This window comes from Corynebacterium sp. Marseille-Q4381, assembly GCF_036881695.1.
Classification (GTDB): Bacteria; Actinomycetota; Actinomycetes; order Mycobacteriales; family Mycobacteriaceae; genus Corynebacterium.
This window is the reverse complement of sequence record NZ_JBAJNR010000005.1, coordinates 114,781-170,193: the sequence shown is the minus strand read 5'-3', so window position 1 is coordinate 170,193 and position 55,413 is coordinate 114,781. Positions and strand designations below refer to the sequence as shown.

The 55,413-nt window shown below is 66.2% G+C and carries 56 protein-coding genes and 1 tRNA gene (2 of these 57 cut by a window edge); 18 read left to right on the top strand and 39 right to left on the bottom strand.

The window, feature by feature from the left end; genetic code table 11:
* A protein-coding gene (locus tag V6D40_RS05970) for an FABP family protein (RefSeq protein WP_334289450.1) crosses the window boundary here: on the top strand, positions 1-340 show its 3' portion. 290 nt of this gene lie to the left of the window's left edge; the window shows 340 of its 630 coding nt (coding positions 291-630); its start codon lies beyond the left edge, outside the window; the stop codon is at positions 338-340.
* Here the strand turns inward: V6D40_RS05970 and V6D40_RS05965 are convergent.
* Positions 337-1,236 (bottom strand): aminodeoxychorismate lyase, encoded by a 900-nt coding sequence (locus tag V6D40_RS05965; protein WP_334289449.1) that lies wholly within the window; start codon positions 1,234-1,236, stop codon positions 337-339. The two genes, V6D40_RS05970 and V6D40_RS05965, sit on opposite strands and share 4 nt — an antisense overlap.
* Positions 1,237-1,268: 32 nt before the next feature.
* Here V6D40_RS05965 and ygfZ point away from each other — a divergent pair, with 32 nt between their 5' ends.
* Both ygfZ and V6D40_RS05955 read left to right on the top strand, forming a co-directional pair.
* Complete coding sequence (ygfZ, locus tag V6D40_RS05960) at positions 1,269-2,309, top strand: CAF17-like 4Fe-4S cluster assembly/insertion protein YgfZ (RefSeq protein WP_334289448.1); 1,041 nt, start codon at positions 1,269-1,271, stop codon at positions 2,307-2,309.
* A gap of 119 nt (positions 2,310-2,428) precedes the next feature.
* Positions 2,429-2,650, top strand: a complete 222-nt coding sequence (locus V6D40_RS05955; RefSeq protein ID WP_334289447.1) for a DUF3073 domain-containing protein — start codon at positions 2,429-2,431, stop codon at positions 2,648-2,650.
* 55 nt (positions 2,651-2,705) lie between these two features.
* On the opposite strand, the gene purM is transcribed toward V6D40_RS05955, so the two are convergent.
* The 3 genes from purM to V6D40_RS05940 are packed head-to-tail and all read right to left on the bottom strand — an operon-like array spanning position 2,706 to position 5,691.
* Positions 2,706-3,779 (bottom strand): phosphoribosylformylglycinamidine cyclo-ligase, encoded by a 1,074-nt coding sequence (purM, locus tag V6D40_RS05950; RefSeq protein ID WP_334289446.1) that lies wholly within the window; start codon positions 3,777-3,779, stop codon positions 2,706-2,708.
* Positions 3,780-3,786: 7 nt separating this feature from the next.
* On the bottom strand, positions 3,787-5,280 hold the full coding sequence (gene purF / locus V6D40_RS05945; RefSeq protein WP_334289445.1) for an amidophosphoribosyltransferase: 1,494 nt from the start codon (positions 5,278-5,280) through the stop codon (positions 3,787-3,789).
* A gap of 27 nt (positions 5,281-5,307) precedes the next feature.
* The gene (locus tag V6D40_RS05940) at positions 5,308-5,691 is read right to left on the bottom strand and encodes a sterol carrier family protein (RefSeq protein ID WP_334289444.1); all 384 of its coding nucleotides are present in this window, start codon (positions 5,689-5,691) and stop codon (positions 5,308-5,310) included.
* A gap of 37 nt (positions 5,692-5,728) precedes the next feature.
* Here V6D40_RS05940 and V6D40_RS05935 point away from each other — a divergent pair, with 37 nt between their 5' ends.
* Positions 5,729-6,736, top strand: a complete 1,008-nt coding sequence (locus tag V6D40_RS05935; protein WP_334289443.1) for an acyl-CoA thioesterase — start codon at positions 5,729-5,731, stop codon at positions 6,734-6,736.
* On the opposite strand, the gene purL is transcribed toward V6D40_RS05935, so the two are convergent.
* From purL to purS, 3 genes are read right to left on the bottom strand one after another with little or no spacing between them, the layout of a single operon-like run.
* The gene (gene purL, locus V6D40_RS05930; protein WP_334289442.1) at positions 6,733-9,003 is read right to left on the bottom strand and encodes a phosphoribosylformylglycinamidine synthase subunit PurL; all 2,271 of its coding nucleotides are present in this window, start codon (positions 9,001-9,003) and stop codon (positions 6,733-6,735) included. The two genes, V6D40_RS05935 and purL, sit on opposite strands and share 4 nt — an antisense overlap.
* Before the next feature lie 7 nt (positions 9,004-9,010).
* Complete coding sequence (purQ, locus tag V6D40_RS05925; protein WP_334289441.1) at positions 9,011-9,691, bottom strand: phosphoribosylformylglycinamidine synthase subunit PurQ; 681 nt, start codon at positions 9,689-9,691, stop codon at positions 9,011-9,013.
* Complete coding sequence (gene purS, locus V6D40_RS05920) at positions 9,688-9,918, bottom strand: phosphoribosylformylglycinamidine synthase subunit PurS (RefSeq protein WP_334289440.1); 231 nt, start codon at positions 9,916-9,918, stop codon at positions 9,688-9,690. The genes purQ and purS overlap by 4 nt, the downstream gene beginning before the upstream one ends.
* Before the next feature lie 236 nt (positions 9,919-10,154).
* Here purS and V6D40_RS05915 point away from each other — a divergent pair, with 236 nt between their 5' ends.
* From V6D40_RS05915 to V6D40_RS05900, 4 genes are all read left to right on the top strand, one after another.
* Positions 10,155-13,472: an ExeM/NucH family extracellular endonuclease gene (locus tag V6D40_RS05915; protein WP_334289439.1), complete on the top strand. Its 3,318-nt coding sequence runs from the start codon at positions 10,155-10,157 to the stop codon at positions 13,470-13,472.
* 107 nt (positions 13,473-13,579) lie between these two features.
* Positions 13,580-14,443, top strand: coding sequence for a metal ABC transporter solute-binding protein, Zn/Mn family (locus tag V6D40_RS05910; protein WP_334289438.1), 864 nt, complete (start codon positions 13,580-13,582; stop codon positions 14,441-14,443).
* A complete protein-coding gene (locus V6D40_RS05905) occupies positions 14,440-15,117 on the top strand; it encodes a metal ABC transporter ATP-binding protein (protein ID WP_334289437.1) in 678 nt (225 codons plus the stop codon). Before V6D40_RS05910 ends, V6D40_RS05905 begins: the two co-directional genes overlap by 4 nt.
* A complete protein-coding gene (locus tag V6D40_RS05900; RefSeq protein ID WP_334289436.1) occupies positions 15,114-15,938 on the top strand; it encodes a metal ABC transporter permease in 825 nt (274 codons plus the stop codon). Before V6D40_RS05905 ends, V6D40_RS05900 begins: the two co-directional genes overlap by 4 nt.
* Here the strand turns inward: V6D40_RS05900 and V6D40_RS05895 are convergent.
* Genes V6D40_RS05895 through V6D40_RS05885 form a run of 3 tightly spaced genes read right to left on the bottom strand, consistent with a single transcriptional unit; the run spans position 15,895 to position 19,597 of the window.
* Complete coding sequence (locus V6D40_RS05895) at positions 15,895-16,569, bottom strand: DUF2334 domain-containing protein (RefSeq protein ID WP_334289435.1); 675 nt, start codon at positions 16,567-16,569, stop codon at positions 15,895-15,897. The two genes, V6D40_RS05900 and V6D40_RS05895, sit on opposite strands and share 44 nt — an antisense overlap.
* Positions 16,570-16,574: 5 nt before the next feature.
* Positions 16,575-18,692: a S9 family peptidase gene (locus tag V6D40_RS05890; protein WP_334289434.1), complete on the bottom strand. Its 2,118-nt coding sequence runs from the start codon at positions 18,690-18,692 to the stop codon at positions 16,575-16,577.
* 11 nt (positions 18,693-18,703) lie between these two features.
* Positions 18,704-19,597: a phosphoribosylaminoimidazolesuccinocarboxamide synthase gene (locus V6D40_RS05885; RefSeq protein ID WP_334289433.1), complete on the bottom strand. Its 894-nt coding sequence runs from the start codon at positions 19,595-19,597 to the stop codon at positions 18,704-18,706.
* 34 nt (positions 19,598-19,631) lie between these two features.
* Between V6D40_RS05885 and V6D40_RS05880 the strand changes: the two genes are divergently transcribed.
* Positions 19,632-20,159, top strand: a complete 528-nt coding sequence (locus tag V6D40_RS05880; RefSeq protein WP_334289432.1) for a hypothetical protein — start codon at positions 19,632-19,634, stop codon at positions 20,157-20,159.
* Between the two features lie 3 nt (positions 20,160-20,162).
* Here the strand turns inward: V6D40_RS05880 and purB are convergent, their stop codons facing one another.
* The gene (gene purB / locus V6D40_RS05875; RefSeq protein ID WP_334289431.1) at positions 20,163-21,590 is read right to left on the bottom strand and encodes an adenylosuccinate lyase; all 1,428 of its coding nucleotides are present in this window, start codon (positions 21,588-21,590) and stop codon (positions 20,163-20,165) included.
* A gap of 6 nt (positions 21,591-21,596) precedes the next feature.
* Positions 21,597-22,853: a phosphoribosylamine--glycine ligase gene (gene purD / locus V6D40_RS05870; protein ID WP_334289430.1), complete on the bottom strand. Its 1,257-nt coding sequence runs from the start codon at positions 22,851-22,853 to the stop codon at positions 21,597-21,599.
* 31 nt (positions 22,854-22,884) lie between these two features.
* Here purD and V6D40_RS05865 point away from each other — a divergent pair, with 31 nt between their 5' ends.
* Complete coding sequence (locus V6D40_RS05865; protein WP_334289429.1) at positions 22,885-23,292, top strand: HIT family protein; 408 nt, start codon at positions 22,885-22,887, stop codon at positions 23,290-23,292.
* On the opposite strand, the gene V6D40_RS05860 is transcribed toward V6D40_RS05865, so the two are convergent.
* The 3 genes from V6D40_RS05860 to V6D40_RS05850 form a co-directional block, all read right to left on the bottom strand.
* Complete coding sequence (locus tag V6D40_RS05860; RefSeq protein WP_334289470.1) at positions 23,267-24,634, bottom strand: sensor histidine kinase; 1,368 nt, start codon at positions 24,632-24,634, stop codon at positions 23,267-23,269. The two genes, V6D40_RS05865 and V6D40_RS05860, sit on opposite strands and share 26 nt — an antisense overlap.
* Positions 24,635-24,655: 21 nt before the next feature.
* The gene (locus tag V6D40_RS05855) at positions 24,656-25,360 is read right to left on the bottom strand and encodes a response regulator transcription factor (RefSeq protein ID WP_334289428.1); all 705 of its coding nucleotides are present in this window, start codon (positions 25,358-25,360) and stop codon (positions 24,656-24,658) included.
* Positions 25,361-25,475: 115 nt separating this feature from the next.
* Positions 25,476-25,551 (bottom strand) — tRNA-Thr (locus V6D40_RS05850).
* Between the two features lie 56 nt (positions 25,552-25,607).
* Between V6D40_RS05850 and thrE the strand changes: the two genes are divergently transcribed.
* The 3 genes from thrE to V6D40_RS05835 are packed head-to-tail and all read left to right on the top strand — an operon-like array spanning position 25,608 to position 27,867.
* Positions 25,608-27,071, top strand: coding sequence for a threonine/serine exporter ThrE (thrE, locus tag V6D40_RS05845; RefSeq protein WP_334289427.1), 1,464 nt, complete (start codon positions 25,608-25,610; stop codon positions 27,069-27,071).
* A complete protein-coding gene (locus V6D40_RS05840) occupies positions 27,071-27,451 on the top strand; it encodes a histone (RefSeq protein ID WP_334289426.1) in 381 nt (126 codons plus the stop codon). The genes thrE and V6D40_RS05840 overlap by 1 nt, the downstream gene beginning before the upstream one ends.
* Positions 27,451-27,867 (top strand): hypothetical protein, encoded by a 417-nt coding sequence (locus tag V6D40_RS05835; protein WP_334289425.1) that lies wholly within the window; start codon positions 27,451-27,453, stop codon positions 27,865-27,867. Before V6D40_RS05840 ends, V6D40_RS05835 begins: the two co-directional genes overlap by 1 nt.
* Here the strand turns inward: V6D40_RS05835 and V6D40_RS05830 are convergent.
* From V6D40_RS05830 to V6D40_RS05785, 10 genes are all read right to left on the bottom strand, one after another.
* Complete coding sequence (locus V6D40_RS05830) at positions 27,842-28,828, bottom strand: LacI family DNA-binding transcriptional regulator (protein WP_334289424.1); 987 nt, start codon at positions 28,826-28,828, stop codon at positions 27,842-27,844. The two genes, V6D40_RS05835 and V6D40_RS05830, sit on opposite strands and share 26 nt — an antisense overlap.
* Positions 28,829-28,833: 5 nt before the next feature.
* On the bottom strand, positions 28,834-29,781 hold the full coding sequence (gene rlmB, locus V6D40_RS05825) for a 23S rRNA (guanosine(2251)-2'-O)-methyltransferase RlmB (RefSeq protein ID WP_334289423.1): 948 nt from the start codon (positions 29,779-29,781) through the stop codon (positions 28,834-28,836).
* Positions 29,782-31,134, bottom strand: a complete 1,353-nt coding sequence (cysS, locus tag V6D40_RS05820) for a cysteine--tRNA ligase (RefSeq protein ID WP_334289422.1) — start codon at positions 31,132-31,134, stop codon at positions 29,782-29,784. It abuts the gene before it with no gap.
* Between the two features lie 11 nt (positions 31,135-31,145).
* Positions 31,146-31,712, bottom strand: coding sequence for a hypothetical protein (locus tag V6D40_RS05815; protein ID WP_442891897.1), 567 nt, complete (start codon positions 31,710-31,712; stop codon positions 31,146-31,148).
* The gene (locus V6D40_RS05810) at positions 31,713-32,273 is read right to left on the bottom strand and encodes a hypothetical protein (protein ID WP_334289421.1); all 561 of its coding nucleotides are present in this window, start codon (positions 32,271-32,273) and stop codon (positions 31,713-31,715) included.
* 14 nt (positions 32,274-32,287) lie between these two features.
* Complete coding sequence (locus tag V6D40_RS05805) at positions 32,288-33,505, bottom strand: hypothetical protein (RefSeq protein ID WP_334289420.1); 1,218 nt, start codon at positions 33,503-33,505, stop codon at positions 32,288-32,290.
* A gap of 58 nt (positions 33,506-33,563) precedes the next feature.
* Positions 33,564-34,061, bottom strand: a complete 498-nt coding sequence (gene ispF / locus V6D40_RS05800; RefSeq protein WP_334289419.1) for a 2-C-methyl-D-erythritol 2,4-cyclodiphosphate synthase — start codon at positions 34,059-34,061, stop codon at positions 33,564-33,566.
* Positions 34,062-34,075: 14 nt separating this feature from the next.
* Positions 34,076-35,566 carry an HNH endonuclease signature motif containing protein gene (locus tag V6D40_RS05795; RefSeq protein ID WP_334289418.1) on the bottom strand — a complete coding sequence of 497 codons (1,491 nt, stop codon included), beginning with the start codon at positions 35,564-35,566 and terminating at the stop codon, positions 34,076-34,078.
* Positions 35,567-35,737: 171 nt separating this feature from the next.
* Positions 35,738-36,418 (bottom strand): 2-C-methyl-D-erythritol 4-phosphate cytidylyltransferase, encoded by a 681-nt coding sequence (ispD, locus tag V6D40_RS05790; protein WP_334289417.1) that lies wholly within the window; start codon positions 36,416-36,418, stop codon positions 35,738-35,740.
* Between the two features lie 4 nt (positions 36,419-36,422).
* Positions 36,423-37,013, bottom strand: coding sequence for a CarD family transcriptional regulator (locus V6D40_RS05785; RefSeq protein ID WP_334289416.1), 591 nt, complete (start codon positions 37,011-37,013; stop codon positions 36,423-36,425).
* 104 nt (positions 37,014-37,117) lie between these two features.
* On the opposite strand from V6D40_RS05785, the gene V6D40_RS05780 reads away from it, so the two are divergent.
* From V6D40_RS05780 to disA, 3 genes are read left to right on the top strand one after another with little or no spacing between them, the layout of a single operon-like run.
* A complete protein-coding gene (locus V6D40_RS05780; RefSeq protein WP_334289415.1) occupies positions 37,118-37,654 on the top strand; it encodes a hypothetical protein in 537 nt (178 codons plus the stop codon).
* Positions 37,655-37,667: 13 nt separating this feature from the next.
* Entirely contained in the window at positions 37,668-39,032 is a 1,365-nt protein-coding gene (gene radA / locus V6D40_RS05775; protein WP_334289414.1) for a DNA repair protein RadA, read from the top strand.
* The gene (disA, locus tag V6D40_RS05770; protein WP_334289413.1) at positions 39,029-40,063 is read left to right on the top strand and encodes a DNA integrity scanning diadenylate cyclase DisA; all 1,035 of its coding nucleotides are present in this window, start codon (positions 39,029-39,031) and stop codon (positions 40,061-40,063) included. Before radA ends, disA begins: the two co-directional genes overlap by 4 nt.
* Before the next feature lie 9 nt (positions 40,064-40,072).
* Here disA and V6D40_RS05765 read toward each other — a convergent pair whose 3' ends face one another.
* Together V6D40_RS05765 and V6D40_RS05760 are read right to left on the bottom strand one after the other, a co-directional pair.
* Positions 40,073-40,783, bottom strand: a complete 711-nt coding sequence (locus V6D40_RS05765) for a hypothetical protein (RefSeq protein WP_334289412.1) — start codon at positions 40,781-40,783, stop codon at positions 40,073-40,075.
* A gap of 9 nt (positions 40,784-40,792) precedes the next feature.
* Positions 40,793-41,398 (bottom strand): carbonic anhydrase, encoded by a 606-nt coding sequence (locus V6D40_RS05760; RefSeq protein WP_334289411.1) that lies wholly within the window; start codon positions 41,396-41,398, stop codon positions 40,793-40,795.
* Here V6D40_RS05760 and V6D40_RS05755 point away from each other — a divergent pair.
* Positions 41,397-42,260, top strand: coding sequence for an A/G-specific adenine glycosylase (locus V6D40_RS05755; protein WP_334289410.1), 864 nt, complete (start codon positions 41,397-41,399; stop codon positions 42,258-42,260). The two genes, V6D40_RS05760 and V6D40_RS05755, sit on opposite strands and share 2 nt — an antisense overlap.
* Here the strand turns inward: V6D40_RS05755 and V6D40_RS05750 are convergent.
* From V6D40_RS05750 to V6D40_RS05730, 5 genes are all read right to left on the bottom strand, one after another.
* On the bottom strand, positions 42,239-42,409 hold the full coding sequence (locus V6D40_RS05750; RefSeq protein ID WP_334289409.1) for a DUF4236 domain-containing protein: 171 nt from the start codon (positions 42,407-42,409) through the stop codon (positions 42,239-42,241). The two genes, V6D40_RS05755 and V6D40_RS05750, sit on opposite strands and share 22 nt — an antisense overlap.
* Before the next feature lie 203 nt (positions 42,410-42,612).
* On the bottom strand, positions 42,613-45,324 hold the full coding sequence (locus V6D40_RS05745; RefSeq protein ID WP_334289408.1) for an ATP-dependent Clp protease ATP-binding subunit: 2,712 nt from the start codon (positions 45,322-45,324) through the stop codon (positions 42,613-42,615).
* Positions 45,325-45,442: 118 nt separating this feature from the next.
* The gene (gene ptsP, locus V6D40_RS05740) at positions 45,443-47,098 is read right to left on the bottom strand and encodes a phosphoenolpyruvate--protein phosphotransferase (RefSeq protein WP_334289407.1); all 1,656 of its coding nucleotides are present in this window, start codon (positions 47,096-47,098) and stop codon (positions 45,443-45,445) included.
* A 5-nt stretch (positions 47,099-47,103) separates the two neighbouring features.
* The gene (locus V6D40_RS05735; protein WP_334289406.1) at positions 47,104-47,475 is read right to left on the bottom strand and encodes a TM2 domain-containing protein; all 372 of its coding nucleotides are present in this window, start codon (positions 47,473-47,475) and stop codon (positions 47,104-47,106) included.
* Positions 47,476-47,490: 15 nt separating this feature from the next.
* A complete protein-coding gene (locus tag V6D40_RS05730) occupies positions 47,491-48,297 on the bottom strand; it encodes a hypothetical protein (protein WP_334289405.1) in 807 nt (268 codons plus the stop codon).
* Between the two features lie 53 nt (positions 48,298-48,350).
* Here V6D40_RS05730 and V6D40_RS05725 point away from each other — a divergent pair, with 53 nt between their 5' ends.
* On the top strand, positions 48,351-49,430 hold the full coding sequence (locus V6D40_RS05725; RefSeq protein ID WP_334289404.1) for a hypothetical protein: 1,080 nt from the start codon (positions 48,351-48,353) through the stop codon (positions 49,428-49,430).
* Positions 49,431-49,436: 6 nt separating this feature from the next.
* Here V6D40_RS05725 and lysS read toward each other — a convergent pair whose 3' ends face one another.
* The 7 genes in view from lysS to folK are tightly spaced (at most 37 nt apart) and all read right to left on the bottom strand, a layout consistent with a single transcriptional unit that may run on beyond the window.
* Positions 49,437-50,966 carry a lysine--tRNA ligase gene (lysS, locus tag V6D40_RS05720; RefSeq protein ID WP_334289468.1) on the bottom strand — a complete coding sequence of 510 codons (1,530 nt, stop codon included), beginning with the start codon at positions 50,964-50,966 and terminating at the stop codon, positions 49,437-49,439.
* 37 nt (positions 50,967-51,003) lie between these two features.
* On the bottom strand, positions 51,004-52,245 hold the full coding sequence (locus tag V6D40_RS05715; RefSeq protein ID WP_334289403.1) for a hypothetical protein: 1,242 nt from the start codon (positions 52,243-52,245) through the stop codon (positions 51,004-51,006).
* A gap of 24 nt (positions 52,246-52,269) precedes the next feature.
* Complete coding sequence (locus V6D40_RS05710) at positions 52,270-53,064, bottom strand: pantoate--beta-alanine ligase (protein ID WP_334289402.1); 795 nt, start codon at positions 53,062-53,064, stop codon at positions 52,270-52,272.
* Positions 53,065-53,709 (bottom strand): hypothetical protein, encoded by a 645-nt coding sequence (locus V6D40_RS05705; RefSeq protein WP_334289401.1) that lies wholly within the window; start codon positions 53,707-53,709, stop codon positions 53,065-53,067.
* A gap of 3 nt (positions 53,710-53,712) precedes the next feature.
* Entirely contained in the window at positions 53,713-54,519 is an 807-nt protein-coding gene (locus V6D40_RS05700) for a DUF6779 domain-containing protein (protein WP_334289400.1), read from the bottom strand.
* Positions 54,520-54,529: 10 nt separating this feature from the next.
* A complete protein-coding gene (locus V6D40_RS05695) occupies positions 54,530-55,009 on the bottom strand; it encodes a DUF3180 domain-containing protein (RefSeq protein WP_334289399.1) in 480 nt (159 codons plus the stop codon).
* Positions 55,010-55,012: 3 nt separating this feature from the next.
* Positions 55,013-55,413, bottom strand: the 3' portion of a protein-coding gene (gene folK / locus V6D40_RS05690; protein WP_334289398.1) for a 2-amino-4-hydroxy-6-hydroxymethyldihydropteridine diphosphokinase. The gene runs 55 nt beyond the window's last position; the window shows 401 of its 456 coding nt (coding positions 56-456); its start codon lies off the right edge, out of view; the stop codon is at positions 55,013-55,015.

Below are 55,413 nucleotides of genomic sequence, written 5' to 3'. Positions count from 1 at the left end.
ATCCCGCCAGTGGCGCCTGAACGAGGAAGGCGAATCCACCGGGGCCGACCAGCGCGAGGTGGGTTTCTGGCGCATCTCCGAGAAGGACGAGATCGAAGTCACCTTGACCAACTCCCGCGGCTTGGTGGAGGTGCTCTACGGCAGCCTGCTCAACGAGCGCGCCTGGCAGCTGGAATCCGCCTCCACCATCGCAACTGAGCGCGGCCCGGTCGACCACGGCCCGGGCAAGCGCCTTTACGGCCTGATGCCGAACAACAACCTCGGCTGGGTGGACGAGCGCGTGGTGGACGGCGAGCTGGTGCCATACATGTCCGCCGAGCTCAAGCGCGTCGCCGGCTAGCGCAGCGCGCCGGCAATGAGCTCGCGGATCTCCGCCTCGTTGCCGGGTTTGGCAAGCTTCACGCCGTCTAAGTGCGTCACCTGCGCGCAGATGCGCGTGGAGCTGACCAGCCACACGGACTCGGCCTTTGCCAGTTCGTTGACGTAGATGTCCTTCTCGCGGCACTTCCAGCCGAGCTTGACCGCGTCCTCGAACACCGCGGCTTGGGTGGTGCCGCGAAGCACGCCGGCCTCGGGTTTCGGCGTGCGCATCCGCTGGCCCTTTTTCACCATGAGCACCGTGCTGGTGGCGCCCTCGAGCACGCGACCGGTATCCGCTTCCACGTAAATCACGTCGTCCGCGCCCTGGGTTTTCGCCCACCGCAGCGCCGCCATGTTCGCCGCGTAGTTCAGCGTCTTCGCCTCCGCCCCGGCCCACTGGACATCCGAGTTCGGCGCGAACGCGCGCGGTGTAGTCACCACCTTGACGCCGCGCTCGCGCTGCGCAAGCACGTCCTCTGGGATCGGCCGCACCGTCAGCCACGCCGACGCGACCCCTGTGGTCTCGCGCCCGCGGGTCAACGTCCACACGCACTTTGCCTCAATATCTTCTTGCGCCTGGGCGCCCGCGTGCTCGCGGCAGTAGTCCGCCACCGCTTCTGTCGTCGCGCGGATCCAATGCTCCGCGTCCGGTTCCGGCAGCGCTAGGGCGCGCGCGGAACGCTGGAACCGCTCGACGTGTTTGCCCAGGTTCCGGGCCTCGCCACCGCGCACGAGGATGGTTTCGAACACACCGTCGCCGCGGGTGACCGCCGCATCGTCCCAATACACGTGCGGCATGTTGGGGTTCTGCCGCCGAATCGAACCGCCGAACGGCTCTACCAGGTAAATCACGGGTTCCGGAGGCAGCAGCGACATAGCATCCCATTATGCCCTTAAGATCGGGCATCGTGTCTGAATTTCTCGATCTCCCCGGCGCTGTCCCCGACCCCGAAACTGGCGTTGCCCTCCATTACGGCGACCCGCTCGCGGAGCAGCGGCGCCTCGCCACCACACCGGCTGTGATCGACCGGTCGCACCGGCGCGTGGTGGAGGTTTCCGGCCCCGACGCGCCCACGTTCCTGAACAACCTGCTCACGCAGAAGCTCGACGACGCGCCCGCCAGTTTCGGCGGCTTCGCGCTCGACCTGGACGCCCAAGGCCGCATCCTGCACCACGTCGGCGTGATGTACGACGGCACCACGTTCTACCTGGACATGCCCTCCGAGCAGCACGAATCCTTCACCGACTACGTGCGCCGCATGGTGTTCTGGTCCGACGTCACCATCGAGGACTCCGACCTGCAGCTCGTTTCCGTCCTCAGCCCCCGCGGTAGCGCTCCCGAACTTCCGGAGGCCGCCGCCATCCGCACTTCGGCGTTCGGGGCATTGCTGCTTACCGACGCTCTCATCCCCTCTCCCTCCCCCTCAATCTTCACCTCTGCCGGTTTCGACATCGCCGGCCTCATGGCGTACGAGGCCGCCCGCGTGCGCGCCGTCGAGCCGGAAATCCACCGCGACTTAGACGCCAAGGCAATTCCCCACGAGGTGCCTCGCTTCATCGCCCGCGGCGCCGAACCAGCCGCCGTCCACCTGAACAAGGGTTGCTACCGGGGCCAAGAGACGGTCGCGCGCGTGGAGAACCTCGGCCGCTCCCCCCGCCTTCTGGTCACACTGCAACTTGACGGCTCCTCGCCCACCCAGCCGGAGCCGGGCGCACCGGTTACGTTGAACGGCCGCGCTGTGGGCCGCCTTGGCACCGTGGTCCACGACGTTGACTACGGCCCCATCGCGCTGGCGCTGGTGAAGCGCTCTGCGCTCGGCGACGGTTCGGCCACCGCGGTGGATCTGGACGTCGACGGCACCGCAGCGCGCGTGGACCCCGACTCGCTGCCCACCGACGAGGGCGAACGCGCCGGGCGCCGGGCGGTGGACGCGCTGCGAGGCCGGTAACGCAGGTTTGCGGCGTCGGCGCAGCTCGGGGGCCGGAAGGGAATTTTTTTGCCCTACCCGCTATTATGTCTGGCAGGACAAAAACGTATCGAATAATACCACCTCAAGGGGGTCACGCCATGGGTCGCGGACGCGCCAAAGCAAAGCAGACCAAGGTCGCTCGCCAGCTCAAGTACAACTCTCCGGAAATGGATCTCGATTCGCTGCAGCGGGAGCTTGCGGGTCAAGCACCGGCAGCCGGATGGGACGACGAGGACGAGGTGGATTCCCAGTACGACGAGTACGCAAACTACGGCGCCTGGGATGACGAGGACGGCGAGGATCACCGAGTCGCCCGCTAGGATCTCACCACCAAAGCAATAAAGGAGCGCACCCCGGCCGGGGTGCGCTCCTTTGCTAGTACTGCGGGTGAGAGCCGGTCAGCACCGCGCGGGCAGTTTCGCCCTCAGCGGCCGCGCGCACCTCGCCGAGCACCCAGCTGTCAATGTGGCGCGCCGCCAAGATCGCAAGCGCGCGGTCGCGGTCCTCGGGAGCGACGATCGCGACCATACCCACACCCATGTTGAAGGTCTTCTCCATCTCCGCGTCCGGCACCTGGCCGATCGAGCGGATGGTGCGGAAGATCTGGCTCGGCGTCCAGGACGTGCGGTGCATGTCGGCGACCAGACCTTCAGGGATGACGCGTTCCATGTTGCCGGCGAGTCCACCGCCAGTAACGTGGCAAAACGTGCGCACCTCGCACTCGGCGGCAAGCTCGAGGCAGTCCAGCGCGTAGATGCGGGTGGGCTCGAGCAGCTCCTCGCCGAGCGAGCGCCCCAGCTCCTCGATGTGCCCGTCGAGCGGCAGGCCGGCGCGCTCCAGCAGCACGTGGCGGGCGAGCGAGTAGCCGTTGGAGTGCAGGCCAGACGACGCCATCGCGATGACCGTGTCACCCTCGCGCACGCGGTGCGGGCCGAGCAGCTCATCTGCCTCGACCACGCCGACGGCGGTCGCGGAAACGTCGTACTCGTCGGCGTCCATCACACCGGGGTGCTCTGCCGTTTCGCCGCCGAGCAGCGCGCAACCGGCGCGCACACAGCCCTCAGCGATGCCGGACACGATCTCCGCGACCTTCTCCGGCACAACCTTGCCGATGGCGATGTAATCCTGCAGGAACAGCGGCTCCGCGCCGCACACGACGAGGTCGTCGACGCACATCGCGACCAGGTCGATGCCGATGGTGTCGTGCTTGTCCATGGCCTGCGCCACGGCAAGCTTGGTACCCACGCCATCCGAACCGGCGGCGAGCAGCGGCTCCTTGTACTTACCCAGCGCGAACAGGCCGGCAAAGCCGCCAAGTCCGCCGCGGACCTCCGGGCGGGTGGCGCGCTTGGCGTGCGGCGCGAAGAGCTCTACTGCTTTGTCGCCGGCCTCGATGGACACGCCGGCAGCCTCGTACGAGACGGGGTGTTGGTTCTCAGGAGTGGTCATGGAGGCTCTATGCACCTTTCTGGATGCGTCGGACAAGGTCTGCGTTGGGGTTGCCGTCCGGCAGGCCCAAAGGATAGTCGCCGGTGAAGCAGGCCGCGCACAAGTTTTCCGCCGGCTGGGTAGTCGCCTCCACCATGTCGTCGATCGGGACGAAGGCGAGCGAGTCGGCGCCGATCATCGTGCGGATGGATTCGGCTACTTCCGCATCGGTGCCGGCCTTGCCGTGGTTGGCGATCAGTTCGCCGGGGCTGGCGAAGTCAATACCGTAGAAGCAGGGCCACTTCACCGGCGGCGACGCGATGCGCACGTGCACCTCGGCGGCACCCGCCTCGCGCAGCATGCGGATCAGCTTGCGCTGAGTGTTGCCGCGCACGATAGAGTCGTCCACCACGACCAGCTTCTTGCCCTCAATGACCTCGCGCACGGGGTTGAGCTTCAGGCGCAGTCCCAGCTGACGCAGCGTGTCCGAGGGCTGGATGAAGGTGCGGCCCACGTACGCGTTTTTCATCATGCCCTGTTTGAAGGGGATCCCGGACTCCTCGGCGTAACCGATGGCGGCCGGGGTGCCCGATTCCGGCACCGGCATCACCAAGTCCGCCTCAACCGGGCGGACCTTTGCCAGCCTGCGCCCGATCTCAATGCGGGCGGCGTTGACGGACTTGCCCTCGATCACCGAATCCGGGCGGGCGACGTAGACGTACTCGAAAACGCAGTGCGCCTTCGGCGTCTCGGCGAAGCGCTCGGAATGCACACCCGTTTCGTCGATCCAGATGAGCTCGCCCGGCTCGATGTCGCGTACAAAGGACGCGCCCACGATGTCGAGGGCGCAGGTCTCAGACGCCACGACCCAGCCCCCGTCGAGGCGGCCCAGGGAAAGCGGGCGCACGCCGTGGGGATCGCGGGCGGCGTAGAGGGTGTGGCCGTCGGTGATCATGAAGCAGAAAGCGCCGCGGATGCGCGGAAGGAGTTCCCGGCAGGCGTCGATAAGCGAATGCTCTTCGGTGATTAGATCGGCGAGCAGCGCCGAAACAACTGCCGTATCCGAGCTCGACCCCTGGCCCTTGACCCCAGCGGCCGGGATGAGCTTCTTGGCAATCGCCTCGTGCTGCAGCTCCATGTAGTTGACCAGGTTGCCGTTGTGGGCGAGGGCCACGTCGGTGCCGTTCGGCGAGGTGCGGAACATCGGCTGCACGTTGTCCCACGAGTTGCCCCCGGCTGTGGAGTAGCGGGTGTGGCCGATGGCCACATCTCCCTGCAAAGCGTCCAGCGCCGACTCGTCGAACACCTGGCTTACCAGGCCGGTGTCTTTAAACACCACGATGTTTTCCTTGTCGCCGACGGCGATGCCGGCACCCTCTTGCCCGCGGTGCTGCAGCGCGAAGAGGCCGAAGTAGGTCAGCTTCGACACGTCTTCCTTCGGCGCCCACACGCCGAAGACGCCGCACTCCTCGCGCGGCTCATCGTTTTGCTGATTTGCACCCTGATTGACTAGGTCATGCACACCCACCACTGTATCGGACTCGGGCCCTCACAAAGGAATTACCGGCAAGCCGCGGGCGACCTCACCCGCGCGCGAACCCGAGGCATCCACGGCGCCGCTGGCGACTTCCGCGTCGAAGTCGGTCAGCCCTGTGGCGAGACGGAGCCACGTGCGCGGGTCGCACTCCACCACGTTCGGCGGGGTGCCGCGCGTGTGCCGCGGACCTTCGATGCACTGGACCGCGACGAACGGCGGGACGCGCAGCTCAACGGTGTGGCCGGGCAACTCCTCCGCAAGCGTGCGTGCGGTGGTGCGGCACGCTGCTGCCAGGGCTTGGCGCCCCGGGGCGGGTAACGAGGCGTCTTTAAGCCATGCCTCAACAGCGCGCACCGCGGCGCGCGTTTCGTGCGGATCGACCTTCTTCGTAGCCATAGCGCAGATGGTAACCCCAAGCGTTTAAGGTGTGGCTATGCCGAACACCGCTGTGCCGACCGAAAAATCCCCCTCCATCACGCTGCGCTTCATGGCGGCGCCGACCGACGTGCTGCACGCCGGCGCGCAAGGCGTCGCCGGCGGGCGCGTGCTGGAGTGGATTGACAAGGCCGCCTACGCGTGTGCGGCACAGTGGTCGTCGACGTACTGCGTGACCGCGTACGTGGGCCACATCCACTTCACCCGCCCGATCCCCTCCGGCCACATCGTGGAGGTGCGCTCGCGCGTGGCGATGACGGGGCGCTCCTCGATGCACATTGTCAACGAGGTGCTTTCCGCCGACCCGCGCCAGGGCGTATTCACCCGCGCGTGCGACTGCCTGGTGATTTTCGTGGCGAAGGACCCGGCTACTGGCCGGCCCACGCCGGTGCCCACGTTCGTTCCCTCCGACGACGAGGAGCGCCGCGTGGCTGAGGCCGCCCTGTCGCGCATCGAGCTGCGCAAGGCGATCGAGCAAGAGATGAGCGAGCAGACCTACACGCGCGATTCGACCGCCCCGCGCACGATCCACCGCTTCCTGGCCAAGCCGACGGATGTGAACTGGGGCGGCAACGTGCACGGCGGCACGGCGATGGAGTGGATCGACGAGGCCGGTTTGTCCTGCACCATGGAATGGTCGGGCGAGCGCACCGTCGCGGTGTACGCGGGCGGCATCCGCTTTTACAAGCCGATCCACATCGGCGATTTGATCGAGGTTGAGGCGCGGCTCACCCGCACCGACACCCGGTCGTTGCACACCTCGATCTCGGTGCGCTCCGGCGACCCGCGCGGCGGGCAGGAGCAGCTCACCGAGGCCATCCACGCCTCGGTGACGTACCTGGGTATCGACATCGACGGAAACCCCCTGCCCGCCCGCCAGTTCACCCCGGTGACGGACGAGGACAAGCGGCTCTGGGAGCACACGCAGACCCTGAAAGATCTGCGCGGCCAGTACGAGCCGGTGCCGCTGGTGCGGCTGCCCGAGGCCGCCCAGCGCGTGGACTAAACCGCCGAGTTCGGCGCCGTCGCGTGTCCGAAGTGGCCCGGCATGGTGGCCGCCCACGCGCCGGCGAGCTCAGCCACGGCGATCTCCTCGCCGCTGAAGCGGATGACGCCGTCCTCGGTGGTGGAGCCAAGCACCGCCACCGGGATCCCGGCGGAGGTCGCGCGCGCCACGGCGGCGTCGGCGCGGTCCCTGGTCACCGCGACGAGCACGCGGGAAGCTGACTCGGAGAACATCGCGGTAAACGCGTCCTCGTGGACCACCGACAGGTCGATCTCCGCGCCCAAGTCCGAGCCGAGCAGCAGCTCGAACAGGGCCTGAGACAAACCGCCCTCGGAGAGGTCGTGGGCGGCCGAGATGCCCTCCGGCTCGGCGAAGTACTCCGCCAGCCGCGCCTCGTTGGCCAGGACAACCTGCGGCGGCAGGCCCGCAAGGCCGGCTCCCGAGATGTCCTGCCAGACGGAACCGCCGAACTCGTCTTTGGTCTCGCCGAGCAGGATCAGCGTGTACTCCTCGCCCGCGGGTGCCGCGTGCGGGATGGTCTTCTCCGCGTCCTCAATGACACCCAGCACGCCGACAACCGGGGTCGGCAGGATCGGGGTCTCGCCGGTCTGGTTGTAGAAGGACACGTTGCCGCCGGAGACGGGGATAGAAAGTTCGGCCGCGCCGTCTGCAAGCCCATGCACCGCCTCGCGGAACTGCCACATCACGTCCGGGTTCTCCGGGGAGCCGAAGTTCAGGCAGTTGGTCACCGCGACCGGCTTCGCGCCGGTGACAGCCACATTGCGGTACGCCTCTGCCAGAGCAAGACGCGCACCCATGTTCGGATCCAGGTAGGTGTAGCGGCCCGACGCGTCGGCCGACGCTGCCACGCCGCGCTTCGTCTCCTCGTTAATGCGCAGCACACCGGAATCGGCGTACTTTGCCTGCACGGTGTTGCCGCGCACGTAGCGATCGTACTGCTCGGTGATGAAGTCGCGCGAGCACAGCGCCGGGGAAGCAACCATCTTCAACCAGGTGTCCTTCAGGGGCAGGTGCTTATCGACGCCCCCTTCCCCCTGCACACCGTCCAACCAATCCGGGCGCGCAAACGGGCGCTCGTAAACCGGGCCCGCGTCAATCGTCGACGGCGGCGCGTCGAGCACCAGCTCACCCTGGTGGTACACGGCGAGGCGGTCGTGCTCGTCCGTGACCTCACCGATGACGGCCGCGCCCACGTCCCACTTGGCGCAGATTTCCATGAACTTGTCCACGTTTTCCGGAGCCACAACCGCGCACATGCGCTCCTGCGACTCGGAGGCCAGGATCTCTGCCGCGGTCATGTTCTCGGCGCGCAGCGGAACAGCGTCGAGGTCGACGCGCATGCCGCCGTCGCCGGCCGCAGCCAGCTCGGAGGTGGCGCACGACAGGCCGCCGCCGCCAAGGTCCTGGATGCCCACCACGACGCCAGCCGCGTAAAGCTCGAGGCAGCACTCGATGAGCACCTTTTCCGCGAACGGGTCGCCGACCTGCACCGCCGGCAACTTGCGCTCCTCGCCCTCCTCGAAGGTGGCCGAGCCGAGCACGCTCACACCGCCGATGCCGTCGAGGCCGGTGCGGGAGCCGAACAGGATCACCTTGTTGCCGGTGCCGGACGCGAACGCAAGGTGGAGGTCCTCCACCTTCAGCGTGCCGATGCACAGCGCGTTGACCAGCGGGTTGCCGGCGTAGGCGGCGTCGAACACCGTCTCGCCGCCGATGTTTGGCAGGCCGAGGCAGTTGCCGTAGCCGCCGATGCCGTGCACCACGCCCGGCAGCACGCGCTTGGTGTCGTCGGCGTCAATGGGGCCGAAGCGCAGCTGGTCCATCACCGCGATCGGGCGCGCGCCCATCGCCATGATGTCGCGGACGATGCCGCCAACACCGGTCGCCGCGCCCTGGTAGGGCTCGACAAACGACGGGTGGTTGTGGCTCTCCACGCGGAAGGTCACAGCGTCGCCGCCGCCAATGTCCACAACACCGGCGTTCTCGCCGATGCCGGCGAGGATCTTCGACGCCATTTCATCCGTCATCGTCTCGCCGAAGTAGCGCAGGTGCACCTTCGAAGACTTGTAGGAGCAGTGCTCCGACCACATCACGGAGTAGACGGTGAGCTCGGCGTCCGTCGGACGGCGGCCGAGGATGTCCTTGATCTTCTGGTACTCGTCGTCCTTGAGGCCGAGCTCGGCGTAGGGCTGCACCGTATCCGGGGTCGCCTTCGCGTTTTCGACGGTGTCATTCACCACAGTCATCTGTGTTTTACGCTCCGATCTTCGAAATAGCGTTGATGGCGGACGTGAACAGGCCCAGGCCGTCGGTGGACGGGCCGGTGAGCGTTTCAATGGCGTGCTCCGGGTGCGGCATGAGGCCGACGACGCGGCCAGTTTCGTTGGTCACGCCGGCGATCGCGTTGATGGAGCCGTTGAAATTGTCGGTATAACGGAAGACCACGCGGCCCTCCTTCTCCAGCGCTTCGATGGTTTCGGGCGCGGCCTGGAAGCGGCCCTCGCCGTGCTTAGCAGGAACGTAGATGCGCTGGCCCTGATCAAACTCGGTGGTCCAGGCGGTGGAGGTGTTCGCCACCTCGAGGTACGTGTCCACGCAGTGGAAGTTGAGGTTCTGGTTGCGGGTCAGCGCACCCGGCAGAAGACCCGCCTCAGTGAGGATCTGGAATCCGTTGCAGATACCGAGCACCGGCATACCGCCCTTGGCTGCCTCGATCACCGCGCCCATCATCGGTGCTTGGGCTGCGATCGCGCCTGAGCGCAGGTAGTCACCGTAGGAGAAACCACCGGGGACGACCACCGCGTCGACGCCAGTCAGATCGTCGTCCGCGTGCCAGAGCTGCTTGGGCTCAGCACCGGCGAGGCGCACGGCACGCAACGCGTCAACGTCGTCAAGCGTGCCTGGAAACGTGATTACACCGATGGTTGCGCTCATCGCACAACCTCGAAATCCTCGATCACGGTGTTGGTCAAGAGGGTCTCCGCCATGCGGCGCAGCTCCTCATCGGAGACAGTGTCATCCACCTCGATCTCGAAGCGCTTGCCCTGACGGACATCGGTGACACCCTCCACCCCGATCCGGCCCAGCGCGCGCAGCACTGCTTGGCCCTGCGGGTCCAGAATTTCGGCTTTGGGCATGACATTGACGACGACTCGTGCCATGAGAATCCTTCGTGTTGAGGGAGGTTGGACGCCTGTATTAGGTCGGCGATAAGTATATCCGAGCCACCACACAGCCCAAAGGCCCTCGGAACAGCCTCGGTAAACGGTGGGTGAACTGTTGGAGAACCCTGTCAGTAGACCGCCCGTACGCCGTCTAGCGGAGTTACTTTGGCGGTGCAAGCTTTGCACCGCTTCCCTTACTGGCCACCTAGCTATCCACGAGAGGTTCGTTTCCCATGCGTAACTCGAATCGCAAGGCACTTAGTGCGACGTTCGCCATCGCGCTCGCAGCCGGCACCGTTTCCGTCGTCGCTCCTTCCGCTTCCGCCGCCGTTGACGGCACCAACGTCGTCATCAACGAGGTTTACGGAGGCGGCGGTAACAGCGGTTCCGTGTACTCCAACGACTTCGTCGAGCTCTATAACCCGACGGACGCCCCGATTGACATCACCGGGTGGCAGATTGAGCAGTACTCCGCAAACGGCGGAAAGGGGGGCCGTCACCCGCACGTGCTCAACGGCACGATTCAGCCAAAATCTTTCTTCCTTGTGCAAGGTTGGGCGGGCAACAACGCTACCGGTGAGCTGCCGGCTCCAGATCAAATTTTGAATTTCGATTTCGCAGGCAAGCAGGCCATTGCAAAGCTCATCGACGCCAACGGCAGTGTAGTCGACCTCCTTGGGTGGGGCGCTGCCAAGGAAGCCGAAGGGGACTCCCCTGCTGCAGGCACGAACAACGGCACCTCAGTTCAGCGCAAGCGGGACGGCGTTGACACCGACAACAACGCGAACGATTTCAAAGTAGACGCCCCGACCCCGGGCGCATCGAACGGCGAGGAGACTCCGGAGCCCAACAATCCGGATCCGACCGATCCCCAGCCGCAACCCCAGCCGCAGCCGACCGAACCAGTCACCATTGCAGACATTCAGGGTCCGGGCGCTTCCTCTCCGCTCGAGGGCCAAACGGTAACCACCCGCGGCGTTGTCACCGCGGTGTACAACGAGGGCGGCCGCGACGGCTTCTACATGCAGACCCCCGGCGCGGGCAAGGTGAAAAACGACGGCGACGCATCTGACGCTGTCTTTGTCTACATGGGCAAGGGCGCAAAACCGGAGACCTACCCTGCGCGTGGTTCCTACATCGAGGTCACCGGCAAGGTCGAGGAGTTCAACACCTCCACGCAGCTGTCTGGCCCCAGGATCACCGCACTGAACGAAGATTTCGAACCGGTCACCCCTGTTGAGTTCGACTCCCTGCCCGCCGGCGACGAGGCGCGCGAACGCTACGAAGGCATGCTGGTCAAGCCCGGAGTCCACACGGTGACGGACAACTACAGCTTCAACACCTACGGCGAGATGGGCATCGTCCCGGGCGAAGAGCCCCTGCGCCAACCGACCGACGTCATGGCGCCCGGCGAGGAGGCATACGCGCTCGAGCAGGAGCAGCTCAAGAGCATCATCCTGCTTGACGACGCTTCCACCTACAACTACTTCCGCAACAACAAAGACATCCCGCTTCCCTACCTCCAAACCTCCGACAAGGGCATCAAGTCGATGCGCGTCGGCGACCAACTGGAGTTTAAAGACTCCGGTGTCATCGTCGAGTACTCCTTCAACGCGTGGCGCTTCCAGCCGCTCGTGCCGCTCACCGGCAAGAGCCCGGAGGAGGACCTCCCGGTCGAGTGGGCAGATACCCGCGAAGCAGTGCGCAATGTGCCGAGCCAGGTCAAGGGCGATCTGTCCATCGGTTCCTTCAACGTGCTGAACTATTTCACCACCCTCGGCGAGACCGAAGCTGGCTGCAAGGCGTACCAGGACCGTTTCGGCAACGACATCGCTGCGAACCGCTGCAACGTCCGCGGCGCGTTCACCCAAGACGCGTTCAAGGACCAGCAGGACAAGATCGTGCTGGCCATCAACGAGCTGGACGCCTCCGTCGTCGGCCTGATGGAGGTTGAGAACACGGCGAAGACCTCCGGCGACGTTGCCAAGCGCGACGAATCCCTCGGGAAACTTGTTGAGGCGCTTAACGACGCTGGCGGCACCTGGGACTACGTCAAGTCGCCGGCGCAGCTCGGCACCAATGAGGACTTCATCCGCGTCGCGTTCATCTACAACAAAGACAAGGTTGAGCCGGTCGGCGAATCCGTCATTTTTGACGACCCCGCGTTTACAGGGACCGCCCGCCAACCGTTGGCACAGGAATTCAAGCCCAAGGGCGGCTCCGACGACGAAAGCTTCGTCGCGATCGTGAACCACTTCAAGTCGAAGGGATCGGTGGCACGGGGCGATGCCGACCAAAACGATGGCCAGGCCAACAACCCGAACGTGCGTAAGGCCCAAGCGCAGGCGCTGCTCGATCACCTGCAACAGCAAAACCAGTGGGACAACAAACCAGTCTTCATCCTCGGCGACCTGAACTCGTACTCGCGCGAGGATTCCATCACGGCGCTCAACGGCGGCGGATTCGAGATCGTTGAGCACAACGCCGAGCACAACGTCGCTGGCGCCGGCGCCGCGGCACAAGAGTCGTCCTACTCCTTCGGCAAGCACGTTGGCTCCCTCGACCACGTGCTCGCAAACGAGGCTGCGCGCGCACTCGTCCAGGATGCGGCGGTGTGGAACATTAACGCGGACGAGCCGATTGTTTTCCAGTACTCGCGCCGCAACTACCACGGTGCGGATCTCTTCCAGAACGACAACCCGTTCGCTGCTTCCGACCACGACCCGGTGAAGGTCGGCATCAGCTTCCCCGAGCGCGAGAAAGATCAGCACGAGCCGGAGTCCGGCGATGCGATCACGGTGACTCAGAACGAGGAGCTACCGGAGGCGAAATCCGTGATCAAGAACGCTGACGCATTGCCTGAGGGCACCACATTCCAGTGGTCGGACGCAAAGACCGATCAGCCAGGCGCTGGTCAAAAGCGCGCTGTGCTTGTCACCTACCCGGACGGCAGTCAGGACAGCGTCGAGGTCACCGTCAACGTGAACAAGCCACGCTTCGTGGCGGATGCTGTCATCAACAACGACGGCGATCTGATCATCACCTACAGCGACGGTGAGACCAGCAACTTGGGCAAGGTCGCGGCCCAGCCAGGCACCGACGGACGGGGCGTCACCAGCGCGGAGGTCAACGACAACGGCGAGCTCGTGCTCACTTACTCCGACGGCACCACCCAGAACCTCGGCAAGGTCACCGGCTCCACGCCGGCGCCGGCCCCGGCTCCGGGAACGAACGCCTCCTCTAACGGCCGCTGCATCGCCGCAGCTGTCGGCTGGGGTCTGCCGCTGGTCGCGCTGGTTCCGCTCGGCCTCGCAGCGACAATCGGCATCCCGGCGCTCCAACCGGTGCAGGATCAGGTCAACCAGCTCAACACCCTCGCGCAGCAGCAGCTCAACGTCTTCGTCCCGCAGCTCGCGTTGACCGCTGAGCAGCTGAGCAGCATGGGCATCGGCGCGGTTCAGGCCCTTACCGGCCTGGCGGCGATCTCCCTCGGCGCTGCCGCGATCGCAACGCTGGTCTCCGCGTGCGGTGACGCTGGTTCTTCCAACTAACACCGCGCAGCCGTAGAACTCCACCTCCCTGCGCGGGGGTGGAGTTCTCGCGTTTTTACCCCACACTCAAATTGAAAACGATTTTCATTAGTGCTTAAAATTTGCGCATGCGAATCACCCCCACCCTTGCAGCAGTCCCCCTCCTCGCGGTAACCCTTGTGGCGTGCGACGGCACGACCAGCAGCGACCAAGCAGAACTCGTCGCGACCACAGGCGTCTGGGCCGACGTCGCCTCCGCAGTGACCGGGAACGACGTACCCGCGATCCTCACCGGCACGAGTATCGACCCCCACCACTACGAGCCGACTGCTCAGGACCTCGCTCGAGTGAAAGCCGCCAACACCGTTATCGCCAACGGCGGCGGGTACGACGCGGCCCTCTACGAGGTCGCAGAGCAAGACCGGGTGATCAACGCGTTCGACCTCGCAGGTCTCGATGACGCGCACGACCACGGCCACGACGACCACCACGACCACCACGACCACCACGACCACAGCGTGAATGAGCACGTCTGGTTCTCCCCCGACGCGATTACCGCCGTGGCCAAGGAGGTTGAGGCGAAAGTGGGCGGTGACGCGACCGAGGTGGAAAGCCGCATGGCCGCGCTCAAGCAGAAGATCGGCAACCTGCCACACCTGCACGTCGCGCAGACGGAGTCGATCGCAGACCACCTGATTGCCGGATCCGAGATGCACGACACCACGCCGGCTGATTACAGGAAGGCGGCGTTGAATCACGGGGAGGCGTCGGCAAGCGCTGTAGCAAACTTCATCCAGGAGATCGAGAACGGCCACGTTGATGTGCTGATCGTCAACCCCCAGTCAATGACCAGCGCGGCGCAGCGCATCGTCGACGCCGCGAAATCGCACAACACCACCATCGTCGAGATCACCGAGATTCCACCCGCCGGCACCAGCGTGCTGGACTACGTTGAGCAGATCGCGGACGCGCTCGTAGAATCCGCACAGTGATCCTTTCGTTTCGCGGCGCCGCCGTCGACCCCCTCTGGTCGAACTTGAATCTCGAGCTGGAGCGTGGCGAGTTCCTCGCCGTGCTCGGGCCGAACGGTGTGGGCAAGTCCACCCTGATCGGCACGGTCCTGGGCACGCGCTCGCTCACCAGCGGCACTGTCAGCGTCAGCGGACGCATCGGACTGATACCGCAGCAGCGCATGTTCCCGCCGGATCTGCCGATGCGCGGCCGCGACCTCGTCTCGCTCGCTGTGAACCCGAGACCCTTTGGGCGCACCGAGGGCGTCGATAAGCTGCTCGATTTCGTCGGCGCCCGCAGTTTCGCCGACCAGCGCGTCGGCACACTGTCCGGCGGGCAACAGCAGCTCATCCGCCAAGCACAGGCGTTTGCGCAGGATCCGGAGCTCTTGCTTGCCGACGAGCCCCTGCTCTCCCTCGACCCCGCCCGCCAACACGAAACCACAAGAAGGTTGAAGGACTCAGGCGCCGCGGTCGTCTGCGTCACGCACTCGATCAACCCGCTGCTAAGCGTCGTCGACCGCGTCCTCTACATCGGGCCTCAAGGCCACGTCTTGGGCAGCGTGGACGAGGTCATGCGCAGCGAGGTGCTTAGCGATCTCTTCGGCACCCACGTCGACGTCGCAGAAGTAAACGGGAAGCTTGTGGTCCTGTGACGACGCTTGAACTGCTTTCCCTCGATTTCGTCCAGGCCACCCTTATCGCCTGCGCGCTGCTGGGTGTGCTCTCCGGCGTCATGGCGCCTCTTATCGTGCTGAGGCAGATGTCGTTCAGCGTCCACGCGACGAGCGAGCTCGCGCTGATGGGCGCCTCCGCCGCCCTGCTGACCGGCATCAACGTCGGTTTGGGCGCGATCGTCGGCGCCGTCGTCGCCGCGGTCGTGCTCGCAGCGCTCGGGCTCAAAGGCCAGCAGGATTCCGCCGTCGGCGTGGTCATGAGTTTCGGTATGGGCTTATCCGTGCTGTTCATCCACCTCTACCCCGGCAACGCCAACCGCGCGCTCGCGCTGCTCACCGGCCAGATAGTCGGCGTGACAGGCCAAGACCTCGTCCTGCTCGGACTCACCACCGCCCTGGTTGCCGGCGCGGTGGTTGTCCTGTGGCGCCCCCTCCTGTTCGCCTCCGCCGACCCGGAGATGGCCGCTGCGGCAGGCGTGCCCGTCAAAGCCATGGCGCTCACCTTCGCCGTGCTCGTCGGCGTCGCGTCCGCCCAAAGCGTGCAGATCGTCGGCGCGCTGCTGGTCATGTCGCTTCTGATCACGCCCGGCGCTGCAGCCGCCCAGATCACCGCGAACCCGAAGCTCGCGGTACTTTACTCGGTTATTTTCGCCGAGGTCGCCGCGGTCGGCGGCATGATTTTGTCGCTGGCGCCCGGCGTGCCGGTCAGCGTGTTCGTCGCGTTTATCTCGTTCGGGATCTACTTGGTGTGCCGGATTATTGGTAGGCACGGTAGTCGGAGGGTTCCGCGCCGGCCTTAACGGCCTCGCGGGCCGCGGCCACGAAGTCGCGGTGCACCTTCTTCGTACCCAGCTCGCGGCCGGAAACGGACAGGCGGATCGTGTTGCCGCGCTCGGCGCCGCGGGCCGCCGCCTTGATGATGTTGCGGCGCCACCACTTCGCCGCGCCGTAGCCCTCGCCAACAGACAGGTTGCGGCACTGGGTGAATTCTCCGGTGAGCAGGTGGTGGATGCCCTTTGTCGACGCCGCGACGTCAAACCCGAAGTCCGGCAGCACCTCAAGCGTGCCCGCGGACATCTGCCAGCGCGGCGGGGCAAACATGTCGAAGTCGAAACCCAGCGACTCCATCTGGCGAGTGGCCCCCTTCAGCCGCAACTTCGCCTCGTGCTGCTCGAGGGTGGCGAACTCGGCGCGCCGTCCCTGCACCGCCTGGTCGAAGCCGTTGAGCAGCATCGCGCGCTGCCCCGCCTGGTCGCGCAGCCACTTGCGCGTGTGCTTGTCCTTCGCCAGGTGCCACCGGTTGTCGATGTGCGGGGCGACCAGCAGCGAGACCGGGACGTCCTCGCGGTCCAGCTCGTTGATCAGGGCCTGCACCCCGGGCAACGTTTCATCAAAAATCGAGGAAACGGAGACGAGGAGGCGGCCAGGCATGGGCCCTATTTTTCCACACTCGTGTCAACCGCGCCGGACGTAGCAAGCGTCCACGCGTATTCGAAGGCGGTCTGCTTCCACTTCGCGTAGCGCCCCGACACACCGCCGTGGCCAGCGGCCATCTCCGTCTTGAGCAAGAACGGTCCGCCGCGGCCGACCTCCCGGAGCTTGGCTACCCACTTCGCCGGCTCCACGAACAGCACCCGGGTATCGTTCAGCGAGGTTACCGCCAAGATCGCGGGGTAGTTCTGCGCGGAGACGTTCTCGTACGGCGCGTAAGCCGCCATGTAGTCGTACACTTGCGGGTCGTGGTACGGGTCGCCCCACTCCTCCCACTCGCCCACAGTCAGCGGCAGTTCGGGCTTGAGTACGGAGGTCAGCGGGTCCACAAACGGCACAATCGCCTGAATGCCCGCGAACTTTTCCGGGGCGAGGTTCGCCACCGCGCCCATGAGCAGCCCGCCTGCGGACCCGCCTTCGGCGACCATCTGCGCAGGCGTGGTGTAGCCCCCATCGATCAGCATGTCCGCGCACGCCACGAAGTCGGTGAACGTGTTGACCTTGTGCAGCATCTTGCCCGTGTCGTACCAGGTGCGGCCCATTTCGCCGCCGCCGCGCACGTGGGCGCACGCCCACACCATGCCCCGATCCAAAAGCGACAGGCGCGCCACGGAAAAGCCCGGGTCGGTCGAGGCTTCGTACGAGCCGTAGCCGTAGAGCAAGGTCGGCTGCGGCCCAGGGGCAGTTGCTTTACGACGCACCACCGACACCGGCACCTCTACCCCGTCCGAAGCCCTCGCCCACAGGCGGAACGCCTCGTACTCGTCCGGGTTGTACCCGCCGAGCACCTCCTGCTGCTTGAGCTTGGTGAACTCGCCGCTGCCCACGCGGTAGTCCAGCACCGTCGACGGCGTGGTGAACGAGGTGTAGCCGATGCGCACAACCGGCGCGTCCCACTCCGGGTTGCCGATCAGGGATGCCGTGTAGAGCTCCTCGTCGAACTCAAGCTCGTGCCAGCCGCCGAAACCGTCAGTCAGTCCCGCCACCGCAAGGCGGGCGATACCGCCGCGACGGTAGCTGACGAACATGAAGTCGCGGTACGTGTCGACGCCCTCCACGCGGGTGGTCTCCGAGTGCTCGAGAATCGTGTCGAGCTCCGTCAGCGCCGGCAGCTCACCGACTGGGCACACGCCTACTGCGAAGTTGGGCCCTGCGGCGTTGTGGGTGACCACCCAGTAATCGCGGTCGCCCACCTGGGCGTAATCCGGGTGGTACTCCACACCGGGCTCGCGGGGCCACATGACCTGAAAGTCTGCGGTCGGGTCGTCCAGGGGCGCGACGCGGTACTCGCTGGTCAGCGACGATGCTGACGCGATGAACAGGTAGCGCTCCGCGCGGTCGGCACCCACGCCGACACCGAAGCGCTCGTCGGTTTCCTCGTACACAAGCACGTCGTCCGACTCGGGCGTGCCCACCTTGTGTCGCCACACCTGGTGCGGGCGCCACGCTTCGTCGACGCGGATGTAAAAGAGGTAGTCGTCGCCGGCCCATACGGCGCCGTAGAAGATGTCTGTCAGGTGGTCGTCGTAAAGCGAACCGCCCTCAAGATCCTTGATGCGCAGCGTGAACCGCTCGTCGCCCTCGGTGTCGACGGAGTACGCGAGCAGGCGCCCCGACGTGGAAACCGACGAGGCGCCGAGGGAGAAAAACTCGTGGCCGTCCGCAAGTTCGTTCAAATCGAGCAGCACCTGCTCGCCCGGCATGTCGTCCGTGACTTCGGGCGGGGCCCACGGGTCGCCGGCGACCGGCACGCGGCACGAGGTGGCGTAGCTCTTTCCCTCCTCGGTGCGGCCGTAGTACCACCAGTCGCCCTGGCGCTGCGGTACGGACATGTCCGTTTCCTTCACGCGCGACTTGATCTCCCCGTACACCGCGTCCGTGAGCGGTTTCAGGTCTTCGGTCATCGCGTCGGTGTAGGCGTTCTCCGCCTCGAGGTGAGCGATGACCTCGGGATTGTCCTTATCGCGCAGCCACTCGTAGTCGTCGACGAACTCGCGGCCGTGGAAGGCGCGGGTGACTGGTCGCTTGGCTGGCTCAGGTGGGTTGATGTGCGTTGATGCCATAGACGTCGAGTCTAGGCTTTGCTTCCCGGCCAATCCGCGAAGCGCTTGCCCGAAAGGCGCTCGTAGGCCTCGATGTAGCGGTCGCGGGTCGCCTCCACAACGGAGCCGGGCAGCTCCGGCGGCTGCGTGTTCGATGCCGGATCCCAGTCCGCCTTCGGGCCGGTGAGCCAGTTGCGCACGTACTGTTTGTCAAAGCTGGGCTGCACCTGACCCTCCGCGTAGCCGTCCGCCGGCCAGTAGCGGGAGGAATCGGGGGTGAGCACCTCATCAGCCAGCACGACGTTGCCGTCTTGGTCGATGCCGAACTCCAGCTTCGTGTCGGCGAGGATGATGCCCTTAGACTCGGCGTGCTCGGCGGCGCGGGTGTAGACGGCCAGCGTGAGCTCGCGGAGCTTGTCGGCCAGTTCGGTGCCGATCTTGTTGGCCATGTAGTCGAAGGTGACGTTTTCGTCGTGGTCGCCCTGCTCCGCCTTGGTAGCCGGGGTGAAAATCGGCTCCGGCAGCTTGGAGGCCTCTTTCAGGCCCTCCGGAAGGTCGACGCCGCAAACCTTGCCGCGGGCATCGTACTCCTTCTTGCCCGAGCCGGTGAGGTAGCCGCGGGCGACGCACTCGAACGGCACCATGTCGAGCTTCTTCACCAGCATGGCGCGGCCCAAAGCGGAGTCGGGCACGCGCGGGTCGTCGATCGGGCCGGCAAGGTGGTTCGGCACGTCGAGAAGATCGAAGAAGAACATGGACGTGGCGGTCAGGATCCTGCCCTTGTCCGGGATTGCGGGCTCCAGCGAGAAGTCGAACGCGGAGATCCGGTCCGAGGCGACCATGAGCAGCGTGTCGGAGTCAACCTCGTAGATCTCGCGGACCTTGCCGCCGGCCAGGTGCTTGTAGTCAGACAAATCTGCGCGCATGGCTTCCAAGTGTATGCCTGGTAGGCTCCGACGCATGCGAAAAGGGGCCCGCCGTCACGCCGCCGCAGCGGCCGCCGCGACGTTTGCGCTGGTCGCTTGCGCCCCGCCGGCGCCCTACTCCGGCGAGATCCCGAAAGTCCGATCGGAGCTCACCCGCTCCTACGGCAAACCGGCGGAGGTGCTCACACGCGATGTTGGGCACGGGGTGCCGGTGTTGTGGGAGGTGAGCGTCGACAAGCCGAAGCTCGTCCCTGCTACCCCAACCTTTCCAAAGGCCTTGTGCAACAGGGTGCGGATGACGCCCACCTTCATCGGCGACTACCCGGTGGACGTGACGGTCCCGCTGCCGAGGTTCACCCCTGTCAACGGCGACGAGAACGCCAACTACCTCAACGACACGTCGCTGTGCGGCGAGGACGTCAACCCGCCCACCGGCTACACCGGGGAGATGCGCGAGGGCCGCGAGTACTCCTTTTACGTCGCGAGCTGGGACGGGCTCTACGGCATCGCCGGCACCGGGGTGAAGCTTTCCACCCGGGACCAGACTGTCACCTGGCAGTAGCGGCTAGAGGATGTCGCCCGGGCGGTAGTCGGCCGCCTCCGGGTGGCGCTGGAGGACCTCCTCGATGCGGGCGCGCACCCGCTCAACCTGCGACTCGGCAGCGCCGATGAAGGCGTGGCGGTTCTCGAGGGCGGCGTCTAGCTGATCGCGGTCGAGCGGCAGGCGCTCGTCGGCGGCCAAGCGCTCCATCAAGTTCTGCTCGGCGCCGCGCTCGCGCATGTCGAGCGCCATCGCGACAGCGTTTTCCTTGATCACCTCGTGGGCGGTCTCGCGGCCCACGCCCGCGCGCACCGCCGCCATCAGGATGCGGGTGGTGGCCAAAAACGGCAGGTAGCGGTCCAGCTCGCGGTTGATCATCGCCGGGAAGGCACCGAACTCGTCGAGCACGGTGAGCATGGTCTCCAGCTGCCCGTCGATGGCGAAGAACGCGTCGGGAAGCGCCACACGGCGCACCACGGAGCAGAACACGTCGCCCTCGTTCCACTGCTGACCAGCCAGGTCAGCGACCATTGCGAGGTAGCCGCGCAGGATCACCTGGAAACCGCCCACGCGCTCGCAGGAGCGGGCGTTCATCTTGTGCGGCATGGCACTGGAGCCGACCTGGCCCTCCTTGAAGCCCTCGGTGACCGTTTCGTTGCCGGCCATCAGACGGATGGTGGTGGCCAAAGACGACGGGCCCGCACCCAGCTGCACAAGCGCGCTCACCACATCGAAGTCGAGCGAGCGCGGGTAGACCTGCCCCACGGAGTCGAAGACGCGGTCGAAGCCAAGCCCGCGCGCGATGCCCGTCTCGAGCTCCGCCAGCTTCGCCTCGTCTCCGCCCATCAAGTCGAGCATGTCCTGGGCGGTGCCCATCGGGCCCTTGATGCCGCGCAGCGGGTAGCGGCCGATGAGCTCCTCGATGCGCTCCACAGCGACGAGGACCTCGTCGGCGGCGGAGGCGAAACGCTTGCCCAGGGTGGTCGCCTGCGCGGCCACGTTGTGGGAGCGGCCCGCCATCACAAGTGACTCGTACTCGCCGGCGCGGTTGCCCACGGCTTTGAGCAGCGCAACGGCCTTGTCGCGTGTCAGTTCGAGGGAGCGGACGATCTGCAGCTGCTCGACGTTCTCCGTCAGGTCGCGCGAGGTCATCCCCTTGTGGATCTCCTCGTAGCCGGCAAGCGCGTTGAACTCCTCGATGCGCGCCTTCACGTCGTGGCGGGTGATCTTTTCGCGCTCAGCGATGCTGGCCAGGTCCACCTGGTCGATGACAGACTCGTAGGCCTCGATGGCGCCGTCGGCGACCTCGACACCGAGCTCCTTCTGCGCGCGAAGCACAGCGATCCACAGCTGGCGCTCGAGCACGATCTTGTGCTCCGGCGCCCACAGCGTGGCCATCTCGGGTGATGCGTAGCGGTTGCTTAAGACGTTGGCGTTTGCGGGTTTTTGCATGGGTGTTTACCTTTCCGGAAGCTGGATGCGACCCTCGATCGCGGGGAGGGCGATGTCGCGGCGGTAGAAGGAGCCGGCCAGTTCGATCTGGTCGAGCACGGAATAAGCGTTAGCGACGGCATCTTCAAGCGTCTCGCCGTAGCCGAGGGCGTTGAGCACGCGGCCGCCGGCGGCGACCACCTCGCCGCCGTTGTTGCCGGTGCCAGCGTGGAGAACGCGCTCGGGATCTGCCAGCGGCTCGCCCGTGATCGCGCCGCCGGTCACAGGTGCGGCCGGGTAGCCCTCTGCGGCCAGCACCACCGTCGCGGCGTAGCCGGGTTTCCAGGACAGTCTGGGGAGTTGGGCGAGGCGTCGATAAGCAACTGCTCCTAGGGCGTCCACCAGCGGGGTTTCCAGCAAGCTGAGCACCGCCTGGGTCTCCGGGTCGCCGAAGCGGGCGTTGAACTCGATCACCGCCGGGCCCTGCGCGCCCCACGCCGCGCCGACGTAGAGCAGACCGTGGTACGGGGTGCCGCGCGCGACCATCTCGCGGGCGACAGGCTCGGCGATCTCGCGCACGATGCGCTCCACCCCGTCCTCCGGCAGCCACGGCAGCGGCGCGTACGCTCCCATGCCGCCGGTGTTCGGGCCCTCGTCGTTGTCGTAGGCGCGCTTGTGGTCCTGCGCGGGCTGAAGCGGCACGACCGTCTCGCCGTCGACCAGGCAGAACAGGCTTACCTCGGGGCCGTCGAGGAAGGACTCGAGCAGCACCGGGTTACCCGCGGCGATCACAGCTTCGGCGTGGGCGCGCGCTGCGTTTCGGTCTTTTGTCACCACAACGCCCTTGCCGCCTGCGAGCCCGTCGTCTTTCACCACGTAAGTCGGACCGAAGGCGTCGAGCGCGGCATCGATGCCCGCGGCGTCCGCGACCTGCGCGGCCTGCGCCGTGCGCACGCCTGCGGACTGCATCACGTCCTTGGCAAAGGCCTTGGAGCCCTCGAGCTGCGCCGCCGCCTTCGACGGGCCGAAGACCGCGATGCCGGCGTCCTCCAGCGCGTCAGCGGCACCCGCCACCAGCGGGATCTCCGGGCCGATGACCACGAGTTCGGCCTCGATGTTCTTGGCCAGGGCGACGATCGCCGCCGGGTCGGAAACGTCCACCGGGTGCAGCTCGGCGAGCGCGGCCATCCCGGAGTTACCCGGCGCGGCGAAAAGTTCGTGGCCTTCAAGGCCTTTCAGCAGGGCGTGTTCGCGGCCGCCCGAACCGATAACAAGGATGCGCATGGCCTCAAATTTACCGGTAGCGTGCAAGGGTATGAGCACCGTATTCACCAAGATCATCGAAGGCGAGATCCCGGGCCGGTTTATCTACCGCGACGACGATGTCGCCGCCTTCCTCACCATTGAGCCCGTGGCGTACGGCCACACGCTGGTCGTACCGGTGAAGGAAGTGGACAAGTGGACCGACATCGAGCCTGAACTGTGGGCGAAGCTGAACCGTGTCGCGCAGGACATCGGCCAGGCAATCATTGAGGTCTTCGGCTCCGAGCGCGCCGGCTACCTGATTGCCGGGTTCGAGGTGCCGCACGCGCACATCCACGTCTTTCCGGCCGACGACATGTCCGGCTACGACCTGTCCCGCGCCATCCCCGCCGACCAGACCGACGAGAAGAAGATGGACGAGGCGGCGCAGAAGCTTACGCAGGCATTGGCAGCGAAATAGTAAAGGTCGAGCCTTCGCCCGGCGCGGTGGCCACCTTGATGGTGCCGTCGTGCTGCTCAATGATCGACTTGGTAATCGCCAGCCCCAAGCCTGAGCCCCCGCCCTTACCGCGCTGGCGCGAGGAGTCCGCGCGGTAGAAGCGGTCGAAGATGCGCTCCGCGTCCTCGGGGTGCATGCCGATGCCGTTGTCGCTGACGTCGATAAACAGCCTGTCTAAGTTGTCTCGCAGGGTGATCGTCACCACCGCGTCCGCGCCGGCGTGCTTGTAAGCGTTGGTGACCAGGTTGATCAGCACTTGATGGAGGCGGTCGGGGTCGCCCTGCACGGCGGGCGCGCGCTGGCAGTCGTTGATGACGCTCAGCTCGCGGTCCGGGAACGCCGCGTGGATGGAGCTGGCCACGCTCGCCACGAGCTCGGTCATGTCCACTTCGCGCGTGTTCAGGCGCGCGCCCTCGGCGCGGGTGAGGTCGAGCAGGTCCTCTACCAGAAGCTGCATGCGCGCGGACTCCTGGTCGATCTTGTCCAGCACCATGTCCACGTCGGGCGCCATACCCTTCTTGTACAGCTCCGCGTAGCCGCGCACGCTGGTCAGCGGCGTGCGCAGCTCGTGGGAGGCGTCGCCGACGAAGCGGCGCATTTGCTCCTCTTTCGCCTCCGCCTCGTTCACAGAGTCCTGCAGCTTGCTCACCATGGTATTCATGGCGTAGCCGAGTTTGCCGACCTCGGTTTCTCTCGACCAAGCGGGGATGCGCCTGTTGGCCCCGTCGGCAATCGCCAGCGCAGTGGTCTCAACCTCCCTCAGCGGCGCCAGCGCGCGCTGCACCTGCCGGCGGCTGACGTAGACCAGCGCGACGGTGGCGAGGAACCAGATGAGGCTCTCCGTCATCGCGAGGCTGGTCAGCGTGCGGCGTTCCTGGTCAAGCTTTTTGGCCACCAGCTCCACCGTGCCGTTGGCTTCGTGCTTCATCGCGCGCCACTGGCGGTTGAATTCGGAGCCGGGAACCGACCCCACGGTCTGCGGCTGGTCGAACTTCGTCAGCTCCGCGTAGTCCGGCGGGGTCGTGCTGCGCGAGGGCTCCCACGGCGTGCTGTAGCCAGGCACCATAATCGCCTGGTGGAAGTCGCTCGGCGCGCCGTAGGTGGGCAGCCACGCGGTTTGCCCCACCCAGGTGTTCATCGCTTCTTCGAGCTGGTCGTCGACGCGCTGGTACAACAGCTCGCGCATCAGGAAGTACACGATGATGAAGCTGACCGCCATCGCCACCGAGGACACACCGACGACAATGCCCACCAGCCGCTTCTGCAGCGGCCGGTTCTGCGCGTAAGCCCGGGTAATCAACATCGCGGTCAAAGGGGCTTTTGCTTATTGACGCGGCGTTCTCAACACATACCCCACACCGCGCACCGTGTGAATCAGCTGCGGATCACCCTGGTCCACCTTGCGGCGCAGGTAGGAGATGTACGACTCGACCACGTTGCCGTCGCCGCCGAAGTCGTAGTGCCACACGTTGTCCAAGATCTTCGCCTTGGACACGACCACCTCAGCGTTGAGCATGAGGTAGCGCAGCAGGTTGAACTCGGTGGGCGACAGGTCGACGATCTGGCCAGCCTTGGTCACCTCGTGCGTCTCATCGTTCAGCGTGAGGTCGGCGTAGCGCAGCGTGCCGTCGCCCTCCGCGTCGTCGGTGACGTTGCCCCGGCGCAGGATCACGCGCAGGCGGGTGATCACTTCCTCGAGGCTGAACGGCTTGGTCACGTAGTCGTCCGCGCCGATTGTCAGGCCGTGGATGCGGTCCTCCACCGCGTCCTTTGCGGTGAGGAAGAGGACCGGGCCATCGAGCCCCTCCGAGCGCAGCTTGGTCAGCAGTTCGAAGCCGTCCATGTCCGGCATCATCACGTCGAGGATGTACGCCTCCGGCTTGAACGAGCGGGCCAGCTCGAGCGCCTCCTCGCCGGAATTCGCGCTCTCCACCTCGAAACCTTGGAACCGCAGCGACACGGTGAGCAGCTCGACGATATTCGGTTCATCGTCTACAACGAGGACCTTCACACCCTGGTTTTCAGCCATCCGGGGGTCATCTCCTTTGAACAGAGGTCAGTACTTCCAACTTCCGATAATCCAACACCCCGCAACTGTATGTTTCCTGAACGCGCGCTGTACCGCGTCACCCAAGTTGAAGAAATGGAGCTGGAGACGGGACTTGAACCCGCAACCTACGGTTTACAAGACCGTTGCGCTACCGATTGCGCCACTCCAGCAATGCTCCAACAGCCTACACAGGCCGACGAACCACGCACAGACTAGGGTCTATCGCGTGACATCTCTGAGGGATATGCTGCGCGGTTCGCGGCAACGCGTGGCCACCATTGACGCCGCCCGCACCTCGCCCCCACCATCAGTGCTCGCCCCGGTCGACCTGACCGACTCGACGCAGGTCGCGGCTGTGATGACAATCGCGGCCCGCATCGGCGAGATCCTCATCGCCAACGGCACCACCTCCTCGGACGCCATTGCGCAGATCCGCACCGTGACCTCCTCGTACGGCCTGCACTACTGTCACGTGGACATCACGGTGAACACCATCACTATGAACGCGGTGATCGTGCACAACAGCAAGCGAACGCCGGTGACGGTGTTCCGCGTGGTGACGATGATGAGCGAGAACTACCACAAGCTCCAGGAGGCGGACCGCCTGATCCGCTCCATCCGCGCGGGTGCGACGCCGCCGGAGGTCGCCGAGAAGGTCCTCGACAGCATCGACAACTCCCCGATTCCCTACCGCAACACCCGCTTCCTCCTCGGCTGGACGGTCATGGGCGCGGCCATTGCGATCTTGCTCGGCGGAGACTTCTTGATGTCGATCGTCGGCGGCATCACCGCGTTCCTCATCATGGGCTTCAACAAGGTGCTCTCGAGGAACAACTTGCCGTACTTTTTCCACTGCGTGGTGGGCGGCTTCTTTGCGACGATCCCCGCAGCAGTGTTCTACGACTTTTCCACAGTCATCGGGCGCACGATCGTGCCGAGCCAGGTCATTGCCTCCGGCATCGTGGTGCTGCTCGCCGGCCTGACGCTGGTCCAGTCGCTTCTTGACGGCATCACCGGCTCCCCCGTGACCGCCTCCGCCCGCTTCTTCCAAACGGTGCTGTTCACCGGCGGCATTGTTGGCGGCGTAGCGATGGGTCTGTCGTTTTCGGACCTGATGGGCGTAGGCCTGCCCCCCATCGAGACGATGCTCGGCCGACCTTCGCTCGACAGCGTGGTCTGGCGCATTCTCGGCGGCGCCACCGCCGCCGCCGCGTTCGCAGTCACGTGCTTCGCGGAAAAGCCCGCGATCTTCGTCTCGTTCATCACAGCCGCCGCCGGCTCCACCATCTACTACGTGTTCCTCATTCCGTTCGGCACCGACCGCTTCATGGCCACCGCCGCCTGCGCCATGGTTGTCGGCCTCGCCGGCGGTCTCATCGCGCGACGCACGATGATCAGCCCCGTCATCACCGCGGTCGCGGGCGTGACCCCGTTCTTGCCTGGTTCGGGCATCTACCGCGGCATGTACGCCGTGATGAACGAGCAGATGGTCGTTGGGCTGACCAACATCTTCTCCGCCATCGCCACCTGCATGGCGCTCGCCGGAGGCGTGGTCTTCGGCGAGTGGCTGGCGCGCCGGCTGCGCGCGCCGCAGGAGTACCTGCCCTACCGGGCGCTGAAGCGAGTCGGGCGCGCCACCTTCGGTACCATGACCCAAGTATCTCGTAAACGCCCAAGGAGGAACCTCTAGTGCCACCGAAGATCACGGACTCCCGCCCAGCTCCCGATGCCGTCATCGAGATGGAGGAGCAGACCGCCGCTGGTGCGCGGCGGATCGTGGCCACCTACGCGGAGGATTTCTTCGACGGCGTGACCTTGATGTCAATGCTGGGCGTCGAGCCGAAGGGCTTCGTGTACAAGCGCTACGCCGAGCAGCTCGAGCAGGAGAAGGCGGAGGCCGAGGAGGCGCCGGCGAAGAAGACCACGAAGAAGGCCGCCAAAAAGTCGACCAAGAAGACCACGAAGAAGACGACGAAGAAGACGACGAAGAAGGCCACCAAGAAGGCGACCAAAAAGACCACGAAGAAGACGACGAAAAAGGCCGCCAAGAAGACCACCGAGAAGGACTAATGTCTCGCCGCGCGCTCGCCGCACTCCTTGCGGCCGCCGCGCTTTCCGGCTGCTCGGCGGGCGAGACGTGGCAAGTGGTCGAGGTCTACACCGACCCGACGGTGCCCGGCGCCCTGCCCGAGCGCGCCACCGTCCGCGTCCACGGTTCAACCTTCGAGGGCGCCACGCCCTGCGCAAAGCTCGAGGGGAGCTTTTCGCTTGACGACGCCCTTCTCACCCTTACCACCCTCACCCAGGAAACACCCGCCGACACCTGCCTCGGCGCCGCCCGCTACACGCACAACCAGGTGACGGCTGTTGCTAAAGAGGGCGCGATGTTTGAGGTGAGGGAGGCGTCGCCAAGCGAGAAGCTCCTCGTTTCTACCGAGCAGCTCCTCGACCCGCCCAGCATCAGAGTGCTGCGGGAGCAACCGTAGCGCCTGCGACGAACTCCGTGCCGAGGATAACGCTTTCTGGTTCCTCCCCGTTCATGAGGCTGTGCAGCATGGCGGCGGCTTCTTGGCCTTTGCGTTTGTTGGGTTGGCGGACCGTCGATAAGCGGTAGTGCTCCGCTTCGGAAATGCCGTCGAACCCTGTCACCGACAGCTCGTGCGGGACCCGGTCGCCGTAGGCCGCGAGCACCCCCAGCGCCATGGAGTCGGTGGTGCACAACACGGCGGTGAGGTCGGGGTGGCGGGTGAGCAGTTCCCGGGCGCCGTCGGCGGCCGAATCGATGTCGTTCGCGTGGCGCGTCACCACCGGAACGTTGCCCAGCACCGCGCGGGCGCCCTCCACCCGGGCGCGCTGGGCCTGCAAGTCCGCCGCCGCAACATCGCCGACCTCGCCGTTGTAGGCGCGCGAAAACATCCGCTTGGCCAAGATGCCCACCTTGCTGTGGCCCGCCTTCTTGAGCGCCTGCGCCGCCGGCTGGATCGCGGCGAAGTCGTCGATGCCCACAAACGGCACGCCGGTATCTTTCGGCTGGTCGCACACCACAAGCGGCAGGTTTCGCTGTCTTGCCTGGAGCAGCTGGGGGTCGTTGTCGGGGACGGAGTAGACCACGATGCCGTCGACAATTGCATCGTGCACGCTGCCGTGGTGGGGAATCAGCGTGAGCGAGTAGCCGCTGATCTGCGCGAGACCGGCGAGGAAGTCCACCGACGCGCGGTCCTCGAAGGCGAAGGGCAGCTCCTCGGTCAGCACGACGCCGACCGCGCCCGTGCGCTGCGTGCGAAGCGAGCGCGCCATGGGGTCGGGGCCGGCATACCCGCGCGCTCGTGCCGCCGCGAGGATCTTGTCGCGCAGCGGCTTCGACAGCTGGTCCGGGTGATTGAACGCGTTCGACACCGTGGTCCGCGATACCCCCAAATCCGCGGCGAGGGACGCGAGCGACGGCATAAGGGCTAGTTGGTTTGGGCGTTCTTCACGCGGCGCTGGCGGGCGAACTCGCTCAGCACCACGCCCGCCGCAACGGACGCGTTGAGCGACTCCACCCAGTCCTGCATGGGCACCGACATGATCACGTCGCAGTTCTCGCGCACCAGGCGCGAGATGCCCTTGCCCTCGGAGCCGACGACGATGACCACCGGGTCCGTGCCGCCCTCGAACGTGTCCAGGGTGTGCTCCCCGCCCGCGTCGAGGCCGACGACCATGTAGCCGTTGTCCTTGAACTCCTTGATGGTGCGGGTGAGGTTGGTCGCCTTCGCCACGGGCAGGCGCGCCGCCGTGCCCGCAGAGGTGCGCCACGCCACGCCGGTGACCTGGGCGCTGCGCCTTTCAGGAATAATCACGCCGTGGCCGCCGAACGCAGCGGTGCTGCGGATCACGGCGCCCAAGTTGCGCGGGTCCGTGATGTTGTCGAGCACCACGAACATGCCGGCCTCGTCCTTCGCTCCGGCGATCAGGTCGAACACATCCGCGTACTTGTACGGCTGGATCTTTAAGCCGATGCCCTGGTGCAGACCGTTGCCCGTCATGTCGTCGAGCTGCTGGCGCGGCACCTCGTGCACCGGAAGGCCCTTCGAGTGCGCGAGGGTGACGGCCTCGGTCAAGCGGTCGTCGTTGCTGGTGCCGAGCGCGACGTAAAGCGCTTCCGCCGGCACCTTCGCGTGCAGGCACTCCACCACTGGGTTGCGGCCGACGACCAAGTCCGCCTGCTCCTTCTCGTGGCGACCAGAGTCGCGGCGCTGGCGCTCAAGCTTGCGCTTGTGCGCCGCGTGGTAGACGCGGTCCTCCGCCTTCGGTGTGGCGCCCTTGCCCCGCAGCCCGCGGCGGATCTGGCCGCCGGACCCCTTGGCCGGGCCCTTCTTGTTCTTCTTCTGCTTGTCCGGCCGTTGGTACGGTTTCGCCATTTACCTCATCTCCCATGTCGGTCCGTCCGGGGTGTCGGTGACCTCGATACCGGCCTCCGCCAGCCGGTCGCGCACCGCGTCCGCTTCTGCCCAGTCCTTATTCTTGCGCGCCTCCGCGCGGCGCTGAAGCTCGGCGCTCACGAGGATGTCGAGGGCGCGGGTGGTGCTGGTGGCGTCGTCAAGCTGCTGCCACTGCCCCGGATCGATGCCGAGCACCGCCGCCATCGCGCGCACCTGGGCCGCTGCTTCGGCCGGGTTGCCAGATTTGTTGCCCTCGCGCACGGTGTTGTGGATCTCTGCGAGCGCGCGCGGCACGCCAAAGTCGTCGTTCATCGCGTCCGCGAACCCGTCGGTCCACGTCGTCGGCTCGGGGTAGCCGGCGCGCTTCACAAACTCCTCGATGCGGCGGTACCCCGCGGCCGCCTCCTGCAGCGCTTCCGGGGAGTACTCCAGCACGCTGCGGTAGTGCGCCGAGCCCAGGTAGTAGCGCAACTCCGCTGGGCGCACCTGCTCGAGCATGGCGTCGATGGACAGCACGTTGCCGAGCGACTTCGACATCTTCTCGCCCGCCATGGTCACCCAGTGGTTGTGCATCCAGTAGTTCGCAAACCCGTCGCCCGCCGCGTGCGACTGCGCCTGCTCGTTCTCGTGGTGCGGGAACTGCAGGTCCAGACCGCCGCCGTGGATGTCGAACTGCCCGCCCAAGTACCAGGTGGACATCGCCGAGCACTCCAGGTGCCAACCCGGGCGGCCGTCACCCCACGGTGTCGGCCAGTGCGGCTCACCGGGTTTCGCCGCCTTCCACAGCGCGAAGTCGAGGGGGCTCTTTTTATCGGTGCCTCCCTCACCCCTTACGTCCTCTACCTTGTTGCCCGACACCGAGCCGTAATCCCCGCCCGCTTCCACCCACGCCGGCACGTCAAAGTACACGGAGCCGTCGCGCGCGTAGGCGTAGCCGTTGTCGATGAGCCGCTGCATGTAGTTCACCATCTGCGTGACGTGACCGGTCGCGCGCGGCTCCACCGACGGCGGCAGCACGCCGAGCGTGTTGTATGCGCGGGTAAATTCGCGCTCGTAGGTGGACACCCACTCCCACCAGGGGCGGTCGTTCTCTTCGGCCTTCGTCAGGATCTTGTCGTCGATATCGGTGACGTTCCTGACAAACGCCACGTCGTTGCCGTTGGCCATGAACCAGCGGCGCACGATGTCGAACGCGACGCCGCTGCGCAGGTGCCCGATGTGGGGCGCGGCTTGCGGCGTCGCCCCGCACAGGTACATGGAGACGTGTCCGGGGCGCACCGGCTCGAAGTCCCGCAGCGAGCGGGTGGCGGTGTCGAAGATGCGTTGAGTCACGGCACCCAAGTCTACAGCTGGGATGAACCCACCATAAGCTCCGAGTAGCGGGCCTCAGGAACGGTGAAGCTGTACTGCTTGCCGACGCCCTCCCACACCTTCCCCTCCCCACACACCACATCCTGCGCGTCACCGTCGAGCATGGTGAACCCCCACACCAAGCGCCCTTGCGTCCCCGGAGCGAGCATGTAGGGCCCCACCTTCTGGTTCAGCGCCCACGACACCTCGTGCACGTACTTCCACCCGTAGGCGCGCGAGACGTTCTTCACCAGGTCGCCCTTGGGGGTGAACGTGCCGGAGACCTCGAGCGTCTGCACGCGCTTCTCTTTCACCGTCTGCGTGACGGGCACTGTTTCCTCCGTGTCGTTAGCCACGCTGGCGGCGTCCGTCTGCTTGAACCAGCGGCGCGTCGCGGTGACGTAGGTGTCCTTCAACCCCGGCGTGGCGCAGGTGCTGCCCGGAGCCAGATCGGTGTTCCAGCGCTGCGGGAGTTCGAAATCGTACGGCTCGGCGCTTGCCGACGGCGCCATCAACATCGACGCCGCCACAACCACCGCAGCTGCTCGGTATTTCCCCACCTACGCCCCCCAGTCCATGTTGTCGCGGGTGCTCACGCGCACGTGGCGCTCCTTCGGCATGGTCGCGGTGAACGTGTTGCCCGCGCCCTGCCAGGTGTGGTTGGCGCCGCAAACCGTCTCTTGGCCCTCGAAGTCGGAGACGATCCAGCCGGCCTGCAGCACCGCGGTCTTGCCCGGCGCGATGTTGTACGGTCCGACCTGCTCACCAACGGTGTAGGTCTGCGTGTCGGTGTAGCTGGTGGAGAACGTGAACTGGATCAGCTTGGCCACATCGAAGCTCACGCCCGCGGTGACGTTCCACGTCTTCGTCTTGGTCTCCGTGATCGAGCGGGTCACCGGCAGCGGCTCGTCGTTGTAGTTCGACACGGTCCAGGTGCCCGCGGATCCGTCGAAGTAGCTGCGGACGATGTTCACCGTTTGGCCCCGGTCGCCCGGGTTCGAGCAGTACGCGCCGATGGTGGTCGGGTTCACGGCGGTGTAGTTGCGCTGCGGCAGCGCCTGGGCGGCGGGTGCGGCAACGAGGGCGGCTGCGACGAGGGAGGAAACAATTGCGCGCTTCATGGGAATCTTCTTTCTTACAGGTTGGGTGTGATGTCCACGGTCCGGGTCGAACCGTCCGGGCTGGTGATCAGGGCCTCGGCCCAAAACCCGCTCGGGGCGCTAGCTTGCGGGTGCGCGGTCACGCGGCTGTACGCGCCGTCGCGCCCAGCCGAGATCTCGCGGTAGTTGATCCGCGTCATGGTCGTGCCGTACTCCACGCGCACCCGCTCGCCCGGCGCGAGCTCAACAGGTTTGAGCGCAGTGCCCACCGGCATGAGGGCGCGCGGCGCGGCGCCGACCGATTCCAGCCAGCCCGCAGGCAACCGCCCGCCGCCGCCCATCCAGTTGAGGTAGCCGTTGAACTCCGCGCCGACCACGTAGTCGGTCACCGGTGTGAACGTGTAGGTGCCCTTCGACCAGTTCAGAAAGTCCTGCGAGTAGCCGGGTTTTCGGAACGTCGGCGCCACCGCTTCGATGTCGTACGGGTAGTAGGACTTGTCCCCCGGCCGCGCCTTCTGCCCGAGCTGCGGCCAGTCCGGGTCGCGGCGGAAGTTCGGCCCCGGCGCCACGCGCGTGTCGCGCGGGCTGGCGATCTGCTCAAGACTCGGGCCCGACGTCGCCGTGTATGTGTCACCGACCGGCCGCGAGTTTGCGCCTTCGCTTCTCGACGGCACCTCCAACGCCACATCCGACACCGTCCCGTCCGCCTTAACGACGTACGCGAAGGCGTACCGCTCCGCAGGACCGGTTCCGCGGATCACGTTCGCGCCGGGCCCGTTGCGCAAGACCCCGTTGTCGCACGTCATGAACATGGAGATGAAGTCCTTCTCCAGCACGCCGTAGTCGACGCGGAACGACTCCCCCGGCCCCAGCTCGATCGGGCCGAAGGTCTCGCCCTCGATCCAACCGTTGGATTCCTTCAGACCGATGTCCGTCTTCGCGGTGGTGTTCCACCCGTTGGGCAGCGCGGCCTTCGAGTTGGCTTCGATCTTGTGGTTTGTGCCGGTTTCCACTGTTGCGGTGTAGGGCACGGTTTGGTCGGTGCGGTTGGTGAATTGGAGGGTGCCGTCAGCAAGGTAGCGCCTTGCGATCTCGCCGTAACGCCACTGCGGGTCTGAGAAAGTGGCGGTGTCGCACGGCGTGTCGAGACCCTCAATTGGGTACCCCTGCGGCATGGCAGGCACACCAAAAGCGACCGGCGCGCCCACAGCTGCGAATGCGGCGGCGCACAGGGCGGTCAAGGTTTTCTTCATACGGGTAACCTAACCCGCACAACCCCCTGGGGAGAAGCTGAAAGAGCAGGTCAGGTACCTAAGTTCCCGAAGTCGGTACTTTCGTGCCAAGTTCCACCAACGCGGTGGCAATCGCTGCGCGCCCCTGGCCGCTGCCCGTGAAGCCCATGTGGTCGGTCGTCGTCGCCGACACGGACACCGGTGCGCCGAGAGCCTCGCTCAAGGTGCGTTCGCACTCCTCCCTGACTTTCGACATTTTCGGTGTTTGGGCGATGAGTTGTGCGGAGGCGTTGATGATGGAGTGGCCGTGGGCGTCGACAAGCTGCTTGAGCTCCTGCAGCAACTGCACGCCGCGCACGCCGTCGTATTCGGGGCGGCCGACTCCCACGAAGGACCCCAAGTCGCCGAGGCCCGCCGCCGACAGCACGGCGTCGACGATGGCGTGGCTGACCACATCGCCGTCCGAGTGGCCCTCGCAGCCGTCGTAGCCGGGATGGAGCACGCCTGCGATCCAACATTCCTTGCCCGCCTGGAGTTGGTGGGCGTCGAACGCGGTCCCCGCGCGAAGATTGTGCATGTGCTCAACCGTACCTAGAACGGCACACCCACCCCCAAGGTCTCGGCCATTTCGTCGCCGAACTCAGCAATCAACGTGTCGGCGGAGACGTAACCGTCGCGGTAGGCACCGAGCCTGAACGCCCGCCATTCCCCGTAGCTGCAGGTCACCCATGGCGGCGCGTCCGGCCAGAAGTCGAACTTCAGCGCGTAAGTCTTCTCTAGCTGGTGGAGGGTTTGGATGCAGGTGAAGAAGTCGGCGTCGCTGAGGTACTTGTCGATTGTGGCGTGGCAGCGGGCGTCGAACGCCGCGCGTTTGGTGCGTTTCTCGATGCGCTGTTTAATCGTCTGCTTCCAGCGCGGGCGCTGCGGCGTGGTGTAGCTGCCCATGATGCCGTCTGGCTTGGTCAGCTGGTAGGTGCCGTCTTCGAAGAGCCAGACGATGTCGGCCGTGACGGGGTCGACGACGTAGTACGCGCGGCGGTCGGTCTTCATGTTGTGGTGCTTCTGGCACAGGCAGAAGAGGTTCGACGGGGCCGTCTCGCCGCCGTCGTCGAAGGGGATGCGGTGGTCGAGCTGGCAGCGCTCCGCCTCCACCTCGCAGCCCGGGAAGATGCAGAAGCCGTCACGGGCGCGAACGTAGGCTCGGATGGCGTCGGTGGGCACGTACGCGTTCGTGCGGGCTTCGGCAGCTTGGTCGAGGTCGACGACGCGGTGATCGTGGTCCGCGAGGAACTGCGCGACGGCCTCGGTCCCCTCCGCGTCGGTCCAGCCAATCTGGGGGATGTAGTAGGACTCGGGCTCGCCCTTGGGCGCGTAAAGGTGGAGGGTGATGTTGGCTGCTGGGGAAATCTCGCCGAGCAGCAGCTTTTTGACGGTCTCGCCCTTGGAGAGGTTCCGCATCTTCGCAGTCGTTTCCACCGACTTGTTGATCAGGCCCATCAGCAGGTTGTTGCCGCCCAAGGTCAACTGCGAATTACGTTGGTCGAGGGCGACTAAATCCACCTCGCACGCGCCGTCGCGCTGATCTTTGTCGTCCTTGCGCTTCTTCTTCTCGTTCTTGTTTGGGGCGAGCGAAGCGTCGATCTTGCGGACGAGTTCGATGAGCTTGCGCTTGATCGTTCGCGGTGAGGGCAGCTCCGCACCGTCACGCTTCGGGGTGAACATGGTGACGAGGTAGTCGTCGAACTCTTCGAAGATGTCTTCTTGGGGAAGGTCGTAAAGCAGGGTCACCACCTCGGAGATCGCCCGCACCCGGTCGAGATCGAGGCGCTTCGTCTCCTTCTGCATCGCCGCCAACTTGGGCAGGCTGCGCAGCGTGTAGTACGCCAGGATCCCGTCCCGCACCCGGGCTGGGCGCCACCCCAACGCCGCGCTGAGGCGGTTGACTTGGAGGTCGAGGTCAGCGTCGTCTATCTCCGCCACGTTGACCGCGTATCGGATGAACACCTCGTACTCGATCTCTCGACTTAAGTGCCCCAAGGCGCACAGCTCGTCGCCGCCGCGCTCCGTTGCGAAATACGCCATCGTTTCACCCACTTTCTTCTTCGCACATGCAATCGATTACCGGGACTATAACAACCGCTCCAAACATCGTTTTTAGCAGTTGTTTTCGATCCCAAACAGGCCCCGTTAAGAGGTTGAAACACTTATAGCAAACGCGACGAACATAGCGTTGCGAAGAAGAATAAAAGCGGGTTAACGAGCGAGAATGGCCTCGGCAAGGCGAAGATCGAGCGGGGTTGTCACCTTGAACGCCAAGGGGTCCCCGTCGACGGTGTGCACGTCCACTCCGTGCCACTCCATAAGCGAAGCATCGTCTGTTGCGGCGAAGGTCTGCGGAGACGCGAAAAACGCCTCGTTCGCGGCCCGGAGGGTGCGCAGGTCGAAGGCTTGCGGGGTCTGCACCGCGCGCAGGCTGGCTCGGTCGGGGGTGGAAACGACGCGCCCGCCAGACACCACCTTGATCGTGTCCGCGACGGGCAGGACGGGGATGACCGCATCGGCGCCGTCGAGCACGGCGGAAGCCACGCGGGTGAACAACGAGGGCGGGGTGAGTGCGCGGGCGGCGTCGTGGATGATAACGCAGGCGTCGGCAAGCGAAATGCTCTCTAGCGCGTTGCGGATGCTGTCTGCGCGCTCCGCACCGCCGGCGACGAAGCGCACGCTGTGGCCTTTGAGTTCCCGCACGGCAACGTCGAGCATCCCCTCGCCGACGGTCACGATGATGTCGTCGGCAACTCCCGAAGCCTCGATCGCAGCCACCGAGCGTTCGACGAGGCTTGAGCCAGCGAGCGGCACGTACGCCTTGGGCACCTCCGCACCGAGGCGGGTGCCCTTCCCCGCGGCGGCGACAACGGCGACGACCGGGCGCTGCACTGAGCTAGTTCTCGTCGTCGTCTTCGTCGTCGAAGCTCAAGTCGTCGAGGTCCATATCGTCCTCGACTGCATCGCGCGGATCTTCGACGATGCCAGCCTTTACCTGCTCCTCGATAATCTTGGCGATACCGGACTCCATCTCCTTGACCTTCGCCTCGTCGACCGGCTCAGCCAGCGCAAGCTCGCCCACGAGGATCTGGCGTGCCTTGCCCAGCATGCGCTTTTCGCCCGCGGACAGGCCCTTGCCCTGGTCGCGGCGCCACAGGTCGCGCACAACCTCCGCCACCTTGTTGATATCGCCGGAAGCCAGGCGCTCCTGGTTCGCCTTGTAGCGGCGGGACCAGTTGCCAGCTTCCTCAACGTCGGTCTCGCGCAGCACCGAGAAGACCTTCTGCAGACCCTCCTCGTTCACCACGTCGCGCACGCCGACAAGCTCGGTGTTCTTGACCGGGACACGAACCTCCAAGTCGGACTGGAGGATCTGCAGCACCAGGTAGTCCAGCGTCTCGCCGCCGATCTCGCGCTGCTCGATGTCAGCGATGCGGGCTGCACCGTGGTGCGGGTAGACCACTACTTCTCCGACGTTGAATTCCATGCCGGCTAGAGTACCACTGCGAAACTCGGAAATAAGGCGGGCCTGCGAGTAGAGTTGGCCGGGGTAATTCGCCTATAATTTTCACAGCAATTTTTCCAACAACGATGGAGGACATCGACGTGAAGTCCCTGAAGCCGGTTGCCGCGATCGCCTGCGCATTGGCCCTGGCCAGCTGCTCTGCCGGCCAGATTACCCAGACCTCGAGCCAGGTGGCCGCGGTCGACGGCGCTTCCGTCTTCACCGAGGACGGAGCCCTGTCAGTTCAGGACGTCACGCTCATCCTTGAGGAGAACGGCCAGGCCGCGCTGAAGTTCGTCGCGACGAACCAGGACACCTCGATGAAGGACCACACGCTCCAGTCCGCCACCGTTGACGGCACCCCTGTCAACCTCGGCTCCAGCCAGAAGATCACCTACAACTGTGTGCTGGTGGGCGACACGGCGTCCAGCCTCGAGCGCATGCCGCAGACCGACAGCGACTGCACCCAGTACGTCGCAACCTCCGTGGAAAACAAGAACTTCGCGTACGGCGGCAACGTGCCGGTGAAGTTCAACTTCGACACCGGCTCCATCGAAGTCACCGCGACCGTCTCCGCGCCGATCGTGGCGTCCGGCCAGGTCGACCGCGACCCGTCCAAGTAAGTCCCGAAGCAGCTTGGCCAAAAAGGCGCGGGTAATCCACACCTGCACCGAATGCGGGTACTCCTCCCCCAAGTGGTTGGGCAGGTGCCCGGAGTGCGGTTCGTGGGGAACGCTGCAGGAGGAGCACCTGCTTAACGACGTCACGTCGTCCCCCCTCACCTCCACCTCCGCACTCACGCCCACAACTGCCGCGAAGCCGATCACCTCTATCGACGCTGCGGCCACCCACGCCGTAACATCTGGCATCGGGGAGCTTGACCGCGTTTTGGGCAGCGGCGTCGTCCCCGGCTCCGTAGTGCTGATGGCTGGCGAGCCCGGCGTGGGCAAATCCACCCTCCTCCTTGAAGTCGCCTCACGCTGGGCGCAGCAGGGGAAGAAGGCGCTCTACGTCACCGCCGAGGAATCCGCGGGCCAGGTCCGCGCCCGTGCTGAGCGCACGGGAGCGCTGCGCGACACCCTCTACCTCGCCGCCGAGTCCCACCTCGACACCGTCTTCGGCCACGTCAAGGCCGTCAACCCGACCTTGCTCATCGTCGACTCGGTGCAGACCATGCACGCCTCGGGCGTGGAGGGCGTGCCCGGTGGCGTGGCGCAGTCCCGCGCCGTGACCGCCGCGCTCACCACCCTGGCGAAGACGTCGAACCTCCCCGTGCTGCTGGTTGGTCACGTGACCAAGGACGGCAACGTGGCGGGTCCGCGTGTGCTGGAGCACCTAGTGGACGTGGTGTTGAATTTTGAGGGCGATAGGCAGTCGTCGCTAAGAATGCTCCGCGGTTTGAAGAACCGCTTCGGCGCGACCGACGAGGTGGGCTGCTTCGAGCAGACCGCCGACGGCATCCGTGAGGTGCCGGACCCGTCGGGGCTCTTCCTCTCCCACCGCGGGCGCACCCCGGACGGTTCGGCGGTCACCGTGGCGATGGACGGCGTGCGCCCCATGCTCGCCGAGGTGCAGGCGCTGACCGTTGACCCGGTGAACAAGTCGCCGCGCCGCGTCGTCACCGGTCTCGACGGCAACCGCGTTCCCATGGTTCTCGCGGTGCTGCAGGCCCGCTGCGGGGAGCGCACGAACGACAAGGACGCCTACGTCGCCACCGTGGGCGGGGTGCGCATCACCGAGACCGCCACCGACCTCGCGGTGGCGCTGGCGACGTGGTCGAGCCTGCACGAGAAGCCGCTGCCCGAAAAGACCGTGGTGATCGGCGAGGTGGGGCTTGCGGGCGAGCTGCGCCGCGTGCCCAACCTGGGCCGCCGCCTGATGGAGGCTGCCCGCCTTGGCTACGAGCGCGCCATCGTGCCCGCCGGTGAAAAGATCACGGTCGACGGCATGCGCGTCCAGCAGGCGTCCACGCTCGCCGAGGCGATAGGGTTGCTCGCGTGACTCTGCGCGACGCCCTATCCAAACTTTCCCCCGGCACCCCCCTGCGCGACGGGGTTGAGCGCATTCAGCGAGGCAGGGGCGGGGGGCTCATCGTGCTTGGCGACGCCGCCGAGGTCACCCAAATCTGCGACGGCGGAGTAACCTTCGACGCCCCGTTCTCCCCCACGTTGCTACGCGAGCTGTCGAAGATGGACGGCGCTGTCATCCTCTCCGCGGATGGGGAGCGGATTACGCGGGCGAATGTGCAGTTGGTGCCGTCGCCAAGCTACCCAACCGTCGAATCCGGGACCCGCCACCGAGCAGCCGAGCGCACAGCGCTGCAGACCGGTGTGCCCGTGGTGTCCGTCTCCGCGTCGATGAACACCGTGACGCTGTACTACCAGGGTGAGCGCCACCGCCTCGAAGAGCCGGCGGTTCTGATCGCGCAGGCGAACCAGGCGCTGTCCACCATCGAGCGCTACCGCCAGCGCCTCGACCTGGCTAACCAGCGCCTCTTCGCCGCCGAGATGAACGGCTACGCCACCGTGGGCGACGTGGTCAACGTGCTCCAGCGCCAAATGATGCTGGAGCGCGCGGCGAAAGACCTAGACTTGACAATTGTGGAGCTCGGCACCGACGCGCGCCAGCTCATCCTGCAGCTGTCCGAGCTCGAGGGGTCAAACAGCAGCGACATCGAGATGCTGGTGCGCGACTACCTCGCGCTCGGGCCGGTGCCCACGGACGAGCAGGTGGCAGCCGCGCTTGAGGCCTTCGACCAGCTTCCCGACGCCGAGTTGCTCAACACGGGAGCCCTCGCCCGCGGCCTCGGCTTGCCTGCTTCGGAGGAGCACCTCATGCAGGGCGTGGTGCCGCGCGGCTACCGCGCGCTGTCGCGCGTGCCGCGCGTGAAGAAGTTCCTGATGGACCACATCGTCTCCGCCTTCGGCGAGCTGCCCGCGATCTTGGACGCCTCCCCCGAGGAACTCGCCGCCGCAGAACACGTTTCGGCACTGTGGGCCCGCCACATCGCAGAGGGCCTGCGCCGGCTCTAGTTTTCCCGGCTAAGTGAGGTTAAACGGCGCCGGGTCGGAAGCGTTGTCGTCGATCACAGCGTGCAGGTAATAGGCGCCCGCCGGCACCTGCTCGCGGTTGGTGCACTGGCCCGGCGCGGAACCGGTACCAGACCACACGGCGTTGAGGCCGCGCTCCGTGCCCGCCGGGAACTCCTGGACGCCCGTCTCAACACCCGGGTAGCAGTCGGTGTCCGACCAGACGCGCGCGTTGGTGCGCATCTCGTAGACCTCGAACCGCAGCAGGTCGTCACCGACGTCGATCACGCAGTCGGTGTCGGTCGGGTTTTTGACGTTCATGAAGAACTCCGGCTTGCTGCCCACGGGAAACGACGGGTGCTTGGTCGAGGCGGTGATGACCAAGTCGCCGAGTTCACAGCTGCCCTTCTTCGCTGCGGCCGCGGTGGTCTCGCTTTCGGCCGCGTTGGTCGTCTCTGTGGTGGTGGTTTCGGTGGTCTCCGTGGTCTCTGTGGTCTCTGTGTCGTCGGAAGGTGCGGGCACCGTCGGTTCCGTCACCGGCGCCGGTTCGGTGCTCGTGCTCACCGATTCTGTCCCGCCAGCAGGTGTCGCGTCCGAGCCACCGGAACGCGCCAGCGCGCTGAGCCCCCACACCGCCAGAATGACAACGAGCAGGATGATTACGAGCGCGCCGACCCTGCGGCGCATGTAAATCTCATCGGGGAGCGGGCGCTGGTTCGTCATGCCCCCACTTTAGCCAGCGAAGTGCTCGTAGACGGTCTCGACGCGGCCCCCATCAAGGTGGTACCTCGCGGCCACCACACCCGCGCCGGAGCTTCTTATCGACGGCACCCTATCCACCAAGTGCTGCGCCGTAATCCGCGCGTGCGCCGCCTCGACCTGGGCGCGTTCCGTCTCCCCCGCCGCGCGGGCCGCCAGAACCGACGGCGCAATCTTCTCCACGAACACCCTGGTCAGACCCAGCGGGGTCTCGTCCGGAGCGTCCACCGCAGCGACGGCCGCACCAATCGCACCGCACGACTCGTGGGACAGCACCACGACCAGCGGCACCCCGAGCCCCTCCACCGCGTACTCCACCGAGGCGGCCACCGTGGAATCGACGCAGCCGCCGGCGGTTCGGATGACGAAGATGTCGCCGAAGCCGGCGTCGAAAAGCAACTCGACCGGGACCCGCGAGTCGCTGCACGCGATGACGGCGGCGACCGGCGCCTGGCCCGAGACTATCTCGTTCAAACGCGCGGGGTCGCGGTGCGGTGAGGTGACGGCGCCCTCGACGAACCGGGTGTTTCCCGCCAGCAGCGCTTCCCAAACTTCCTGAGGATTCTGCGATGTAGTCATGGCCGATATTCTCCCACTTGTGAGCTTTCAGAGTGAAGTGGTTGATTGGTACCTGGCCAATTTGCGCGACCTTCCGTGGCGCCGCGACACGACTCCGTGGGGCGTGCTGCTGTCAGAGGTGATGAGCCACCAAACACAGGTGGAGCGGGTCGCCCCGATTTGGCAGGAGTGGATCGCGCGCTGGCCCACGCCGGAGTCCTTCGCCGCCGCGGGCACAGACGAAATTTTGCGCGCCTGGGGCTCGCTCGGCTACCCGCGGCGTGCCCTGCGCCTGAAGGAGTGCGCGCAGGTCATTGTGGATAAGCACGCAGGCCGCGTGCCCGACACCGTCGAGGAGCTGCTCGCGTTACCCGGCATCGGCGAGTACACCGCGCGCGCCGTGGCCTGCTTCGCCTTCGGGCGCAACGTGGCGGTGGTGGACACCAACGTCAGGCGCGTGCACGCCCGCGCGATCAAGGGCCTAGAGAACCAGGCGGCGCGCAAGTCCGAGGTTGCGGAGGTGGCCGAGCTGCTGCCGTCGCGCAACGGCCCGGTGTTCTCGGAGGGCCTGATCGAGCTCGGGGCGCTCGTGTGCAAAACCGCGCCGCTGTGCGGGGCGTGCCCGGTGAGCCGGTGCGAGTGGCGCGAGCGCGGCTACCCGAAAACGTTTCAGAAAAAGAAATCGCAGCGCTTCGAAGGCACCGACCGCCAGGTCCGCGGCAAAATCATGCGCGCCCTGCGCGAAGCCGAAGGACCCGTGCCACAGTCCGAAATCGACGTCGTGTGGCCGGACGCGGCGCAGCGCTCGAGGGCGCTGGGCAGCTTGCTTGCCGACGGTCTCCTAGAACAAAACGAACGCGGCTACTTCCACCTGCCGCGGTAAGTCATCCCGCCCGGCAGGTTCACCCACACACCGCCGCGCGAGTTCACGGTCACAGGCCCGAGCTTGGTGGACACGGACGCCCCAGTGCCGGTCTGGTTGATCCAGACGTTCTTGCCCACCTTGTGTTTCTTTCTGTACTGAAGACCCATGCGCAGCAGGATACACTTTCCACCCATGCCACATGCTCGCGCGGTTGCCGCCGCCGCGGAAATTTTCAGCGGCAAGCGCATCACCTACACCTCGCGCCAAAGGGCCTATTGACCGACGACATCGTCCCCTTCGAGCAGGCTCCCGGATGGACGACCGCTTCGCCGGGCGGTCCTTCAACGGCGGGGCTTACCTTGGGCTGGGCTTAGGCCGGCTCTACCGGGCCGCGGCCCTCGCCCTCGTCCTCGCCGCCGAGATCGTCGTCCTCGTCCAGCTCATCCAGCTCATCCGGGAACTCGGACGCGGTGGACGGTTCGCTCACGCGCGAGGGGTCGATCTCGCGGACTTCGCTCTCGAGCTCCACATCCTCCTCATCGAAGGTGTCGGCCGGCAGCGGCTTCGGACGCGGGGTGAAGGTGAACGTCGCACCCTCGCCGTTGCCTTCGCCGTCCCAGCCCTCGACGTCGACGGTGATGATCTCGCCGGCGCCGATCTCGCCGAAAAGGATCTTCTCCGACAGCGCGTCCTCGATCTCGCGCTGGATGGTGCGGCGCAGCGGGCGCGCGCCCAGCACCGGGTCGAAGCCGCGGTTGGCCAGCAGGTTCTTCGCGTCGGCGGTGAGCTCGATGCCCATGTCCTGGGCGTCCAGGTTCTTGTCCACGCGGGCGGTGAGCAGGTCGACCATCTCTACGATCTCCTCCTGCGTCAGCTGGCGGAAGACCACGATTTCGTCGATGCGGTTCAGGAACTCCGGGCGGAAGTGCTTCTTCAGCTCGTCGTGGACCTTGTTCTTCATGCGCTCGTACTGCGCGTCCGAATCCGTCGCGGTGCTGCCGGTGAAGCCGAGGCCCACAGCCTTGGAGATGTCGCCGGTGCCGAGGTTCGAGGTGAAGATCAGCACCGTGTTCTTGAAGTCCACGTTGCGGCCCTGCCCGTCGGTCACGTGCCCTTCCTCGAGCACCTGCAGGAGGGTGTTGTAAATCTCCTTGTGGGCCTTCTCGATCTCGTCGAACAGCACGACGCTGAACGGCTTGCGGCGCACCTTCTCTGTGAGCTGGCCGCCCTCTTCGTAGCCGACGTATCCCGGAGGCGCACCGAACAGGCGCGACGCGGTGAAGCGGTCGTGGAACTCGCCCATGTCGACCTGGATGAGGGAATCCTCGTCGCCGAAGAGGAACTCCGCCAACGCCTTGGACAGCTCCGTCTTACCGACACCGGACGGGCCGGCGAAGATGAACGAGCCGCTCGGGCGCTTCGGGTCCTTCAGGCCGGCACGGGTGCGGCGGATGGAGCGCGACACGGCCTTGACTGCCTCGTCCTGGCCGATGATGCGCTTGTGCAGCTCGTCTTCCATGTTGAGCAGGCGGGACGACTCGCTCTCGGTGAGTTTGAACACCGGGATACCGGTCCAGTTCGCCAGCACCTCCGCGATCTGGTCTTCGCCCACCTCGGCGATGTCCTCCAGGTCGTCGGAGCGCCACTTCTTCTCCTTCTCGGAGCGCTCCTCGCCGAGCTTGCGCTCGGTGTCGCGCAGGCCCGCGGCCTTCTCGAAGTCCTGGGCGTCGATCGCCGCTTCCTTCTCCTTGCGCACCTCCGCGATGCGGTCGTCCACCTCGCGCAGCGCCTCCGGGGCGGTCATGCGCTTGATGCGCATGCGTGCACCGGCCTCGTCGAGGAGGTCGACAGCCTTGTCCGGCAGGAAGCGGTCGTTGATGTAGCGGTCCGAGAGGTTAGCGGCGGCCTTCAGCGCGTCGTCGGTGTAGGACACGCGGTGGTGCGCCTCGTAACGGTCGCGCAGGCCCTTGAGGATCAAGATGGTGTCCTCGACGCTCGGCTCGTCCACCTGCACCGGCTGGAAGCGGCGCTCAAGAGCCGCATCCTTCTCAATGTGCTTGCGGTACTCGTCCAGCGTGGTTGCGCCGATGGTCTGGAGCTCACCGCGGGCGAGCTTCGGCTTGAGCAGCGAAGCCGCGTCGATCGCGCCCTCTGCCGCGCCCGCGCCGACGAGGGTGTGAATCTCGTCGATGAACAGGATGATGTCGCCGCGCTGGTTGATCTCCTTGAGCACCTTCTTGAGGCGCTCCTCGAAGTCGCCGCGGTAGCGCGAGCCCGCCACCAGGGAGCCGAGGTCGAGGGAGTAGACCTGCTTGTCCTTCAGGGTCTCAGGCACCTTGCCGTTTGCGATGTCGAGCGCGAGGCCCTCCACCACTGCGGTCTTACCCACACCGGGCTCACCGATGAGCACCGGGTTGTTCTTGGTGCGGCGGGAGAGCACCTGCATGATGCGCTCCACTTCCTTGTCGCGGCCGACCACCGGGTCAAGCTTGCCCTCCTTGGCGGCTGCGGTGAGGTTGCGGCCGAACTGGTCGAGCACCAGCGAGTTGGAGCGCTCCCCTTGCCCGCCCCCGCGCGGACCGGGGCCTGCGGTTGCGGCGCCGGCGGTCTGCTGCGGCATCTCCGGATTCTGGCCGTCGCCGCCCTCGTACCCGGACAGCAGCTGGATCACCTGCTGGCGCACGCGCGGCAGGTCGGCGCCGAGCTTGATCAGCACTTGGGCTGCAACGCCCTCGCCCTCGCGGATGAGGCCGAGGAGGAGGAACTCGGTGCCGATGTACTTGTGGCCCATCTGCAGACCCTCGCGCAGCGAGAGCTCGAGAACCTTCTTGGCGCGCGGGGTGAACGGGATGTGGCCGGTCACGGGCTGGGTGCCGTGGCCGATAATGTCGATGACCTCGCGGCGCACGTCCTCGAGATTGATGCCCATCGACTCGAGCGCCTTGGCGGCGACACCCTCGCCCTCCTTAATCAGGCCGAGGAGGATGTGCTCAGTACCCATGTAGTTGTGGTTGAGCTCGCGAGCCTCTTCCTGGGCGAGGACGATGACGCGGCGGGCGCGGTCGGTGAACCGTTCAAACATGTGGCTACCCCTTTTTCAAGCAGTCCCTAAATCAGTTGTCCACAACCATAACGCGCGGGCCCAACACAACTTCCCCGCTTTCCGCACACACTGTCGGCTGCAGCCAAATCAAGCCAGCTCAGCGGCTATGTTCGCCAGTAGCGAACAGGTCAGCGGCAGCTGATTGCGAAAGGTCGGCGGTGGGCGCGGAGAGAGCGGCGCGCGCCATCTCCCGGCAGGCTTGCAAGCCGTGGGCGTGCAGGGCAGCGCGCACGGCGGGGATGCGGACAGGGGCCATCGACAGCGAGGTTGCGCCGAGGCCAGCAAGAACAAGCGCCATCAGCGGATCACCGGCGGCCTCGCCGCACACGCCGATGGGTTTGGCGTGGGTTTCGGCGCCCCGGCAAGCCTCGCGGATCATTGTGAGCACCGCCGGCTGCCACGGCGAAAGAAGCGGCGCGAGTTCGCCCGCCATGCGGTCCGCGGCCATCGTGTACTGCGCAAGGTCGTTGGTGCCGATCGAGGCGAAGTCGGCGGCCTCGAGGATCTGCGCCGCCGTAAGCGCCGCCGCGGGTGTCTCGATCATGACGCCGACGTCCGCGAGCCCGTATCCGCGGGCGCGTTCGACGAACCAGCGGGTCTCCTCCACCGTGGCAACCATCGGCGCCATCACCCACAGTTGCGAGCCGGGCACGGCGCGCGAAGCCCTGGCAAGCGCCTCAAGCTGTACGTCCAGCAAATCCTCGCGCGCCTGCGCGAGTCGGATGCCGCGCCGCCCGAGCGCGGGGTTGGGTTCCGCGCCGAGGTCGGCGAAGCGCAGCGGCTTGTCGGCGCCGGCGTCGAGGGTGCGGACCACCACCCTCCGCGGCCCGAACGCCCGCAGCACCCGGGTGTAGGTCTCGGTCTGCTCCTGCAGACCGGGGGCGCAGTCGCGGTCGAGGAAAAGAAACTCGGTGCGAAAGAGCCCGCAACCATCGGCACCGGGCGCGGCAGAAGCGTCGCGCACTGATCCGATGTTGGCCATCAGCGCGACCGGCGCCCGCGAACCAGAAGCAGCGGTGAACGCGGCGAGGCGGCGGCGCTCGCCGTCCTGGAGGGCGCGGACGTCGACCTCGGTTGGGGAAATCACCACTTCGCCGGTGTGGGCGTTGAGGGAGATGAGGGGGGCGTCGGCAAGCAGTGCTTTGATGCCCTTTGCCTGCACCACCGCCGGGATGCCCAGCTGCGCCGCGAGGATCGCGGTGTGCGATGTCGGACCGCCTTCCTCGGTGACGATGCCGAGGACCAGCTCCGGGTCGAGCGTGGCGGTGTCGGCGGGCGCGAGGTCCTTGGCGACGAGGATTGCGGGGCGCGTGAGCGGGGGCAGGCCAGGCTCGGGAAGCCCGCGGAGGTGGGCGATAGCGCGATCGCGGATGTCGTACAGGTCGCTCACACGCTGCGCCATGGTGCCCCCGAGCTGGCGGAACTTCGCGGCGTAGACCTCGACGGCCTCATAAACCGCAGCCGTCGCGCCAGCGCCCTGGGCGAGCTGCTTGTCCACGGCCTTTGCAAGCGCGCGGTCCCCTGCCAGCGCCGCCGTCGCCGCCAGCACCTCCCGCGCCGTGTCCGAGTTTGCCTGCCCGGCGCGGCTCCGGTAGCCCTCCGCCACCTGGTTGAGCGCGTCCCGCACCAGCTCAGGATCGGCGCAAGGGGCTTCATGCTTATCGACGCCCACCTGCCCCTCCACCACCGCCACCGGGCCCACCACCGCTCCGGTGGAGACCCCGATGCCGCGGAGAACCGTGCGCGCCGCCATAAGAACTAGCGGAGCGGGACGCCGTCGCCGTCGCGGTCGTAGCCGAGCGAACCGGTGAGCACGAAGATGATCTGCGCGACGATGGCGAGGAAGAGCGCGCCCTCAATCAAGTACGCGAGCGGGATGAGCAAGATAGTGAGAAAGCAGAAGCCCGCAAACAGCGAGAGCAGGAGCGTGAAAACGCCGCGCTTGGTCTGGCCGAGGTAGAAGTTGCCCACGCCGAGGCCGCCGAGCACAAAGAACAGCACAGCGGCGAGCACCTTGCTCTTCTGCTTCACGCCCACCGGCGGGGTGTAGGCGTTGTACGGCTCCATCTGGCCGTACTGAGTCTGTGTGTGCTGGGGCTGGTAACCGCTGTAGTTGTAGGGGGAGCTCATAAGGTTCAACCTTAGCTAGCAAATGGGAAGGCGCGTCTTCATCTTTTCGGCGTCCTCGCCGTTGAGCAGCAGCAAGTAGGTATCCCAGTCCCCGTTGGGCGCGATGTAGTAGGTGGGGTAAGCCTGGTCAGGGATCTCGACTGCGGTGAACTGGCAGACGTCGTTGCCGTAAAACTCCGGCTCGCCTCCGCCGACGACAGCGTCGCGCTGCTCGGCGGAGCCGTAATGGTAGATATTCAACCCGATCTCGGCGTTCTCGCAGCGGATCTTCGCTTCCTCTTCGCCCTCGGTCTCCCGGGAGGTGCACGTCATGCTGAGGTATCCCTTGCCGCCGTCTTTCTCCGCGATCAGCGCGGGAAAGTCGGCTGCGACCTGCGCGTGCGTCTCGTCCCACTCAGTTCCGGAGTTGGCGAGGAACCAGAAACCGCCGCCGGCTGCAGCGAGTACACCTGCTGCCGCGGCAATCCACGGCCACACGGGGCGCTTCTTCGTTTCTGGGGCGGGCGCGGGCGAGGCGGGCTGTGTTGTGCTGGGGCTGTACTGGTACGCGGGGGCGGCGGGGTTGGCGTCGAAGTTCACGTTGGCCAACCGGCGCAGCGAATCCACCGTCACGTCTGGGGCGTGGGGGTCTGAGAGTTTGTGGTCGTAGGCGGCGCGCCTGGAGGCGTTGCCCAAAACTGCCCTTGCAACCTGCAGCTCCTCAATGCCCCCGCGGTTCCACGTGTTGCCGGAGCGGATCCGCTCGTCGATCTCCGCAGCCAGCGCGGCGGTGTCCTTCGAGGAGTCCAGACCGATCGAGTCGTAGAGGTTGTAGTGGGCCATGGCGAGATAGTAACGCACGCGCCCGCAACCGCCGTAGAGCATGATGGATTGTTATGACCAACCCCTACGACACCCCGCAACACGAGCCGTTCGCCGGCTCTCCCTATGTCTACAGCAACCAAGCGCCGCAGCCCGAGCCGGAGAAGGAGCGCAACACCGCAGGTATCGCGGTCGGGTCTGTGCTCGGCGCCATTGTGGTGGTCTTCGGCGGGCTGCTCGCCTTCCAACAGGTGCGCGACGTGCCTGCGGGTCCGCTTGGCTGGAGTGACAAGGAGGTGAACGAGTTCTTCGAGGCCGGCGAGCTGAAGACCTGCAACCTCGGCGACGAGTTTTACGGCAGCGTCGGCATGCGCAGCGTGGACTGGTCTACGCGCGGCTGCGAGGGGTTGATTGATTCCGGGGAGGGATTTCCCCTTGCCGTGACCTTCGACCCGCACCACCGCCCGAGCGGGGAGTTCAAGCCCGACATCCACCACCACAACTGGATGTACCGCGAGGCCGCCGCGCCGCGCTCGCTTGATGCCGTCGCCTACACCACCAAGACCGGCGCCGAGTGCGTCGTGGTGAGCACGAGGGAGGAGTACAAAGAAGTCTCGATCACCGTCGACGGGCCGTGCGAAGCGGTGAACCCGCTGATCAACCAGCTGGACAACCTGGCCGACCAATACCAGTTCTCCTCGGACAAGCGCGGGTTGTTCGACTTCTCCGCGCCTGAGTACAAGGACGTCGCGGTACAGCCCGTCTCGGCCGTCTCCGACGCGTACCGCGAGGCGCGCGAGGTGGCGCTCGCGCCGGGTGAGACCGTGGAGGTGCCGGAAGAGGAGTTCGACGGCTCCCAGTTCACGTTCACCAACGCGTGGTTTGAGGACCGCACCCTGCGTTACGAGGCGGCGTTCACACTCGGAAACAAGGACACCCCCGGCACGTCAACGTTCTACCTGCCGGAGGAATTCGTCGCGATGTACCCGAACGGCGACCAGGTCGCTCTGAAAAGAGATGCGAGCTTCTCGCTCGACGTGGGCGCCACCGAAACCTTCCAGGGCGAAAGCGAACACGCTATCTACGAGTGGGACGAGTTCGTCATCATCGCCACCAACACCGACGGCGCGAAGGCTGTGTGGGCCTTCGGGTAGAAAGCCCTAGTTCGCTTCCGGCTTGACCAGCGGGAAGAGCACCGTTTCGCGGATACCGAGGCCGGTCAGCGCCATCAGCAGGCGGTCCACGCCCATACCGCAGCCCGCGGTCGGCGGCATGCCCTGCTCCATGGCGGCGAGGAAGTTCTCGTCGAGCACCATCGCCTCGTCGTCGCCGTGGGCGGCGAGGCGGGCCTGATCCTCGAAGCGCTCGCGCTGGATCACCGGGTCCACCAGCTCGGAGTAGCCGGTGGCCAACTCGAAGCCGCGGATGTAAAGATCCCACTTCTCAGTCACACCGGGCTTCTCGCGGTGGTCGCGGGTCAGCGGCGAGGTCTCCACCGGGAAGTTGACCACAAACGTCGGTTCGTAGAGCTGGTCGGAGCACAGGTGCTCCCAGATCTCCTCGACCAGCTTGCCGTGCAGCCAGCCGGCGTTCTCCGGCACCGGCAGGCCGATGGCGGCGGCGATGGACTTGAGTTCGTCCACCGAGGACTCCACGGTAACCTCGGGCTGGCCCGGGAACTTGCGTTGCAGGGCTTCGTTGAGCGAGGAGTACATGTCGAGGACTTTCCAGTCGCCGGAGAAGTCGTACACGGTGCCGTCGGCAAGCGTGACTGCTTCCGAACCGAACACCTCGCGGGCGCAGAACTTGACCAAGCCCTGCATCATCTCCGCGCCGTCCTTGTAGGTGCCCCACGCCTGGTAGGTCTCCAGCATGGTGAACTCCGGGGAGTGAGAGGAGTCGATGCCCTCGTTGCGGAAGTTGCGGTTGATCTCGAAGACGCGCTCGATGCCGCCGACCACCGCGCGCTTGAGGTAGAGCTCGGGCGCGATGCGCAGGAAAAGGTCGATGTCGAGGGCGTTGGAGTGGGTCACAAACGGCCGAGCCGCGGCGCCGCCGTGCAGCGTCTGCAGCATCGGCGTCTCAATCTCTACGTAGTCCAAGCCCGTGAGGTACTTGCGCACCGCGGCGATGACCTTGATGCGGGTCATAGCGTTGTCGCGGGCAGCCTCGCGCATGATCAGGTCGGTGTAGCGGTGGCGGACGCGCTGCTCCTCGTTCATGTCGGCGAACGCGACCGGCAGCGGGCGCAGCGCCTTCGACGCCATCTGCCACGAGGTGGCCTGGACGGAGAGCTCTCCGCGGCGCGACGCGATCACGCGGCCGGTGACGGAAACGATGTCGCCGAGATCGGTGTCGGCCTTCCAGCTGGCGAGCGACTCCTCGCCCACCTCTGCCAGCGAGACCATAACCTGCAGCTGGGTGCCGTCGCCTTCCTGCAGCGTGGCGAAGCAGAGCTTGCCGGTGTTGCGCTGGAACATGATGCGGCCCGCAACGGAGACCACGTCCTCGGTCTCCTGGCCAGGCTCCAAATCCGGGTATTTCGCGCGCAGGTCTTTCAGCGAGATGGTGCGGGCGACCTCGGCTGGGTACGCCCCGCGCCCGTCATCAATCAGCTTCTGGCGCTTCGCGCGCCGAATCTGCTGCTGCTCGGATAAGTCCTGGGTCTGGTTCTGCGGCTGCTGGTTCATCACGACCGACAATCGTAGCCCGTCGGCCGTGGGTGTCCTACTCACACACCGGCAGATCCAAGCGCACCGTTTCCGCGTCGTAGCCGTTGACCACGATCAGGTACTGGCCCTTATCGCGCGGCGCCATGGCGAAAGCCTGCGGGTAGGCGTCGGGGATCTCGTAGTCCTCGATCATGCACTCGCCCGAGCCCAGCACGGTGGCGTACTGCTGGCCGGGAAGCTCCTCGTCGCGCTGCGCCTCGGTCGGGTACTTGGCCACAGACACGCCCAACTCCTCGCCGGCGCAGCGGATCTTGGCCTCTTGGCCGGCGTCGGGCGCCGCGGACTCGCACTTTAAGTCCTGCCAACCGCGCTGGCCGGATTTCCTGGACACGATTTCCGGGTAAGCGGCCGCGATGTCCTTCTCCGCCACGGACCACTCCTCGCCGCGCTGGGTGGTGAAGTACCAGGCCAGCGCCATCGCGATCAGCGCGATGGCGAGCGCGCCGATGATCCACGGCCACGGGTTGCGCGCTTCCTTTTCCGGTGCCGGGGGCACGTAGCCTGCCGGGTACGGCTCGGGCGGGCGGCGGTAGCCGTCGTGGTCGCCGGGGGCGACAAGGCCTGAGCCCGGGCCGGTGACGTTATCCGCGGCCGAGGCGCACACGTCTTGCAAGTAGCCGAGCGCGGTAGCGTTCTTCGCCGCCGCTTCCTCGTCCACCGGGCGGCCGGTGACGTCTGCGACCAAATTCCAGAAGTCGTGCAGGTTGTCCTCGGCTGCCGCCGATTCCGGGCTCGGGCCGACAAGGGCGAGCTTCACCGGGATGTCAGACCACGACGGCTGCACCAAAAGCTGCTTCGCCGCGATCGAGCGGGCGAGGAACTCGGGGTGGCCGGCGGCGTTGTAGTCGTCGACAGCCTGGGCCACGGAGGAAAGCAGGTCGCGTGTCTCGGCGTCGGTGAACTGCTCGCCGGCCTGCTTCTTCGCGGCCACCAGGTCGGAGAACGGCGTGCCGACGGAGGCTTCGCGGAGGATGTACACGCGGCCGTCGTCAAGCAGGCCGGCGTGCCTCGGCCGAAACGCGCCCGGCGCCTGGACCTTGGCAAACTCCTCGTCCAAGGTGGTCGTGTCCTGCGCAATGGGTGCGTCGAAGACCTCGATCTCCACTGCCGCGCCCTCGTCGTTGTTCGCCTCGAAGAGGGTCGAGGCGGGCGTGCGGCCGATCTCGGTGATGCGATCGGCGGCGAAGTCGAAACCGTAGCGGCCGTTTAAGATCTCGGCTATCAGGGGCGCAGACATGTCAGCGAGTCTAGCGCAGGCGGCTTAGACGTCCCCGACATACTTAAAGCCCACACCGAGCGGCAGGCCCACGTTGTCGATGAGCCGCACCCCGCCGAAGTCGACGGCGGCGAGAAGGCGCGCGTCGCCCTTGTCGGGCGCGGGGCGGAAGCCGAGGTCGCGCAGCTCCACGTAGGCAGGCGTCACCCCGGCGGCCTCGAAGACACCGCGGGCGGTCTCGAGCACCACCTCGGCGCCGTGCTCAGCGGCGTGGGCACCCGCGGTCAACGCGGCGGAAAGGGCGAGCGCGGCTTCGCGGTCCTCGGGGCTTAAGCGCTGGTTGCTCAGTGAGATGGCGAGGCCCTCCGTCAGGCGCACCGTGGGCAGCGAGTGCAGCTTGACCTCCATGCGCAAAGCGCTCACGGCCCGCTGCACCGCGACGAGCAGCTCGAAGTCCTTCTCTCCCAGCACCAAGTCGGTGGCGTGGGCGAGGTTCGCCGCGGCAACGATGCGCGCGGTCTCCGCCGCGATCTGCTCCGGGTCCTCAAGGTGGTCCAGACCGGTCTCGATGCGCGCGGCAGTGTCGATCTGCCCGTGAAACACCACGTCCACGCCCTCGCGCGCGAACAGCTCCGGCACCTCGCCGCCGGAAAACGTCACGAACACGTACGCGCCGAGCAGCGACTTCGCCGCGCGGATCAGCTCCACGTGGCCCGCGTGCACGGCCTCGCCCAGCGGCACCAGCGCGATCTTCTTACCCACTTTGCGAAACGCGCGCCCGTACTGCGCGAGCTGCGCCTCGTCGGTCACCACCACCGCTCGGCCCGGTTCAAACGCCATTTACTGCTTCCTTTCCTGTTCGGCACGGCGCCGCTCGACGTCCCGGAGCAGGGCGCGCACCTGCTCATCCCCCACGGCTGAGACCACCCACTCCAATTCCTCCACGGCGATCGGGCCCGCCGTGCCGGACGGTGCCGCCATGTACCCGGCTTCGAACACGTCGAAGGTTGGCAGCGTGTCGCGAAGGATGTCGGCTGCGTCGTTTCGCAACACGCTCTCCAGCGCGCGCAGGCGCTGGGCCGCCACCAGGGCAGGCCGCTGCGTGTCCGAGATCGGGATGCTCGTGCCGCCGATCTCGGAGACGATGAGCCCGACGATCGTCTCGCCGACCTCGTCCGCGGCGGAAGTCACCCACACGTTGCCGAAGAGGTTCGACGCGCACATGACGATGGCGCCGGACGTCTCGACATCATCAAGCAACTGCGCCCCGGCACCCAACGCGGTGTGCAGGAACATTTGCTTGTCCCGCGCTTGGGCTTTCAGCTTGTCGACGCCCCGAACAACCTCCCCAGCCTCCCCATCAAGCAACACCAAATCAACGTGCTCGATGGAGTCCACCGGGCTCACAAGGTGACTCGCGCGCTCGAGTTCAACCGCGAGCGGAGTCGGCCCGAAGACCGCCCCGACAGTAAGACGAGGTGGCACTACTTAACGGTCCTCGTCCCGGCTGCGCGCAAGCAGGTCGGCCACGGACAGCGACCCCTCGCCGGCCTCGTCGCGGCGGCGGCGCCCACCACGGGGCTCGGGTTTTTCAACCTTCGGCGCCTCGGTTGCTTCCTGCGCGCGCTCGCTGATCAGCGTGGACAGCGGGTTGGGCTGCTCGCGCGATGGTTGCTGGCCCAGGCGGCCAGCGATGGCCTCCGCGCTCGGCGCGCCCGCCGGGCGGGTGCGCCGGGTCGTGCCGGGCTTCGGGGCGGTGACGCGGGTGATGCGCATCGTATCGTCGCTGGACGGGCCCGGCTTGGGCTCGGGCTTTGGTTCTGGTTTGGGTTCCGGTTTGGGCTCGGGTTTGGGTTCTGGCTCCAGCTCTTGGATGCGGCGGGCGGAAGCGCGCACGGCGGCTGGCTCGTACTCGAAGACCTCGCCGCGCATCTCCTCAAGCTGCGTGCGCAGCGCCTGGATCTCCTCCTGGAGCTGGCGCAGCAACGCGACGTCCTCGGACGCCATCGCCGGCGCCGGGGCGGGAGCTGGCGCGGCGACCTGGGGGCGCTCCTGGAGGAGACGGTTGGCGTCGGCAAGCGCCGCCTCCCGCTCCGACAATGTGGCAACCGCGCGGTCGCGGTCGCGACGCACGCGGTCAATCACCAGGATGCCGGCGGCGGCCGCCCACAGCGCGAAAATGAGAGCGATCTTCAGCGCGTTGGCCGAGTTGGTGAACAGCATGACCACAGTGCCAATGACGGCAAGGACGAACGGGGCAATTACCCAAAAGTTTCCCGAATTGCGGTCATTCATGGCGTTCACCTTAGCTTGCGCCCTCGCCCGATGCAGGTGGCGACACCTCGCAAGCGCGCTCCAGCACCACACCCGCCGCGGCGAGCACAATGCCGCCGAGCGCTCCGGAGGCGAGCGAGGGAAAATCTTCGGCTGCCGCGGTGAGCATCCCGATCCTCGGGACAACGTAGGCCAAAAGGCCCGCATAGGCCCCGCCGCACAGCGCGCCCGTCCACGCGCACGCCTTGCCGAAGACCATGAAATTGGCCACCATCATCGGGTTGAGTTGGCTGCGGTCTAAGCCAACGCCGCCCTCCTCGCGGCGCTTTCTCACCATGTGGGCGATGAAGAAGCACACCAACGCGGCGATCCAGAGGCTCAAGGGCCAGAGCAGGCTTAACGACGCCAACGCGGAGTAATACCTGCGCACCAATATCAGTGCCGCGGCCGCCGTAAACGCGGCGGCGCCGGCAAGGCCCGGGATGGAGGTGCGGTTCATGCCCTGGTTCATGCCTTAGAGCCTCCTCACGCCTTGAGGTTCGAGGCGTTCCAGCCAGTACTCCAAGGGCTGTCCGTGCAGCGTGGCGTGCGGGTCGATCTCCAGCCACGGGCGCAGCACGAACTCGCGCAGGTGCGCGCGCGGGTGCGGCAGGGTGAGCACCGGGTCGTCCGACTCGATGCCGTCGATCGCGACGATGTCGACGTCGAGGGTGCGCGGGCCCCAGCGCACGTCGCGGACGCGGTTGGCGCGCTGCTCCAGTTCTTGGCACGCCTCGAGGAGGGCGTGGGGGGAGGTGAAGGGAGCGTCGATAAGCAGTGCTTGATTGATGAAATCCTGCTGCTCGACGCCTCCCCACGGCGCGGTGGCGTAGAGCGAGCTTTGGGCGATGGGGTTGAAAGCCTCGACGACCGTGG

Coding starts and splice junctions, on each gene's coding strand:
- V6D40_RS05860 (WP_334289470.1), bottom strand. CDS start 24,634: ATGTTGATTACCCGGGCTTACGCGCAGAACCGGCCGCTGCAGAAGCGG.
- V6D40_RS05915 (WP_334289439.1), top strand. CDS start 10,155: ATGCGTAACTCGAATCGCAAGGCACTTAGTGCGACGTTCGCCATCGCG.
- V6D40_RS05940 (WP_334289444.1), bottom strand. CDS start 5,691: ATGGCTACGAAGAAGGTCGATCCGCACGAAACGCGCGCCGCGGTGCGC.
- V6D40_RS05745 (WP_334289408.1), bottom strand. CDS start 45,324: ATGTTTGAACGGTTCACCGACCGCGCCCGCCGCGTCATCGTCCTCGCC.
- V6D40_RS05935 (WP_334289443.1), top strand. CDS start 5,729: ATGCCGAACACCGCTGTGCCGACCGAAAAATCCCCCTCCATCACGCTG.
- lysS (WP_334289468.1), bottom strand. CDS start 50,966: ATGAACCAGCAGCCGCAGAACCAGACCCAGGACTTATCCGAGCAGCAG.
- V6D40_RS05765 (WP_334289412.1), bottom strand. CDS start 40,783: ATGACGAACCAGCGCCCGCTCCCCGATGAGATTTACATGCGCCGCAGG.
- V6D40_RS05750 (WP_334289409.1), bottom strand. CDS start 42,409: ATGGGTCTTCAGTACAGAAAGAAACACAAGGTGGGCAAGAACGTCTGG.
- purD (WP_334289430.1), bottom strand. CDS start 22,853: ATGCGCATCCTTGTTATCGGTTCGGGCGGCCGCGAACACGCCCTGCTG.
- ispF (WP_334289419.1), bottom strand. CDS start 34,061: ATGCACAATCTTCGCGCGGGGACCGCGTTCGACGCCCACCAACTCCAG.
- V6D40_RS05710 (WP_334289402.1), bottom strand. CDS start 53,064: ATGGCGTTTGAACCGGGCCGAGCGGTGGTGGTGACCGACGAGGCGCAG.
- V6D40_RS05955 (WP_334289447.1), top strand. CDS start 2,429: ATGGGTCGCGGACGCGCCAAAGCAAAGCAGACCAAGGTCGCTCGCCAG.
- V6D40_RS05830 (WP_334289424.1), bottom strand. CDS start 28,828: ATGCCGTCGCTCGCGTCCCTCGCCGCGGATTTGGGGGTATCGCGGACC.
- purB (WP_334289431.1), bottom strand. CDS start 21,590: ATGCAAAAACCCGCAAACGCCAACGTCTTAAGCAACCGCTACGCATCA.
- V6D40_RS05835 (WP_334289425.1), top strand. CDS start 27,451: ATGTCTCGCCGCGCGCTCGCCGCACTCCTTGCGGCCGCCGCGCTTTCC.
- purS (WP_334289440.1), bottom strand. CDS start 9,918: ATGGCACGAGTCGTCGTCAATGTCATGCCCAAAGCCGAAATTCTGGAC.
- V6D40_RS05855 (WP_334289428.1), bottom strand. CDS start 25,360: ATGGCTGAAAACCAGGGTGTGAAGGTCCTCGTTGTAGACGATGAACCG.
- V6D40_RS05805 (WP_334289420.1), bottom strand. CDS start 33,505: ATGAAGAAAACCTTGACCGCCCTGTGCGCCGCCGCATTCGCAGCTGTG.
- purM (WP_334289446.1), bottom strand. CDS start 3,779: ATGACCACTCCTGAGAACCAACACCCCGTCTCGTACGAGGCTGCCGGC.
- V6D40_RS05910 (WP_334289438.1), top strand. CDS start 13,580: ATGCGAATCACCCCCACCCTTGCAGCAGTCCCCCTCCTCGCGGTAACC.
- V6D40_RS05890 (WP_334289434.1), bottom strand. CDS start 18,692: ATGGCATCAACGCACATCAACCCACCTGAGCCAGCCAAGCGACCAGTC.
- ptsP (WP_334289407.1), bottom strand. CDS start 47,098: ATGGCGGCGCGCACGGTTCTCCGCGGCATCGGGGTCTCCACCGGAGCG.
- V6D40_RS05895 (WP_334289435.1), bottom strand. CDS start 16,569: ATGCCTGGCCGCCTCCTCGTCTCCGTTTCCTCGATTTTTGATGAAACG.
- V6D40_RS05725 (WP_334289404.1), top strand. CDS start 48,351: ATGACCAACCCCTACGACACCCCGCAACACGAGCCGTTCGCCGGCTCT.
- V6D40_RS05785 (WP_334289416.1), bottom strand. CDS start 37,013: ATGGAATTCAACGTCGGAGAAGTAGTGGTCTACCCGCACCACGGTGCA.
- V6D40_RS05755 (WP_334289410.1), top strand. CDS start 41,397: ATGGCCGATATTCTCCCACTTGTGAGCTTTCAGAGTGAAGTGGTTGAT.
- V6D40_RS05795 (WP_334289418.1), bottom strand. CDS start 35,566: ATGGCGTATTTCGCAACGGAGCGCGGCGGCGACGAGCTGTGCGCCTTG.
- V6D40_RS05885 (WP_334289433.1), bottom strand. CDS start 19,597: ATGCGCGCAGATTTGTCTGACTACAAGCACCTGGCCGGCGGCAAGGTC.
- V6D40_RS05810 (WP_334289421.1), bottom strand. CDS start 32,273: ATGAAGCGCGCAATTGTTTCCTCCCTCGTCGCAGCCGCCCTCGTTGCC.
- V6D40_RS05780 (WP_334289415.1), top strand. CDS start 37,118: ATGGAGGACATCGACGTGAAGTCCCTGAAGCCGGTTGCCGCGATCGCC.
- V6D40_RS05760 (WP_334289411.1), bottom strand. CDS start 41,398: ATGACTACATCGCAGAATCCTCAGGAAGTTTGGGAAGCGCTGCTGGCG.
- V6D40_RS05715 (WP_334289403.1), bottom strand. CDS start 52,245: ATGTCTGCGCCCCTGATAGCCGAGATCTTAAACGGCCGCTACGGTTTC.
- V6D40_RS05700 (WP_334289400.1), bottom strand. CDS start 54,519: ATGAATGACCGCAATTCGGGAAACTTTTGGGTAATTGCCCCGTTCGTC.
- V6D40_RS05865 (WP_334289429.1), top strand. CDS start 22,885: ATGAGCACCGTATTCACCAAGATCATCGAAGGCGAGATCCCGGGCCGG.
- V6D40_RS05735 (WP_334289406.1), bottom strand. CDS start 47,475: ATGAGCTCCCCCTACAACTACAGCGGTTACCAGCCCCAGCACACACAG.
- V6D40_RS05965 (WP_334289449.1), bottom strand. CDS start 1,236: ATGTCGCTGCTGCCTCCGGAACCCGTGATTTACCTGGTAGAGCCGTTC.
- V6D40_RS05880 (WP_334289432.1), top strand. CDS start 19,632: ATGCGAAAAGGGGCCCGCCGTCACGCCGCCGCAGCGGCCGCCGCGACG.
- purL (WP_334289442.1), bottom strand. CDS start 9,003: ATGACTGTGGTGAATGACACCGTCGAAAACGCGAAGGCGACCCCGGAT.
- rlmB (WP_334289423.1), bottom strand. CDS start 29,781: ATGGCGAAACCGTACCAACGGCCGGACAAGCAGAAGAAGAACAAGAAG.
- purQ (WP_334289441.1), bottom strand. CDS start 9,691: ATGAGCGCAACCATCGGTGTAATCACGTTTCCAGGCACGCTTGACGAC.
- V6D40_RS05730 (WP_334289405.1), bottom strand. CDS start 48,297: ATGGCCCACTACAACCTCTACGACTCGATCGGTCTGGACTCCTCGAAG.
- V6D40_RS05695 (WP_334289399.1), bottom strand. CDS start 55,009: ATGAACCAGGGCATGAACCGCACCTCCATCCCGGGCCTTGCCGGCGCC.